General features: G+C 73.8%; 54 protein-coding genes (2 of these 54 running past the window's edge). 33 read left to right on the top strand and 21 right to left on the bottom strand.

The window, feature by feature from the left end; all coding sequences use genetic code 11:
• The 3 genes from ACLFMI_RS10180 to ACLFMI_RS10170 all read right to left on the bottom strand — a co-directional run.
• On the bottom strand, positions 1–569 hold the 5' portion of the coding sequence (locus tag ACLFMI_RS10180) for a TetR/AcrR family transcriptional regulator (RefSeq protein WP_410947514.1). The gene continues 97 nt to the left of window position 1, outside the view; 569 of the gene's 666 nt are visible here — the first part of the coding sequence; it begins with the start codon at positions 567–569; its stop codon lies beyond the left edge, outside the window.
• 137 nt (positions 570–706) lie between these two features.
• On the bottom strand, positions 707–1,174 hold the full coding sequence (locus tag ACLFMI_RS10175; RefSeq protein WP_410947513.1) for a DUF4188 domain-containing protein: 468 nt from the start codon (positions 1,172–1,174) through the stop codon (positions 707–709).
• Between the two features lie 66 nt (positions 1,175–1,240).
• Entirely contained in the window at positions 1,241–2,428 is a 1,188-nt protein-coding gene (locus ACLFMI_RS10170; RefSeq protein ID WP_410947512.1) for a CaiB/BaiF CoA transferase family protein, read from the bottom strand.
• 130 nt (positions 2,429–2,558) lie between these two features.
• On the opposite strand from ACLFMI_RS10170, the gene ACLFMI_RS10165 reads away from it, so the two are divergent.
• The gene (locus ACLFMI_RS10165; protein WP_410947511.1) at positions 2,559–2,780 is read left to right on the top strand and encodes a hypothetical protein; all 222 of its coding nucleotides are present in this window, start codon (positions 2,559–2,561) and stop codon (positions 2,778–2,780) included.
• A gap of 12 nt (positions 2,781–2,792) precedes the next feature.
• Here ACLFMI_RS10165 and ACLFMI_RS10160 read toward each other — a convergent pair whose 3' ends face one another.
• Complete coding sequence (locus ACLFMI_RS10160) at positions 2,793–3,158, bottom strand: YchJ family protein (RefSeq protein ID WP_410947510.1); 366 nt, start codon at positions 3,156–3,158, stop codon at positions 2,793–2,795.
• A 134-nt stretch (positions 3,159–3,292) separates the two neighbouring features.
• Here ACLFMI_RS10160 and cobT point away from each other — a divergent pair, with 134 nt between their 5' ends.
• From cobT to cobM, 3 genes are read left to right on the top strand one after another with little or no spacing between them, the layout of a single operon-like run.
• The gene (gene cobT / locus ACLFMI_RS10155) at positions 3,293–5,035 is read left to right on the top strand and encodes a nicotinate-nucleotide--dimethylbenzimidazole phosphoribosyltransferase (RefSeq protein WP_410947509.1); all 1,743 of its coding nucleotides are present in this window, start codon (positions 3,293–3,295) and stop codon (positions 5,033–5,035) included.
• A complete protein-coding gene (cbiE, locus tag ACLFMI_RS10150; RefSeq protein ID WP_410947508.1) occupies positions 5,028–6,269 on the top strand; it encodes a precorrin-6y C5,15-methyltransferase (decarboxylating) subunit CbiE in 1,242 nt (413 codons plus the stop codon). Before cobT ends, cbiE begins: the two co-directional genes overlap by 8 nt.
• Before the next feature lie 30 nt (positions 6,270–6,299).
• Positions 6,300–7,046: a precorrin-4 C(11)-methyltransferase gene (cobM, locus tag ACLFMI_RS10145; RefSeq protein WP_410947507.1), complete on the top strand. Its 747-nt coding sequence runs from the start codon at positions 6,300–6,302 to the stop codon at positions 7,044–7,046.
• Positions 7,047–7,050: 4 nt separating this feature from the next.
• On the opposite strand, the gene ACLFMI_RS10140 is transcribed toward cobM, so the two are convergent.
• Positions 7,051–8,190, bottom strand: a complete 1,140-nt coding sequence (locus ACLFMI_RS10140) for an N-acetylglucosamine-6-phosphate deacetylase (RefSeq protein ID WP_410947506.1) — start codon at positions 8,188–8,190, stop codon at positions 7,051–7,053.
• Positions 8,187–9,197, bottom strand: a complete 1,011-nt coding sequence (locus ACLFMI_RS10135) for an SIS domain-containing protein (protein ID WP_410947555.1) — start codon at positions 9,195–9,197, stop codon at positions 8,187–8,189. Before ACLFMI_RS10135 ends, ACLFMI_RS10140 begins: the two co-directional genes overlap by 4 nt.
• 131 nt (positions 9,198–9,328) lie before the next feature.
• Between ACLFMI_RS10135 and ACLFMI_RS10130 the strand changes: the two genes are divergently transcribed.
• From ACLFMI_RS10130 to ACLFMI_RS10100, 7 genes are all read left to right on the top strand, one after another.
• Positions 9,329–10,051, top strand: a complete 723-nt coding sequence (locus tag ACLFMI_RS10130) for a GntR family transcriptional regulator (RefSeq protein ID WP_410947505.1) — start codon at positions 9,329–9,331, stop codon at positions 10,049–10,051.
• The gene (locus ACLFMI_RS10125) at positions 10,048–11,016 is read left to right on the top strand and encodes an N-acetylglucosamine kinase (RefSeq protein WP_410947504.1); all 969 of its coding nucleotides are present in this window, start codon (positions 10,048–10,050) and stop codon (positions 11,014–11,016) included. The genes ACLFMI_RS10130 and ACLFMI_RS10125 overlap by 4 nt, the downstream gene beginning before the upstream one ends.
• On the top strand, positions 11,013–11,948 hold the full coding sequence (gene murQ / locus ACLFMI_RS10120; protein ID WP_410947503.1) for an N-acetylmuramic acid 6-phosphate etherase: 936 nt from the start codon (positions 11,013–11,015) through the stop codon (positions 11,946–11,948). Before ACLFMI_RS10125 ends, murQ begins: the two co-directional genes overlap by 4 nt.
• Complete coding sequence (locus ACLFMI_RS10115) at positions 11,945–13,186, top strand: anhydro-N-acetylmuramic acid kinase (RefSeq protein WP_410947502.1); 1,242 nt, start codon at positions 11,945–11,947, stop codon at positions 13,184–13,186. The genes murQ and ACLFMI_RS10115 overlap by 4 nt, the downstream gene beginning before the upstream one ends.
• A 39-nt stretch (positions 13,187–13,225) precedes the next feature.
• Positions 13,226–14,716, top strand: a complete 1,491-nt coding sequence (locus ACLFMI_RS10110; protein WP_410947501.1) for a sodium:solute symporter — start codon at positions 13,226–13,228, stop codon at positions 14,714–14,716.
• Positions 14,717–14,769: 53 nt separating this feature from the next.
• Positions 14,770–16,008, top strand: a complete 1,239-nt coding sequence (gene mshC / locus ACLFMI_RS10105; RefSeq protein ID WP_410947500.1) for a cysteine--1-D-myo-inosityl 2-amino-2-deoxy-alpha-D-glucopyranoside ligase — start codon at positions 14,770–14,772, stop codon at positions 16,006–16,008.
• A 62-nt stretch (positions 16,009–16,070) separates the two neighbouring features.
• Positions 16,071–16,433, top strand: a complete 363-nt coding sequence (locus ACLFMI_RS10100; protein ID WP_410947499.1) for a DUF2237 family protein — start codon at positions 16,071–16,073, stop codon at positions 16,431–16,433.
• Here ACLFMI_RS10100 and ACLFMI_RS10095 read toward each other — a convergent pair.
• Both ACLFMI_RS10095 and ACLFMI_RS10090 read right to left on the bottom strand, forming a co-directional pair.
• Positions 16,423–17,532: an MFS transporter gene (locus ACLFMI_RS10095; RefSeq protein ID WP_410947554.1), complete on the bottom strand. Its 1,110-nt coding sequence runs from the start codon at positions 17,530–17,532 to the stop codon at positions 16,423–16,425. The genes ACLFMI_RS10100 and ACLFMI_RS10095 overlap by 11 nt on opposite strands.
• Positions 17,533–17,561: 29 nt before the next feature.
• Entirely contained in the window at positions 17,562–18,452 is an 891-nt protein-coding gene (locus ACLFMI_RS10090) for a PAC2 family protein (protein WP_410947498.1), read from the bottom strand.
• Between the two features lie 162 nt (positions 18,453–18,614).
• On the opposite strand from ACLFMI_RS10090, the gene metH reads away from it, so the two are divergent.
• From metH to hisG, 4 genes are all read left to right on the top strand, one after another.
• Positions 18,615–22,247 (top strand): methionine synthase, encoded by a 3,633-nt coding sequence (gene metH, locus ACLFMI_RS10085; RefSeq protein ID WP_410947553.1) that lies wholly within the window; start codon positions 18,615–18,617, stop codon positions 22,245–22,247.
• Positions 22,240–22,929 (top strand): HAD family hydrolase, encoded by a 690-nt coding sequence (locus tag ACLFMI_RS10080; protein WP_410947497.1) that lies wholly within the window; start codon positions 22,240–22,242, stop codon positions 22,927–22,929. Before metH ends, ACLFMI_RS10080 begins: the two co-directional genes overlap by 8 nt.
• Positions 22,930–23,161: 232 nt before the next feature.
• Positions 23,162–23,425: a phosphoribosyl-ATP diphosphatase gene (locus tag ACLFMI_RS10075; RefSeq protein ID WP_410947496.1), complete on the top strand. Its 264-nt coding sequence runs from the start codon at positions 23,162–23,164 to the stop codon at positions 23,423–23,425.
• Positions 23,426–23,502: 77 nt separating this feature from the next.
• Complete coding sequence (gene hisG, locus ACLFMI_RS10070) at positions 23,503–24,396, top strand: ATP phosphoribosyltransferase (protein ID WP_410947495.1); 894 nt, start codon at positions 23,503–23,505, stop codon at positions 24,394–24,396.
• A gap of 18 nt (positions 24,397–24,414) precedes the next feature.
• On the opposite strand, the gene ACLFMI_RS10065 is transcribed toward hisG, so the two are convergent.
• On the bottom strand, positions 24,415–25,266 hold the full coding sequence (locus tag ACLFMI_RS10065; protein ID WP_410947494.1) for a thioesterase family protein: 852 nt from the start codon (positions 25,264–25,266) through the stop codon (positions 24,415–24,417).
• The gene (locus ACLFMI_RS10060) at positions 25,263–26,141 is read right to left on the bottom strand and encodes a RecB family exonuclease (RefSeq protein ID WP_410947552.1); all 879 of its coding nucleotides are present in this window, start codon (positions 26,139–26,141) and stop codon (positions 25,263–25,265) included. The genes ACLFMI_RS10065 and ACLFMI_RS10060 overlap by 4 nt, the downstream gene beginning before the upstream one ends.
• Before the next feature lie 116 nt (positions 26,142–26,257).
• On the opposite strand from ACLFMI_RS10060, the gene ACLFMI_RS10055 reads away from it, so the two are divergent.
• Together ACLFMI_RS10055 and arc are read left to right on the top strand one after the other, a co-directional pair.
• Entirely contained in the window at positions 26,258–27,157 is a 900-nt protein-coding gene (locus ACLFMI_RS10055) for a tRNA (adenine-N1)-methyltransferase (protein ID WP_410947493.1), read from the top strand.
• A gap of 292 nt (positions 27,158–27,449) precedes the next feature.
• The gene (gene arc, locus ACLFMI_RS10050; protein WP_410947551.1) at positions 27,450–29,231 is read left to right on the top strand and encodes a proteasome ATPase; all 1,782 of its coding nucleotides are present in this window, start codon (positions 27,450–27,452) and stop codon (positions 29,229–29,231) included.
• 66 nt (positions 29,232–29,297) lie between these two features.
• On the opposite strand, the gene ACLFMI_RS10045 is transcribed toward arc, so the two are convergent.
• From ACLFMI_RS10045 to ACLFMI_RS10030, 4 genes are all read right to left on the bottom strand, one after another.
• Positions 29,298–30,998 carry an SLC13 family permease gene (locus ACLFMI_RS10045; protein WP_410947492.1) on the bottom strand — a complete coding sequence of 567 codons (1,701 nt, stop codon included), beginning with the start codon at positions 30,996–30,998 and terminating at the stop codon, positions 29,298–29,300.
• Between the two features lie 124 nt (positions 30,999–31,122).
• Positions 31,123–31,422 (bottom strand): AtuA-related protein, encoded by a 300-nt coding sequence (locus tag ACLFMI_RS10040; RefSeq protein ID WP_410947491.1) that lies wholly within the window; start codon positions 31,420–31,422, stop codon positions 31,123–31,125.
• A gap of 9 nt (positions 31,423–31,431) precedes the next feature.
• Positions 31,432–32,751, bottom strand: a complete 1,320-nt coding sequence (locus ACLFMI_RS10035) for an acyclic terpene utilization AtuA family protein (RefSeq protein WP_410947490.1) — start codon at positions 32,749–32,751, stop codon at positions 31,432–31,434.
• An 8-nt stretch (positions 32,752–32,759) separates the two neighbouring features.
• Positions 32,760–34,064: a CitMHS family transporter gene (locus tag ACLFMI_RS10030; protein WP_410947489.1), complete on the bottom strand. Its 1,305-nt coding sequence runs from the start codon at positions 34,062–34,064 to the stop codon at positions 32,760–32,762.
• A 110-nt stretch (positions 34,065–34,174) separates the two neighbouring features.
• On the opposite strand from ACLFMI_RS10030, the gene ACLFMI_RS10025 reads away from it, so the two are divergent.
• Positions 34,175–35,158, top strand: coding sequence for a LysR family transcriptional regulator (locus tag ACLFMI_RS10025; RefSeq protein WP_410947488.1), 984 nt, complete (start codon positions 34,175–34,177; stop codon positions 35,156–35,158).
• 10 nt (positions 35,159–35,168) lie between these two features.
• Positions 35,169–35,567, top strand: coding sequence for a VOC family protein (locus ACLFMI_RS10020; RefSeq protein WP_410947487.1), 399 nt, complete (start codon positions 35,169–35,171; stop codon positions 35,565–35,567).
• On the opposite strand, the gene ACLFMI_RS10015 is transcribed toward ACLFMI_RS10020, so the two are convergent.
• Together ACLFMI_RS10015 and ACLFMI_RS10010 are read right to left on the bottom strand one after the other, a co-directional pair.
• Entirely contained in the window at positions 35,510–36,421 is a 912-nt protein-coding gene (locus tag ACLFMI_RS10015) for a helix-turn-helix domain-containing protein (RefSeq protein ID WP_410947486.1), read from the bottom strand. The two genes, ACLFMI_RS10020 and ACLFMI_RS10015, sit on opposite strands and share 58 nt — an antisense overlap.
• Before the next feature lie 85 nt (positions 36,422–36,506).
• Positions 36,507–37,055, bottom strand: a complete 549-nt coding sequence (locus ACLFMI_RS10010; protein WP_410947485.1) for a YceI family protein — start codon at positions 37,053–37,055, stop codon at positions 36,507–36,509.
• A gap of 96 nt (positions 37,056–37,151) precedes the next feature.
• On the opposite strand from ACLFMI_RS10010, the gene ACLFMI_RS10005 reads away from it, so the two are divergent.
• The gene (locus ACLFMI_RS10005) at positions 37,152–37,670 is read left to right on the top strand and encodes a MarR family winged helix-turn-helix transcriptional regulator (RefSeq protein WP_410947484.1); all 519 of its coding nucleotides are present in this window, start codon (positions 37,152–37,154) and stop codon (positions 37,668–37,670) included.
• A 9-nt stretch (positions 37,671–37,679) separates the two neighbouring features.
• Positions 37,680–39,083: a dihydrolipoyl dehydrogenase gene (gene lpdA, locus ACLFMI_RS10000; protein ID WP_410947483.1), complete on the top strand. Its 1,404-nt coding sequence runs from the start codon at positions 37,680–37,682 to the stop codon at positions 39,081–39,083.
• A gap of 104 nt (positions 39,084–39,187) precedes the next feature.
• On the opposite strand, the gene ACLFMI_RS09995 is transcribed toward lpdA, so the two are convergent.
• Entirely contained in the window at positions 39,188–39,391 is a 204-nt protein-coding gene (locus tag ACLFMI_RS09995) for a hypothetical protein (RefSeq protein WP_410947482.1), read from the bottom strand.
• A gap of 177 nt (positions 39,392–39,568) precedes the next feature.
• Entirely contained in the window at positions 39,569–40,150 is a 582-nt protein-coding gene (locus tag ACLFMI_RS09990; RefSeq protein WP_410947481.1) for an NUDIX hydrolase, read from the bottom strand.
• A gap of 106 nt (positions 40,151–40,256) precedes the next feature.
• On the opposite strand from ACLFMI_RS09990, the gene dop reads away from it, so the two are divergent.
• The 6 genes from dop (at position 40,257) to ACLFMI_RS09960 (ending at position 45,570) form a co-directional block, all read left to right on the top strand.
• Positions 40,257–41,765 carry a depupylase/deamidase Dop gene (gene dop / locus ACLFMI_RS09985; RefSeq protein WP_410947550.1) on the top strand — a complete coding sequence of 503 codons (1,509 nt, stop codon included), beginning with the start codon at positions 40,257–40,259 and terminating at the stop codon, positions 41,763–41,765.
• A 120-nt stretch (positions 41,766–41,885) separates the two neighbouring features.
• Positions 41,886–42,083, top strand: coding sequence for a ubiquitin-like protein Pup (locus tag ACLFMI_RS09980; RefSeq protein WP_410947480.1), 198 nt, complete (start codon positions 41,886–41,888; stop codon positions 42,081–42,083).
• A 149-nt stretch (positions 42,084–42,232) separates the two neighbouring features.
• A complete protein-coding gene (gene prcB / locus ACLFMI_RS09975; protein ID WP_410947479.1) occupies positions 42,233–43,123 on the top strand; it encodes a proteasome subunit beta in 891 nt (296 codons plus the stop codon).
• Between the two features lie 52 nt (positions 43,124–43,175).
• Complete coding sequence (gene prcA / locus ACLFMI_RS09970) at positions 43,176–43,988, top strand: proteasome subunit alpha (RefSeq protein WP_410947478.1); 813 nt, start codon at positions 43,176–43,178, stop codon at positions 43,986–43,988.
• A 50-nt stretch (positions 43,989–44,038) separates the two neighbouring features.
• Positions 44,039–44,476, top strand: a complete 438-nt coding sequence (locus tag ACLFMI_RS09965; protein WP_410947477.1) for an SRPBCC family protein — start codon at positions 44,039–44,041, stop codon at positions 44,474–44,476.
• 68 nt (positions 44,477–44,544) lie between these two features.
• A complete protein-coding gene (locus ACLFMI_RS09960) occupies positions 44,545–45,570 on the top strand; it encodes an LLM class flavin-dependent oxidoreductase (RefSeq protein WP_410947476.1) in 1,026 nt (341 codons plus the stop codon).
• A 96-nt stretch (positions 45,571–45,666) separates the two neighbouring features.
• On the opposite strand, the gene ACLFMI_RS09955 is transcribed toward ACLFMI_RS09960, so the two are convergent.
• Positions 45,667–46,617, bottom strand: coding sequence for a LysR family transcriptional regulator (locus ACLFMI_RS09955; protein ID WP_410947475.1), 951 nt, complete (start codon positions 46,615–46,617; stop codon positions 45,667–45,669).
• A gap of 73 nt (positions 46,618–46,690) precedes the next feature.
• Here ACLFMI_RS09955 and ACLFMI_RS09950 point away from each other — a divergent pair, with 73 nt between their 5' ends.
• On the top strand, positions 46,691–47,674 hold the full coding sequence (locus ACLFMI_RS09950; protein WP_410947474.1) for a DMT family transporter: 984 nt from the start codon (positions 46,691–46,693) through the stop codon (positions 47,672–47,674).
• Here ACLFMI_RS09950 and fdhD read toward each other — a convergent pair.
• Positions 47,644–48,471, bottom strand: a complete 828-nt coding sequence (gene fdhD / locus ACLFMI_RS09945) for a formate dehydrogenase accessory sulfurtransferase FdhD (protein ID WP_410947473.1) — start codon at positions 48,469–48,471, stop codon at positions 47,644–47,646. The genes ACLFMI_RS09950 and fdhD overlap by 31 nt on opposite strands.
• Before the next feature lie 233 nt (positions 48,472–48,704).
• Between fdhD and mobA the strand changes: the two genes are divergently transcribed.
• Positions 48,705–49,505, top strand: coding sequence for a molybdenum cofactor guanylyltransferase (gene mobA, locus ACLFMI_RS09940; RefSeq protein WP_410947472.1), 801 nt, complete (start codon positions 48,705–48,707; stop codon positions 49,503–49,505).
• A gap of 41 nt (positions 49,506–49,546) precedes the next feature.
• Here the strand turns inward: mobA and ACLFMI_RS09935 are convergent, their stop codons facing one another.
• Complete coding sequence (locus ACLFMI_RS09935; protein WP_410947471.1) at positions 49,547–50,731, bottom strand: glycosyltransferase family 2 protein; 1,185 nt, start codon at positions 50,729–50,731, stop codon at positions 49,547–49,549.
• A gap of 134 nt (positions 50,732–50,865) precedes the next feature.
• Between ACLFMI_RS09935 and ACLFMI_RS09930 the strand changes: the two genes are divergently transcribed.
• The 4 genes from ACLFMI_RS09930 to ACLFMI_RS09915 form a co-directional block, all read left to right on the top strand.
• Positions 50,866–52,017 carry an NAD-dependent epimerase/dehydratase family protein gene (locus ACLFMI_RS09930; protein ID WP_410947470.1) on the top strand — a complete coding sequence of 384 codons (1,152 nt, stop codon included), beginning with the start codon at positions 50,866–50,868 and terminating at the stop codon, positions 52,015–52,017.
• 95 nt (positions 52,018–52,112) lie between these two features.
• Positions 52,113–54,068, top strand: a complete 1,956-nt coding sequence (locus ACLFMI_RS09925) for a molybdopterin oxidoreductase family protein (protein WP_410947469.1) — start codon at positions 52,113–52,115, stop codon at positions 54,066–54,068.
• 3 nt (positions 54,069–54,071) lie between these two features.
• Positions 54,072–56,066 (top strand): NAD(P)H-dependent oxidoreductase subunit E, encoded by a 1,995-nt coding sequence (locus tag ACLFMI_RS09920; protein ID WP_410947468.1) that lies wholly within the window; start codon positions 54,072–54,074, stop codon positions 56,064–56,066.
• Positions 56,067–56,097: 31 nt separating this feature from the next.
• Positions 56,098–56,347, top strand: partial view of a 2Fe-2S iron-sulfur cluster-binding protein gene (locus ACLFMI_RS09915; protein ID WP_410947467.1) — the 5' portion only. It continues 962 nt past the right edge of the window; 250 of the gene's 1,212 nt are visible here — the first part of the coding sequence; it begins with the start codon at positions 56,098–56,100; its stop codon lies beyond the right edge, outside the window.

The raw sequence follows: 56,347 nt of genomic DNA, 5'->3' as shown, positions 1-56,347 counted from the left end.
CGGCAGGCGTCCTTGAGCGCGATGAACGACTCGGTCCCGGCGAGCATGGCCAGTGCGGAGACGAGGTCGGACCGCACCTGCGGTGACAGGCCGTCGCCGGCCGGCGGCACGGCGTCCTGCATCCAGGCGAGCCGGCGGCCCTCGAGGAGGCGGACCTCACCGGTGCCACCCGGTTCCAGCCGGGCCTGCTTCTCCAGCGAGAGCCGGATGATGGCGCGGAACGCGGCCTCGTGCTCGGCGATCCGGCCGTGCATGGTCCGCAGCACCCGGTCCACCCGCTCGGCGGGGTCGTCGGTGTCCGGGTCCTCGGCCGCGGTGGCGTCGTCGAGCGCGTCGACGACGCTGTCCATCGACGCCTCCAGGAGCAGGCTCTCCTGGGTGGGGAAGTAGCGGTAGGCCGTGGTCCGCCCGACGAGCGCCGCGTCGGCAGCCTCGCCGACCGAGGGGACCCGGCCCTCGTCGAGCAGCGTCCGGGCGGCGTCGAGCACCGCTTCCCGGGTCCGGCGCTTCTGGTTGACGCGGCCGGATTCCAGCGGGTCGCCCCCGCGTGCCGGGACACCCTTTCCCATGACGGCAACCCTACGCCACCAGCGCCGCACCACTCACAGCTCCGAGCCAGGCCCGCGCCTGCCCCGACTCGCCCCCCACCCACCCCCATCTCCCGTGGCTGCGCGCGTTCTCGGCGGTGCGGACGGTTCCGGCGGGGTCAGGCTGCGAGACGGGTGCGGCCGCCCTCGGTGCCGCGGTCGATCGGGCGGGACCCGAGTGCCTTCGCCAGCCCGCGCGGCGGCATGTCGCCGTAGATCGTCTCGAACTCGCCGGACACGTAGGTCTCGTGCCAGATCCCGACGGCGCCGGGCATCCGTCGGGCGCGCCGGTTGAACGCCGCCCAGGCCGGCCGGTGCTGCCCGGCGGTGTCGCCCGCGTAGGCGTAGAGCGACGCGGTGTCCCGCCAGTACTGAATCACCATCGGGCCGCCCGCGCCGAACGCGAGGTCGTAGGACAGCAGGCCGGAGTCCGGGTCCCGGGACAGCTCGGCCAGCATCCGTGGCATCGCGGTGAACACCGGCAGCCAGGCGTCGACCCGCCACGGCCGGTTGATCCGCATGCCGATCAGGAAGACGACGACCTCGCCGTCGACGTGCTGGTTGGTGGTGCGGGTGTACTGCGCCATTGCGGCTCCCTCCGTCGTGTGGATACCCAGACTATCCGTTCATGGAGAGTGACGCTATCCGTAAATTCAGGGACCGGCGAGCCAGTCACGGACCTCGGCGGAGTCCGCACCCATCGACGGGGGAGAACGCCGGTAGGACGGCGGCGTCGCCGACCAGGTCACCGGGTTGCGCACGGTCGGGACCGCTGCCGCGTCCGGCGCCCGGACGACCGGCTCCAGGCCGAGCTCCTCGGCCAGGGTCACCCCGCCCTCGACCGAGTTGATCGGGCCGCAGGGCACCCCGACCGCGGTGATCTCGGCGTACCACTCCTGCGCGGTACGGGTGGCCAGCCGCGCGCGCAGCCTCTGCTCGATCTCCGCCCGGTGGGTGATCCGGTCCGACATGGTCGTGAACCGCGGGTCCTCGGCCATCGCCGGATCGCCCAGCACGGTCGCGAGCTTGCGGAACTGGGCGTCGTTTGCGGCGATGACGATCAGGTCGCCGTCCTTGGTCGGCATCGGCTGGTAGGGGAAGACACTGGGGTGCTCGTTGCCCATCCGGTGCGGTACCGCCCCGGCGCCGACGTAGGCCTCGGTCTGATTGACCAGGGTCGACATCGCCACCGACAGCAGGTCGGTCTCCAGTAGCTGTCCCTCACCGGTGCGCTCCCGGTGGCGCAGCGCCGCGGACACCGCCAGTGCCGCGTGCAGCCCGGTGAGCACGTCGAACACCGCCACCCCGGCCCGGTACGGCGGCCCGTCGGCCTCGCCGGTCAGGCTCATCAACCCGGAGACCGCCTGCACCAGCAGGTCGTATCCGGCCAGGTGGGCGCCGCCGCGGCTGCCGAACCCGGAGATCGAGCAGTAGACGACCGACGGGTTCGCCGCCGACACCGACGCGTGGTCCAGGCCAAAGCGGTCCATGCCGCCCGGCCGCATGTTCTCCACCAGGACGTCCGCGCGGTGCGCGAGCCGCCGGGCGGTCTCCAGGTCGTCCGGGTCGGTCAGGTCGAGCACGATCGACCGCTTGTTGCGGTTGATCGACAGGTAGTAGGTCGAGATGTCGCCGTGCTCGGGGTCGGCGACCACCGGCGGCTTCCAGGTCCGGGTGTCGTCGCCGCCCGGCCCCTCGACCTTGATCACCGTCGCGCCGAGGTCGGCCAGTACCATCGTCGCGTACGGTCCGGCCAGGACCCGGGAGAAGTCGGCGACCAGGACGCCGTCGAGCGGACCGCCGGTCGGAGCGTCACCCAGCCCGTGCTGCTGTTGATCCACGTCTCCGGACGTTAGCCGCGCGACGCGACGGTGTCGCGCACCGAGTCGACCGCCGGACTGGCAGGAAATTGTGGCTACTGGTCGTTTCCGCCGGTTTCGAGGGCGGCCGGTACACCGCAGGATCGTGGTCATGAGCAGCGAGTACACGATCCCCGGCATCGTCCTGACCCGGATCGGGCACGCCGTGCGCGAGTTCGGCCGGGCCCACGAGGAACTCTGGAACCGGCTGGAGCGGATGGATCCGCGCCCCGGTGACGACCTGCAGTGGGAGGTCACCGCCTCCGGGTGGCGGCTCTACGGGCACTACCTGCCCGAGGAGGTCTTGACTCCACCGGACGACGGGCCCCGATAGTCGTGCGTCGACCTAACGCGGGCCGACCTCGCCGTCCACATAGACCCACCGACCCTCGTGGCGGATGAACCGGCTGCGCTCCTGCAGCACGCCGTCGGTGCGGTGCGCCCGGAACTCGACGACGCCCTCGTCGTCGAACAGCGACCCGCCGCTGGTGTCCACGATCTCCAGCCCGGTCCACACCGAACCCGGCTCCGGACGCAGCCGCCGCGGCCGGGTCGACGGGTGCCAGGAGGCGGCCAGGTGAGCGGTGTCGCCGCGCACGTAGGCGGTGTAGCGGCTGCGCATCAGCGCCTCGGCGGTCGGTGCCGGGCGGCCGGCCAGCACGGGGCCGCAGCAGGCGTCCTCGGGGCGGGCAGTCCCGCAGGGGCAGTTCACGGCGACCAGTATGGGCCCGGCGTGTGAGGTGCCCGACCGGCCCGGGCGGGTCGGTTGACCATCGGTTCAGGCGTGTGGTCGTCTCGTTCGCCGCTGTGCGGTCGAGGTAGTGATCACGGGACAGGGGGACGCGGGTGCACGGGTTCTACGAGGTGCTGCACTCGCGGCGGGACGTCCGCACCGGCTTCCGGCCCGACCCGGTCGACGACGACGCCCTGACCCGGGTGCTGGAGGCCGCGCACGCCGCCCCGTCGGTCGGGTTCTCCCAGCCGTGGGACTTCGTGCTGGTCCACGACGCCGGCGTCCGGGAGCGGGTGCACGCGCTGGTCGCCGAGCACCGCGAGCGCTACGCCGCCTCGCTGCCCGCGGCCCGGGCCGAGGCGCTGCGCTCGATCCGGATCGAGGCGATCCGGGAGACCCCGCTGAACCTGGTCGTCACCGCCGACCCGACCCGCGGCGGCCGGCACGTACTGGGCCGGCACGACCGCCCGGAGATGGGTCCCTACTCGGTGGCCCTGGCGGTGCAGAACCTCTGGCTGGCCGCCCGGGCCGAGGACCTCGGCGTCGGCTGGGTGAGCTTCTTCGACGACGCCGGCCTGGCCGCCGTGCACGAGCTGCTCGGCCTGCCCGCGCACGTCGACGTCGTCGCGTACCTGTGTGTCGGGCACGTCGACGCGTTCCCGGAGCGGCCCGAGCTGGAGGGGCACGGCTGGGCCCGCCGGCGTCCGCTGGACTGGGCGGTGCACCAGGAGACCTGGGGCGCACGCGGGCTGCCGGGCGCGCCGCCCGCCGCGCTGCTGGAATCCACTGTGGACGCCGTCCGGCCGGTGGACGACGCCGCCCGGACCGCCGCCGCGGCCCGGCTGGACCGGATGACCAAGCCGCGCGGGGCGCTGGGCCGGGTCGAGGACGTCGCCGTCACCCTCGCCGGGATCGCCGGGACGGAGACGCCACCGGTGCCCGCCCCGGCCGCGGTCGCGGTGTTCGCCGCCGACCACGGCGTGCACGCGCAGGGCGTCACGCCGTGGCCGCAGGAGGTCACCGCGCAGATGGTGGCGAACTTCCTGGCCGGCGGGGCCGTGGTGAACGCCTTCGCCCGCCAGCTCGGCGCCGAGGTCCAGGTCGTCGATGCCGGCGTCGCGGCCGACCTGGAGCCGGCGCCGGGCCTGCTGCCACGCAAGGTCGCCCGCGGCACCGCGGACATGACCGCCGGGCCCGCCATGACCCGCGAGCAGGCCCGCACCGCGCTCGAGCACGGCATCGAGGTGGCCCGGGACCTGGTCGCGGCCGGCAACCGCTGCCTGCTCACCGGGGACATGGGGATCGCCAACACCACCGCCGCGGCGGCCCTGGTCTGCGCGTTCACCGGCGCCGACCCGGCGGAGGTCACCGGCCGCGGCACCGGCGTCGACGACGACACCCTGACCCGCAAGACCGACGTCGTCCGGCGCGCGCTCGAACGGCACCGGCCGGACCCGGGCGACCCGCTCGGCGCGCTCGCCGCGGTCGGCGGCCTGGAGCACGCCGGGCTGGCCGGGCTGGTGCTCGGCGCCGCGGCGCTGCGCGTCCCGGTGCTGCTCGACGGAGTCTCGGGCGGCGCGGCGGCACTGGTCGCCGGCGCGCTGGCCCCGGAGGCCCGCGGCTACTGCATGGCCGGGCACCGCTCCGCCGAACCCGGCGCGCCCACTGCGCTCGCGCACCTCGGCCTGGTCCCGCTGCTGGAGCTGGACATGCGCCTCGGCGAGGGGACCGGTGCGCTGCTCGCGCTGCCGGTGCTGCAGGGCGCCGCCCGCGCGATGCACGACGTCGCCACCTTCGACAGCGCCGGGGTCACCGAGAAGGCCGGCGAGATCGAGGAGAGCGACACCGATGGCTGAGCAGCGGCTGACCGTCGTCGGGATCGGCGCGGACGGCTGGAGCGGGCTCGCCGAACCGTCCCGGGACGCGTTGCGCGAGGCCGAGGTGCTGCTCGGCGGCCCCCGCCAGCTGGACCTGCTGCCCGGCCCCGCGGACGGTGGCGTGGTGGGGGAGCGGCGGGCCTGGCCGTCGCCGCTGGTCCCGGCGATCCCCGGGATCCTGGACGAGCTCGCCGGGCGGCGGGTCGCGGTGCTGGCCTCCGGCGACCCGATGTTCTTCGGGATCGGCGCCACCCTGGCCCGGATCGCCGGGCCGGACCGGCTGCGGGTGCTGGCGCACCCGTCGTCGGTGGCGCTGGCCTGTGCGCGGCTCGGCTGGAGCTCCGAGCAGGTCTCGGTGCTCTCGGTGGTCGGCCGTCCGCTGGACGCGGTGCGCCGAGCGCTCGCGCCGGGGGCCCGGCTGGTGGTGCTCAGCGCGGGTGCCGGGTCGCCGTCGGAGATCGCGGAGATGCTCACCGGCGCCGGGTGGGGCGGCTCCGGGCTCAGCGTCCTGGAACGCCTCGGCGCCCCGGACGAGCGCACCGTCACCGGCACCGCGGCCGGGTGGCGCGGCGACGCCGACCCGCTCAACGTCGTCGCGGTCGAGTGCGTGCCCGACGCCGGGCTGGCCCCGTTCGGCGAGACCCCGGGGCTGCCCGACGACGCCTACGACCACGACGGTCAGCTCACCAAGCGGGAGGTCCGCGCGGTCACCCTCGCCCACCTGGCGCCCCGGCCGGGCGAGCTGCTGTGGGACGTCGGCGCCGGGTCCGGCTCGATCGGCGTCGAGTGGATGCGCGCGCACCGCGGCTGCACCGCGATCGCGGTCGAGTCCCGCCCCGAGCGGGCCGAGCGGGTGGCGGCCAATGCCGCCACCCTCGGCGTACCGGGCCTGCGGGTGGTCACCGGCGCCGCTCCGGACGCGCTGGCCGGGCTGCCGGAGCCGGACGTCGTGTTCGTCGGCGGCGGCCTGACCCGCGACGGCGTGCTGGACGCCTGCCTGGCCGCGCTGCGACCCGGCGGCCGGCTGGTCGCCAACGCGGTGACCGTGCAGACCGAGGCGATGCTCGCCGCGGCGCACGCCGAGCACGGGGGAGACCTGGTCCGGGTGCAGGTGGCCCGGGCCGAGCCGGTCGGCCGGGGCGGGCACTTCCACGGCTGGCGTCCGGGCATGCCGGTGACGATCTGGAGCCTCACCAGGGAGGCCGTGACATGAGGAGGACAGGGTCGTGAGGAGGACAGGGTCGTGACGGTGCACTTCATCGGGGCCGGGCCGGGTGCGGTGGACCTGCTCACGCTGCGCGCCCGGGACCTGATCGCCGCCGCCCCGGTCTGCCTCTACGCCGGCAGCCTGGTCCCGCCGGAGATGCTGGAGATCTGCCCGCCCGGCGCCCGCACGGTGGACACCGCCCTGATGACCCTCGACGAGATCGTCGCCGAGATGGTGCGGGCGCACCGGCACGGGCTCGACGTCGCCCGGCTCGCGTCCGGGGATCCGGCGGTGTTCTCCGCGGTGGCCGAGCAGATGCGCCGGCTGGAGACCGAGGGCGTCCCGTACGACGTGTGCCCCGGTGTCCCGGCCTACGCGGCCGCGGCCGCGGCGCTCGGCCGGGAGCTGACCGTCCCGACGGTCGCGCAGACCGTCACGCTCACCCGGATCGCCGCGCGCGCCACCCCGATGCCCGAGCACGAGGGCCTGGCGCAGCTCGGCAACGCCGGCGGCACGGTCGTGCTGCACCTGGCCGTGCACCGGATCGACGAGGTCGTCGACGCGCTCGCCCCGTCCTACGGCGGGGACTGCCCGGCGGCGGTCGTCGCGCACGCGTCCCGGGCGCACGAGGTCGTGCTGCGCGGCACCCTGGAGGCCATGCCGAAGGCCGTGCGGGAGGCCGGGATCGAGCGCACCGCCGTGATCATCGTCGGCGAGGCGCTCGCCGCCCGGCACTTCCCGGACTCGCACCTGTACTCGGCGGGCCGCTGGCGCGGCCCGTGAGTGGTTATCGCGGTCTCGACCGCGATAACCACTCACGGGCCTGGAACACGGCCTCCACCCGCAGGTCCGGATCGAGCAGGACCAGATCGGCGCGCGCCCCCGGGCGCAGGTGCCCGATGTCGCCCCGGCCGAGCAGGCCGGCCGGGGTGCCCGAGGTCCAGGCGACGGCGCGGGCCAGCGCCGCGGACCGCGGCCCGGGATGGGCCGCCACGACGTTGCGGAACAGCGCGTCGGCGGTCGCGGTGGACCCGGCGATGGTGCCGCCGGGCCGCCGGGCCACCCCGCCGGAGACCTCGACGGCCAGCCCGCCGAGCCGGTAGTCGCCGTCCGGCATCCCGGCCGCGGCCATCGCGTCGGTCACCGCGGCGACCCGGCCGGGCGCCGCACCGGCGACGATCTCCCACAGCGCCGGGTGCACGTGCACGCGGTCGGTGATCAGCTCGACGACCGCGCGCGGGTCGGCGAGCAGCGCCCCGGCCGGGCCGGGGTCGCGGTGGTGCAGCGGCCCCATCGCGTTGAACAGGTGGGTGCCGACCCGGGCGCCGGCGTCCAGCGCGCGCCGGGACAGGTCGTGGCCCGCGGTGGTGTGCCCGACGGCGGCCAGCGCGCCCGCCGCGGCCACCGCCGCCACCGCGTCGAGGCCGCCGGGGAGCTCGGGCGCCAGGGTCACCATCGCGACCGCCCCGGTGTCCAGCAGCGCGCCGAGCTCGGCCGGATCGGGATCGCGCAGCAACGCCGGATCGTGCGCGCCGCACCGGTCCGCGGCCAGCCACGGGCCCTCCAGATGCACCCCGGCCAGCACGCCGTCGTCGAGCAGCGGGGACAGCGCCCGCACCGAGCGGGCCAGCTCGTCCGGGGCGAGCGTGACCAGGGAGGCCAGCAGCGTCGTCGTGCCGTGTGCGGCGTGGAACGCGGCCGCGCGCGCCGACCCGTCCTCGTCGGTACCGAACGACGCGCCGCCTCCGCCGTGGCAGTGCAGGTCCACGAACCCCGGCACGACGACGGCGGCCCGCCGGTCCGGCGGGCGCGGCGGCGTGCCGGTCCCGGTGCCGGTCACCCGGCCGTCCTCGCAGGCGATCCAGCCGGGCCCGGCCGGGGCGTCGCCGTCCACGGCGAGCAGGTCGGCGGCGACGAGCAGGCTCACCGGGTCTCCGTCACCTTGTGCAGGCCGCGCGGGGCGTCCGGGTCACCGCCACGGGCGACGGCGACGTGCCGGGCCAGCATCTGCAGCGGGAGGATCTCCAGCAGGGGCGCCAGCTCCTCGGCCGGCGCCGCGGGCAGCGCGAGGTCGCCCGCGTCACCGACCCGCAGGACGTCCGCGTGCCGGGCGGCGAGCGAGTCCAGCACCGGGGCCATCGCGTCGCCACCGGCGCCGGGGGAGACCACCGCCAGCACCGGGACCAGCGGGTCGACCAGGGCCAGCGGGCCGTGCAGCAGGTCCGCCCCGGAGAACGCCTGCGCCGAGACGTAGGCGGTCTCCATCAGCTTCAGCGCGGCCTCCCGGGCCGTCGGGTAGGAGTAGCCGCGGCCGGTGGTGAGCAGCCGTTGGGCGAACCGGTAACGGGCGGCCAGGGCGGCGACCCGGTCGTCCCGTGCCAGCGACTGCTCGCCGAGGTCGGGGAGCGCGTCCACGCCCGGGTCCGGCGCGCCGAGGATCCGGGAGACGAGCAGGTGCAGGGCCAGCAGCTGCGCGGTGTAGGACTTGGTCGCGGCCACCGCCCGTTCCGGTCCGGCGAGGACGTCGACGTGCGCGTGTGCCGCGTCGGCCAGCGCCGACGCCGCGTTGTTGGTGACCGCCACGGTGAGCGCACCCTGGCCGCGGGCGACCTCGACGCACTCGAGCAGGTCCGGCGACCCGCCGGACTGGCTGACCGCGATCAGCAGCACGTCGCGCAGGTCGGGCCGGGCGGCGTAGGCGGTGAGCGTGGACGGCGACACGAGCCCGGCCGGCAACCCGAGCCGGATCTCGGTCAGGTACTTCGCGTAGAGCGCCGCGTGGTCGCTGGTGCCGCGGGCGGCGAACAGCACGAACCGCGGGGACCGGGCCCGGGCCAGCCCGGCGGCACGGTCCACACCGGACGCCCCGTCCGGGCCGGCGGCGTCCAGCAGCCGCTGCCAGGCGGCGGGCTGCTCGGCGGTCTCGGCGGCCATCAACGCACCGGGGGCCACGGCACTCCTCGGGTCGGCTCGACGATCAGGTGAGTGGACCACTGGTCCGGCCGAAGGCTTGCAATCCGGCGGCAAAAACTGTACCACTGGTCCACCTTTTCCGGGAGGGGACGATGAAGTACCGGCGGCTGCACGACGAGCTGCGCGAACGGGTGGAGGGCATGGCGGCCGGTGAGCCGCTGCCCCCCGAGCGCGAGCTGGCCCGCGAGGTGGGGGTCAGCCGCACGACGCTGCGCCGGGCGATCGACGAGCTGGTCTCGGCCGGGCGGCTGCGCCGCAGGCAGGGGGCCGGGGTGTTCGCGGTCGGGCCGCGGATCGGGCAGGAGCTGACCGCGACGTCGTTCTCCGCCGACATGCGGGCCCGCGGGTTGGTCCCGGCGACCCGGATCGTCGAGTTCGAGGTCCGCCCGGCCGGGGCCCGGCTCGGCCGGCGGCTGGAGGTCTCCCCGGACGCCCAGGTCGTCCGGGCGCTGCGGCTGCGGCTGGCCGACGGCGAGCCGATGGCCCTGGAGACGCTGCACGTGCCGGCCGGGCTGGTGCCCGGGATGGACGCGGCGGCGCTCGCCGAGTCGTCGTTCTACGAGCTGCTGGCCGGGTACGGCCACGAGGTCGCGGGCGGCCGCCAGTCGATCGAGCCGACGGTCACCGACCCGTCCGAGTCCGCCCTGCTCGGGGTGCCCGTGCACAGCCCGGCGCTGCTGTTCGAGCGAGCCACCCGGGACGCGGACGGGCGGGTGCTGGAGTTCGTCCGTGCCGTCTACCGCGGCGACCGCTACCGGATCGAGACCGAGATCGCGCCGGTCGGCGCGCGGACCGGCACGGAGCCGGTCCGGTGACCCGGCTGCTGCTGCTCGACGTGGGCAAGACCGGCTGCCGGGCCGCGCTCGTCGAGGCCGGGGTACGGGTCGCGTCCGGGCAGGCGCCCGGGGCCGGTGGGATCGCCGAGGCCGACGGCCCGGCCCGGGCGCTCGGCGCGATCGCCGCCGCCACCGAAGGCTGGCCGGCCCCGGACCGGATCGCCGCCGGGCTGGCCGGCCTGGCGAGCGCGCCGGGGAGGGCCGGCGCGCTCGCGGCCGGGCTGCGCGCCCGGTTCGGGGCCGCGGTCGAGGTGCTGCTGGGCAGCGACATGACGCTCTGGCACGCCGGGGCGCTGGGCGGCGCCCCGGGCGTGGTGCTGGCCGCCGGTACCGGCACCGTCGCGCTCGGCGTCGACGCCGGCGGCCGCTCGGCCCGGGTCGACGGCTGGGGCCACCAGCTCGGCGACGACGGCAGCGGGTACGCGATCGGTCGCGCCGGGCTACGCGCCGCGCTGCGGGCACAGGACGGGCGCCCCGGCGGTTCGAATGACCTGCTCGCCCGGGTCCGCGCCCGGTTCGGCGACCCGGACGGCGTCCCGGCCCGGATGTACGGCGCTGCCAACCCGGCCCGCGAGATCGCCGCGTTCGCGCCGGACGTGCTGGCCGTCGCAGCCGTCGAGCCGGACGCCGACCCGGTCGCCGCCGGGATCGTCGGACGGGCCGCCACCGACCTGGCCGACGCCGCGGCCGCCGCCGCGCACCGGCTGCAGCTGCCGGCCCGCCCCACGGGCGTGCAGCCGGTGGCCTGCGGCGGCGGGCTGCTCGCTGCCGGCCCCGTCCTCACCGGCCCGCTCGACGCCGCCCTCACCGCCCGCTCGCTGACCCGCACGACCCCGCTCGGGGACGCCCTCGACGGCGCCCGGCTGCTCCTGGAGGACCCGCACGTGCCGCACCACGCCCTGCTCACCGCGGCGGAGACCCCCGCACCCGGAGGTGCCCGGTGACCCGCGCGGAGCGGCCCGAGGGCCTCGGCGCGCTGGCGACCGAGCGCTCCCGCCCCGACCTCGCGGACCTGGACCGCTGGTCCACCCGGGCGGTCGTCGACCTGATCACCGCCGAGGACGCCGGTGTCGTCGACGCGGTCCGGGCCGAGGCGGAGCGGATCGCCGCGGTCGCCGACCTGGCCGTGGCCGCGCTGCGCCGCGGCGGGCGGCTGGTCTACGCCGGCGCCGGGACCGCGGGCCGGCTGGCGGCACTCGACGCCACCGAGCTGCCCCCCACCTACGGCGTCGGCGACGGCCGGGTCCGCGCCCTGCTGGCCGGCGGCCGCGCCGCGGTGACCGCCGCGGTGGAGGGCGCCGAGGACGACACCGACGCCGGACGTGCCGACCTGGCCGCCCTGAGCCCCGGCCCGGACGACGTCGTGCTCGGGATCAGCGCATCCGGTCGCACCCCCTACGTCCGGGCCGTGCTCGCCGCGGCCCGGGAGGCCGGCGCCGCCACCGCCTCGGTCGCGAACAACCCGGGCAGCCCGATCGCCGGGCAGGTCGACGTCGCGATCACCCTGGACACCGGCCCCGAGATCGTCGCCGGATCCACCCGGATGAAGGCGGGCACCAGCCAGAAGATGCTGCTCACCGCGCTGTCGACGGCGGTGATGGTGCGGCTGGGCAAGGTGCACGGCAACCTCATGGTCGACGTCGCCGCCACCAACCGGAAGCTGCGCGTGCGCGCCGAGCGGATCGTCGGCGAGGCCACCGGCGCCGCGCCGGACGAGGTCCGCGCCGCCCTGGACGACGCCGGCGGGCACGCCAAGACCGCGATCGTCGCGCTGCTGGCCGGGGTGCCCGCGGCCGGGGCCGCGGCCCTGCTCGAGCGGGCCGGCGGGCGGGTCGCCGACGCGATCGCCGGTGCCGCCGGGGAGGCGGAACGGTGATCGTCATCGGGCTCTCGTCGGGCACCTCGGTGGACGGCATCGACGTCGCCGCCACCCGGCTCGTGCTGGACGGCGACGCCGTCGTCCTGACCCCGCTCGGCCATCTCGAGATCGCGTTCCCGGACGGCCTGCGCAACGCCGTGCTGGACGCGCTGCCGCCGGCACCGACCACGTGCGAGGCGGTCTGCCGGATCGACACCGCGCTCGGGCAGGCTTTCGCCGACGCCGCCCGGCGCGGGATCGACGAGCTGGCCGGAGGCCGCGCCGACCTCGTCGTGAGCCACGGCCAGACGCTGTTCCACGACGTCGCCGACGGCGCCGTGCACGGCACCCTGCAGCTCGGACAGCCCGCCTGGATCGCCGAGGCGACCGGCCTTCCGGTCGTCTCCGACCTGCGTGCCCGCGACGTCGCCGCCGGTGGTCAGGGCGCACCGCTCGCCTCGGTCCTCGACGTGCTGCTGCTCGGCGACCGGGTCGCCGCCGCAGGCGCGCCGGCGGCGGCGCTGAACCTGGGCGGGATCGCGAACGTGACCGTGGTGGGCGCGGGGGAGCCGACGGCCTTCGACACCGGCCCGGCGAACGCCCTGCTCGACGCGGCGGTCCGCCGTGCCACCGGCGAGCACCAGGACACCGGCGGGGTCCGCGCGCTGCGCGGCACCGCGGACCCGGACGTGCTCGCCGCGCTGCAGCGCGAGCCGTTCTACGGCCGTCGCCCGCCGAAGAGCACCGGCAAGGAGCTCTTCGACCCCGGTTACCTGGACCGGGTGCTGGCGGGCTCCGCGCTGCTCGACCCGGCGCGGGTGGCGGACCTGCTGGCCACGCTGGTCGAGCTGACCGCGGTGACGGTGGCGGACGCGCTGCGCCCGTACGGCGTCGCCGAGGTGCTGGTCTCCGGCGGGGGAGCGCGCAACCCGGCCGTCGTCGCCGCGCTGGAACGGCGGCTCGCCCCCGCGCGGCTGCGGCCGGTGGAGTCGGCCGGGCTGCCCGGGGACGGCAAGGAGGCCCACCTGTTCGCGCTGCTGGGCTTCCTGACCTGGCACGGCGTCGCCGCGACCGTCCCGACCTGCACCGGGGCCCCCGCCCCGACCCTCGCCGGGCGGATCAGCCCCGGCGCCGGGCCGCTGCGGCTGCCCGATCCGGCATCGCCGCCGTCCCGGCTCCGGGTCGTCCCGCCCGCCCGCACCACGTCCACACCCGGCCCGACCAGACCCGGCCCGACCAGACCCGGCCCGACCTGACCCTTCCGGCACCGCCGGACCGACCACCGGGAGCCGCCCGTGCGCACCCTCGATCTCGTCGTGATCGTCGTCTACCTCGTCCTGTCCCTCGGGATCGGGCTCTGGATGGCGGGCCGGCAGAAGAGCAACGAGGACTACTTCCTCGGCGGCCGGGAGCTGCCCTGGTGGGCGATCGCGTTCTCGGTGGTCGCCACCGAGACCTCGGCCCTGACCGTGATCAGCGTCCCGACCGTCGCCTACCTCGGCAGCCTCACCTACCTGCAGCTGGCGCTGGGATACCTGATCGGCCGGATCGTGGTGGCGTTCGTGCTGCTCCCGCGCTACGCCACCGGGAAGCTGACCACCGCCTACGGCTACCTGGGGCAGCGGTTCGGGCGGGGCATGCAGGGCACCGCCTCGGTGGCGTTCCTGCTGACCCGGCTGCTGGCCGACGGGGTCCGGATGTTCGCCGCCGCGATCCCGGTGAAGGTGATCCTGTCCGGGATGGGCATCGAGGTGTCCTACTTCTGGATCATCGTGGTGCTCTCCCTGGTCACCGTGGCCTACACCTGGCTGGGCGGGATCAAGGCCGTGGTCTGGACTGACGTGCTGCAGATGGCCATCTACCTGGTCGGCGGTGTCGCGGCGCTGGTCGTGATCGCCCCGCGGCTGCCGTCCGGGTTCTGGGACGACGCCGTCGCCGGCGGCAAGACGACGTTGCTGGACTTCACCTCGAACCCGGTCAGCGCGCCGTACGCGTTCCTCACCGCGGTCGTCGGCGGCGCGTTGCTGTCGATGGCCAGCCACGGCGTCGACCAGATCATCGTCCAGCGGCTGCTGTCCTGCCGCAGCGTCCGCGACGGGCAGAAGGCGGTGATCTTCTCCGCGGTGATCGTCGGCGTGCAGTTCGCGCTGTTCCTGGTGGTCGGTCTGTTCCTGTGGGGCTACTACCGGGGCGCGACACCGGACCAGCTCGGCGTCGGGACCGGGGACGAGATCTTCCCGCGGTTCGTGGTGCAGGACCTGCCGCCGGGGATCTCCGGGCTGGTACTGGCCGGCATCCTGGCCGCCGCGATGTCGACGCTGAGCTCCTCGCTGTCGGCCCTGTCGTCGTCGACGGTGATCGACCTGGTGCAGAGGCTGTCCCGCCGCGAGCTCGCCCCCGCGCAGGAGATCCGGCTGTCCCGGATCACCACGCTGGCCTGGGGCCTGGTGTTCATCGTGTTCGCGAACCTGTTCACCTCGACCGAGGACCCGGTCGTCGAGCTGGGCCTGTCGGTCGCCGGGATCACCTACGGCGGTCTGCTCGGCGCGTTCGCGCTCGGCATGTTCGTGCCGCGCTCCCGCCAGCTCGACGCGATCATCGGGTTCGCGGTCGCCGTGGTGGTCATGGCGTCGCTGTTCCTGCTCGCGCCGGACGCCGTCGGGTTCACCTGGTACACCGCGATCGGCCTGGTCATCACCATGGTCCTGGGCACGCTGCTGTCGCTGCGGCACCGCACCCCGGCGCCGGTGGAGCCCGTGTCGGACCCGGCGCCCCCGGGTGCCTGAGCGCACCCGCCGCGCACCCCACACCGCACCGGCGCGCAGGTAGGTTGACGAGCATGGAGACATGGGCCCCGACCGACCTACCGGCGCTGCAGGGCAGCGGCCCCGCGCTGCGGCTGCACGACACCGCGACCGGCCGGGTACGGCCGACCGCGCCCGGGCCGGTCGCCACCATGTACGTCTGCGGGATCACCCCCTACGACGCCACGCACCTCGGTCACGCCGCCACCTACCTGGCCTTCGACCTGGTGCACCGGCTGTGGCGCGACCTCGGCCACGAGGTGCACTACGTGCAGAACGTGACCGACATCGACGACCCGCTGCTGGAGCGCGCGGCGCGCGACCAGGACGACTGGGTGGTGCTCGGGCTGCGCGAGACGGCGCTGTTCCGGGAGGACATGGAGGCGCTGCGAGTGCTGCCGCCGCGCCAGTTCGTCGGGGCGGTCGAGGCGGTCCCGGAGATCGCCGAGCTGGTCGCGAAGCTGCTCGCCTCCGGCGCCGCGTACCGGCTCGACGACCCGGAGTACCCGGACGTCTACCACGACGTGACCGCCACCGGGCACTTCGGTTACGAGTCGAACTACGACCACGACACGATGGTCCGGCTCTCCCGGGAGCGCGGCGGCGACCCGGACCGGCCGGGCAAGCGCAGCCCGCTGGACCCGGTGCTGTGGCGGATGGAGCGCCCCGGCGAGCCGGCCTGGGAGTCCGACCTCGGGCGCGGCCGGCCGGGCTGGCACGTCGAGTGCACCGCGATCGGCCTGAACCGGCTCGGCTCGCAGGTCGACCTCAACGGCGGCGGCTCGGACCTGATCTTCCCGCACCACGAGTGCGGCGCGCTGCACGCCGAGTCGCTCACCGGCGAGCACCCGTTCGCCCGGCACTACGTGCACACCGGGATGATCGGCCTGGACGGCGAGAAGATGTCCAAGTCGCAGGGCAACCTGGTCTTTGTCTCCAAGCTGCGCAACTCCGGGGTGGACCCGAACGTCATCCGGGTCGCGCTGCTCGACGGGCACTACCGGGCCGACCGGTCCTGGACCGATGAGGTGCACGCGCTGGGGGAGAAGCGGGTCGCCCGTTGGCGCGAGGCCGTCTCGCTGGACGCCGGGCCGGACGCCACCGAGCTGGTCGCGAAGCTGCGCACACACCTGGCCGACGATCTCGACACCCCTGGTGCCCTGGCCGCCGTCGACGCCTGGGTGGACGAGGCGCTGACCCGCCGCGGGACCGACCCGGCCGCGCCGCAGCTGGCCCGTACCGCCCTGGACACCCTGCTCGGCGTCGCACTCTGATCCCGGGTACCGGCGGCGCCCGAGGACCGCGGAGCACCCGGGGTCCGTGGTCGAATGGCGGCATGGCGCACAACGTTCTCGGCGGTGAGCTGGAGAGCTGCTCGACCGACCCGCTCACCGGCTTCTACCGCAACGGCTGCTGCGACACCGGCGGCGAGGACGCCGGCGTCCACACGGTCTGCGCCCGGGTCACCGCGGAGTTCCTGGACTTCTCCCGCGAGCGGGGCAACGACCTGTCCACCCCGCGCCCGGAGTTCGGATTCGCCGGGCTGGCGCCGGGGGACCGGTGGTGCCTGTGTGCCGACCGCTGGGCCGAGGCGCTGCGCGCGGGAGTCGCCCCGCCGGTGGTGCTCGAGGCGACGCACGCCCGCACCTGCGAGTGGGTCGACCTCGACGACCTGCGGGCGCACGCGGTCAGTCGCTGACCTCGCGCACGCGCGCGCGGTCCAGTACGGCGGGCACCCCGGCGGCCAGCAGGCCCGCCGGCACGAGGAACCCGGCCACCGGGTCCGCGTGGTAGATCGGCGTGATCGCCACCGGGGAGGCCGCGGTCCCGGCGAACCGGACCGCCTGCACCACCGACACCGCGCCACCGCTGTTCGGCCCGCCCGATCCCAGGACCAGCGCGTTCACCCCGACGAGGATCAGCTGGCTGCACACCCCGGCCGCCGCCCAGAACGCGACGACCGCCCACAGCACCGGGGCGATCCCGACCCCGGCCACCAGCAGCCCGCCGCCGACCGCGCCGGCCAGCACGCACCGCTGCGGTCCGAGCCGGTCCACGGTCCCGCCGATCAGCCGGGCCGTGAGGATCCCGGCGATCCCGAGCGCGGTCAGCACCAGCCCGCGCGGCCCGGCGCCGAGCCCGAACTCGTCCTCCAGGCGCAGCGCGAGCAGGAAGTTCAACCCGGCCAGGCAGCCCCAGCCCAGCCCGGCGACGAGTCCGAGCCGCAGCACCGGTCCGGTCCAGGCCGACCGCAGCCGCGGGGGCGAGGTCCCGGCCGGGACCGGCGAGCCGCCGGGGATCCCGACCAGCGCGAGCAGCAACGCCACCGCCGCGGCCCCTCCGAAGGCCAGCCGCCAGTCGGCCTCGGCGGCGAGCCCGCCGACCAGCGGGGCCGAGGTCTGCCCGGCGGCCTGCAGCGAGCCGAACCAGCCCAGCGCGCGGCCCAGCCGCTCCGGCTCGACCGACGAGGCGAGCGCGGCCAGCAGCAGCGGGGTGGTGAACGCGTTCGCGACGCCCTGCAGCGCCCGGCCGGCCAGGAACAGCGTCCAGGACGCCGCCAGCACGCACGCCAGCGAGGCGAGCACGTAGAGCGCGTACCCGGCGACGACCGTCCGTCCCCGGCCCCAGCGCTCGCCGAGCGTGCCGGAGACCAGCATCACCGCCGCGAACGGCAGCAGGTACGCGGTGATCGATACCGAGGCGGTCCCGGTGGGCACGCCGAAGTCGGCGCCCAGCTCCGGCAGCATCGCGGCCGTGATCCCGCCGCCGAACGGCCCCAGGAACGCTCCGGCGAACAGGGCACCCCGTCGGAGTGCGGGAACGGCGCTCAGGAGTTCGGGCCGCGGCGGCGCAGGTAGCGCTCGAAGTCCGCGGCGATCGAGTCACCGGAGGTGTCGCGCAGTCCCGCCTGGGTGTCCTCGGCCTCCGACTCGGATGCCTGCTCCTCCAGCTGCCGGACGTACTCGCGGACCTCGTCGTCGGCGTCGGCCATCTCGGAGACCGTTCGCTCCCACTCCTCGGCCTTCTCCGGGAGCCCACCGAGCGGCACCTCGACGTCGAGGGCCTCCTCGATCCGGTGCAGCAGCGCGACCGCGGCCTTGGGCACCTGGGCCTGCGAGACGTAGTGCGGCACCTCGGCCCAGTACGACACGGCCGGGATCCCGGCCTGCACGCAGGCCTGCTGGAAGACCGCGACGATGCCGGTCGGGCCCTCGTAGTTCGCGGGCTCGGTGCCCATCCGGGCGAGCGACTCGGCATCCCACGAGGTGCCGTTGACCGGGGTCGGTCGGGTGTGCGGAACCTCCGTGAGCAGGGCGCCGAGGGTGATGACCTTCGTCACGCCCAGGCGCTGGGCATGTCCGACCAGCTCGGCGCAGAACGAGCGCCAGCGCAGGTTCGGCTCGATCCCGTTCACCAGGACGACGTGCCGGTCGGTGCCGGGCAGTGTGGCCCACGACAAACGTGTCGTCTGCCACTCGATCCGGCGGGTCACGCCGTCGGAGAGCTTCACGTGCGGGCGCGTCACCTGGAAGTCGTAGTACTCCTCGGGGTCGATCGACGTCAGCGACTCGGCGTCCCAGGTGAGTTCCAGGTGCTCCAGGGCGGTGCTCGCGGCCTCTCCGCCGTCGTTCCAGCCCTCGAACGCGGCGATGAGGACCGGCTCGACCATGGCGGGCGTGTCGCCGGTTCCCGCGGTGCTCGGCTCTCGGTCGGTCATCGGTCCAGCCTACGACCCCGGAGGCTCAGAACCCGGTCGAACTCCCGTCAGCAGGTAGCCTGACCGATCGTGTCATCTACGACGGGAGCGGATCACGCGGTGAGCACCTCTTCGGACGGCGAGAACACAGCCGGTCACGCGGACCCTGAGCGGGTCAGCCGAGTGGAGCAGAAGACCCAACAGCTCAGAGAGCTACTCGGTGAGCGGATCGGAGTCATCGACGGTGCCTGGGGCACCGTCATCCAGGGACTGGGGCTCACGCCCGACGACTACACGGCGGACTTCCTCGCCGAGCACCCGAAGGACACCAACGGTGACCCGGACGTGCTGAACCTGACCCGTCCGGACCTGATCCTGGACGTGCACCGCCGGTACTTCGAGGCCGGCGCGGACCTCACCACCACGAACACCTTCACCGCGACGAGGATCGGTCAGGCCGACTACGCGCTGGAGGACTATGCGGACCGGATGAACGCGGAGGCCGCACGGCTGGCCCGGCAGGCCGCCGACGAGGCCGAGGAGTCCACCGGCGAGCCGAAGTGGGTCGCCGGATCGATCGGCCCGCTGAACGTGACGCTGTCGCTGTCGCCGAAGGTCGAGGACCCGGCCTTCCGCGCCGTCACGTACCAGCAGGTCTACGACTCCTACGCCGCGCAGATCGCGGCGCTGGACGCCGGTGGCGTGGACATCCTGCTGATCGAGACGATCTTCGACACGCTGAACTCCAAGGTGGCCCTGCAGGCCGCGCACGACGTCGCGCCGCACCTGCCGATCTGGATCTCGGTGGCGATCGTCGACCGGTCCGGGCGGACCCTGTCCGGGCAGACCGTGGACGCGTTCTGGACCTCGGTCCGGCACGCGCAGCCGCTGGTGGTCGGCCTGAACTGCTCGCTGGGTGCGGACGAGATGCGCCCGCACGTCGAGGCGCTGTCGCAGATCGCCGACACCTTCACCGCCAGCTACCCGAACGCCGGCCTGCCGAACGCGTTCGGTGGCTACGACGAGACCCCGGAGCAGACCGCGGCGCTGCTCAAGGAGTTCAGCGAGTCCGGGCTGGTCAACATCGTCGGCGGCTGCTGCGGCACCGGGCACGACCACATCCGCGAGATCGCGTCCGCGGTGAAGTCGATGCCCCCGCGCGCGCCCGTCGAGGCGCCGGAGAAGACCCGGTTCTCGGGCCTGGAGCGGTTCGAGATCGGTCCGGACACCGGCTTCGTGATGATCGGTGAGCGGACCAACGTCACCGGCTCCAAGCGGTTCCGCCGCCTCATCGAGTCGAAGGACTACAACGGCGCGCTCGACGTGGCGCTGGACATGGTCCGCGGTGGCGCCAACATGCTCGACGTCAACATGGACGCCGACCTCCTCGAGTCCGAGGAGGAGATGACGACGTTCCTGAACCTGCTGGCCACCGAGCCGGAGATCGCCCGGCTGCCGATCATGATCGACAGCTCCCGGTGGCGGGTGGTCGAGGCCGGTCTGAAGTGCGTCCAGGGCAAGGGCGTGGTCAACTCGATCAGCCTCAAGGAGGGCGAGGAGCAGTTCCTCTCCCAGGCCCGCACGGTGCGCTCGTACGGCGCAGGTGTCGTGGTGATGGCGTTCGACGAGACCGGTCAGGCGGACACCGCCGACCGCAAGGTCGAGATCTCCGGCCGGGCCTACGACCTGCTGGTCGCGGACGGCTTCCCGCCCGAGGACATCATCTTCGACCCGAACATCCTGGCCATCGCCACCGGCATGGAGGAGCACAACAACTACGCGAAGGACTTCATCGAGGCCTGTTCGCGGATCAAGGAGCGTTGCCCGGGCACGCACATCTCGGGTGGTGTCTCGAACCTGTCGTTCGCGTTCCGCGGCAACAACGTGGTGCGCGAGGCGATGGACTCGGCGTTCCTGTTCCACGCCATCAAGGCCGGCCTGGACATGGGCATCGTCAACGCCGGGCAGCTGGCGGTCTACCAGGACATCCCGGCGGACCTGCTGGAGATGGTCGAGGACATCCTGTTCAACCGGCGCCCGGACGCCACCGACCGGCTGGTGGAGAACGCCGACCGGTTCAAGGGCGAGGGCACCCGCCGCGAGCAGGACCTGTCCTGGCGGGAGAACGACGTCCAGGCGCGCATCTCGCACGCGATGGTGCACGGCATCGTCGACTACATCGAGGACGACGCCGAGGAGGCCCGCGCGCAGGCCACCCAGGCCCTCGAGGTGATCGAGGGCCCGCTGATGGACGGCATGAAGATCGTCGGTGACCTGTTCGGCGACGGGAAGATGTTCCTGCCGCAGGTCGTGAAGTCGGCCCGCGTGATGAAGCGGGCGGTCGCCTACCTCGAACCCTTCATGGAGAAGGAGAAGGAGGAGGCGAAGGCCCGCGGCGAGATCCAGTCCGAGCGGGGCAACGGCAAGGTCGTCATGGCCACGGTCAAGGGCGACGTGCACGACATCGGCAAGAACATCGTCGGCGTCGTGCTGGGCTGCAACAACTACGAGGTCATCGACCTCGGTGTGATGGTCCCGGCCCAGACGATCCTGGACACCGCGGTCGCCGAGGACGCCGACGTGGTCGGCCTGTCCGGGCTGATCACGCCGTCGCTCGACGAGATGGTCGGCGTGGCCGCCGAGATGGAACGCCGCGGGCTCAAGCTCCCGCTGCTGATCGGCGGCGCCACCACGTCGAAGCAGCACACCGCGGTCAAGGTCGCTCCGGCCTACGACGCCAACGTGCTGCACGTGCTCGACGCGTCCCGGGTCGTCGGTGTGGTGTCCGACCTGCTCGACGACGACCGGGCCGAGGCGCTGGCCAAGACCAACGACGAGGACCAGGAGCGGCTGCGCGAGCAGCACGCCGGGCGCGAGCAGAAGCCGCTGCTGAGCATCGAGGAGGCCCGCGCCAACCCGGAGCAGGTCGAGTTCGACGACCTGCCGACGCCGGAGTTCACCGGGACCCGCGAGTGCACGCCCTCGATCGCCGAGCTGCGGGAGCTGATCGACTGGCAGTTCCTGTTCCTGGCCTGGGAGATGAAGGGCAAGTTCCCGCAGATCCTGGACGAGCCGGTCGCCAAGGAGCTCTACGACGACGCCAACGCGATGCTGGACGACATCATCGCGAACGACCGGTTCAGCGCGCACGGCGTCTACGGGTTCTGGGCGGCGCACGCCGAGGGTGACGACGTGGTCGTCTCGCCGGACTCGGGGGACGTGCGGATCCCGATGCTGCGCCAGCAGACGAAGAAGCCGCTCGGTCGGGCCAACCGCTGCCTGTCCGACTTCGTGGCCCCGGAGGGCGACCACCTCGGTGCGTTCGCGGTGGCCATCCACGGTGCCGACGTCATGGCCAAGGAGTACGAGGACGCCCTCGACGACTACAAGTCGATCATGGTCAAGGCGCTGGCCGACCGGCTCGCCGAGGCCTTCGCCGAGTACGCGCACCGGCAGGCCCGCCGCGAGTGGTTCGAGCCGGACGCCGACCAGCCGATCGACGAGCTGCTCGGCGAGAAGTTCCGGGGCATCCGCCCGGCGTTCGGCTACCCGGCCTGCCCGGACCACGTCCAGAAGCGTCCGCTGTTCGACCTGCTCGGGGCCGAGGACCTGGGGATCGCGCTGACCGAGTCGTACGCGATGACGCCGGCGGCCGCGGTCAGCGGGATGATCTTCCAGAACCCGGGCTCGCGGTACTTCACCGTGGGCCGGGTCGGCAAGGACCAGATTACCGACTACGCGGAGCGGCTCGGCAAGGACGTCCCCTACGTCGAGAAGTGGTTGCGGCCGAACCTCGGTTACACCCCCGATGCCTGAGTTGCGGGACCGTCCGGCGGCGGTGCTGCTGGACATGGACGGGACGCTGATCGACTCCGAGAAGGTGTGGGAGGTCGCCCTCAACGACCTCATGAAGCACCTGGGTGCGCCGCCGCTGAACACGGCGGCGCGCCTGGAGTCGGTCGGCGGCTCGCTGGAGTCGAGCCTGCGGATCTGCTTCCGGGAGGCCGGACGGGACACGGTGCCGGCCGGTGAGCAGCGGGAGGCCGGTGCCTGGCTCTACGAGCGGGCCGGCGAGCTGTTCGCGCACGGCGTCCCGTGGCGGCCCGGAGCCCGGGAGCTCCTCGGTGCGTTGCACGCCGAGGGGGTGCCCGCCGCGCTGGTCACCAACACCATCCGGGTGCTGGTGGACCACGCGCTGGAGACCCTGGGCCGGGAGCACTTCGCCGCCGTCGTCCCCGGCGACGAGGTGGCGCATCCGAAGCCGGCCCCGGACCCGTACCGCCGGGGTGCGGAACTGCTCGGGGTGGACCCGGCGGACTGCGTCGCGGTGGAGGACTCGCCGACCGGCGCGCTGTCGGCCGAGCGGGCCGGCTGCGCGGTACTGGTGGTGCCGTGCGAGCTGGCCGTCCCGGCGGGGGAGCGGCGGGTGCAGCGCGACACCCTGTCCGGGGTCACGCCCGCCGACCTCGGTGCGCTCCTGCGCAGCGTCGCGCGCTGACCCGTGTCCCGAGCGGGCCCCTCGCCGCCGCACCCCTGGTCGCGAGGGACCCGCCCGGGCGGCCGCTGCGCGAGCGGGCCCCCCGGGACGACGAACGGCCCCGGCCCGCCGCGGGCGTCACACCGGGTGAACCATCCGGCGCGGTGCGTGGCCCGCACGGCTCCGTACCCCGGGTACCCGATCGCGGCGCGGGCCGCACCGTTCACACTGGTGGCGAAAGGGGTCGATGCACGTGAAGACTTTCGACGGCCTGTTCGCCGAGCTGCAGGCCAAGGCGCAGGAGCGCCCGGCAGGATCGGGAACCGTCGCCGCGCTGGACGCCGGGGTGCACGCCCAGGGCAAGAAGGTGCTGGAGGAGGCGGGCGAGGTGTGGATCGCCGCCGAGTACCAGGGTGACGACGCCCTCGCGGAGGAGGTCTCGCAGTTGCTCTACCGGCTGCAGGTGATCATGATCCAGCGTGGGCTCGGCCTCGAGGACGTCTACAAGCACCTCTGACCCGAACATCTCTGACCGCACCACACCGAACCGACCGCACCACCGACGTAGGACCGACAAGCATTCAGGAGAGCGTCATGCTCCGCGTGGCACTGCCGAACAAGGGCACCCTGGCCGAGCCCGCCGCCACGATGATGCGCGAGGCCGGGTACCGCCAGCGGACCGACTCCCGTGACCTCAGCATCGTCGACGAGGACAACGGGATCGAGTTCTTCTACCTGCGGCCGAAGGACATCGCGACCTACGTCGGCCGCGGGGACCTGCACCTGGGCGTCACCGGCTTCGACCTGATGGAGGAGTCCGGCAGCCAGGTCCAGCCGGTGCTCGAGCTCGGCTTCGGCAAGTCCCGTTTCCAGTTCGCCGCCCCGGTGGACAACGACTGGAAGCTCGAGGACCTGGACGGCAAGAAGATCGCCACGTCGTACCCGCGCCTGGTCCGTTCGCACCTGTCCGGCAAGCGGATCGGTGCCGAGATCGTGAAGCTGGACGGCGCGGTCGAGATCTCCATCCAGCTCGGGCTGGCCGACGCCATCGCCGACGTCGTGTCCTCGGGCCGCACACTGCGCCAGCACGGTCTCGAGGTGATCGGCGAGCCGATCGCGTCGTCGCAGGCCACCCTGATCGAGCGGGAGAAGCGCCCGGACCGGCAGGAGGATTCCGACACCACCGGCATCAAGCGGGTCTTCGCCGAGCGGCTGCGCGGTGTCGTGCTGGCCCGCGAGTACCTGATGATGGACTTCGACTGCCCGGAGTCGTTGCTCCCGGACGTGGAGAAGGTGGCGCCCGGCCTGCAGGCCCCGACGGTCTCGCCGCTGCGCAAGCCGGGCTGGGTCGCGGTCCGGACCATGGTGCCGGCCAAGGAGACCAACCGGGTCATGGACCGGCTCGCCACGATCGGCGCGACGGCGATCCTGACCTCGGAGATCCGCTCCTGCCGGGCGATGACCGTCGAGTCCCCGCTCGACGTCTGAGCGGTCCGCCGGCCGGGCTCAGCGGGCCCGGACGGTGAGAGCCTGGGAGATCCGGCCGGTGTGTCCGTCGGCGTCGAACAGCGTCGCGGTGCAGGTGCCCAGGCCGTCCGGGCCGATCACGGTGGCGGCGTCCACGCCGATCCACTCGCCGGTCGGGGCCCGGTGCAGGTGCACGGTCAGCTCGGTGTTGACGAACAGCCACTCCTGCACGTCCAGCGGGGCGGCCAGGCCGTTCGCGCAGTCGGCGGCCACCATCAGCCGCTGCAGCGCCGACGGCTCCTCGCCCTCGACCAGCGGGACCCGCATCCGGATCCAGCCGCGGCCCGGCCCCGGTTCGGCCAGCCAGCCCTCGATCCAGGCCCACTCCATGGCGTCCATGAACCCGGGAAGCCACCCGGCCGGGCGCTCCTCGCGCACCGTGGCCGCGGCCAGGCCCGGGATCGGGTTCACCTCGCCGTGCGCGACGGCGGCCGTGTCGGAGGCGGCGAGCCGCCAGGCCCGGGCCCGCAGCACGTCCCGGTCACCGGCCCGCATGGTCGCCGACAGCATCTCGATCGTGCGGCCCGGCCGCTCCACCCGTGCGGTCACCGTGAGCGGACCGGCCGGTACCACGCCCAGCACCTCGACGGTGGCCCTGGCGAGCCGCCAGCCGGCCTCGGCGCCGCCGGGCCTGCTCTCCGGGAGCCGCTCCATCGCCCGCACCAGCAACGCCGAGGGCGGGCCCATGTGCTGGGCCTCGGCGAACCACGGGCCGGTGGTGGACGGCGTCGCCTCGACGTCGGCGACGGTGCCGCCGTCCGGGTCGGTACGTTCGCCGCGAGGCAGGTAGAAGGGTCCGGGCGGGATCGGGCTGTGCACGTCCACGATCATGCCTCGCCGCCCGCCGCGGCCGGGTCCCCGGGCCAGCCCGGGTACGGCGGCGGGGTTCCGTCCCAGGCCGGGCAGGCCGCCTTGTGGTCGCAGGTGCGGCAGGCGGAGCCCCGGTTCGGGCGGAAGTCCCCGGTCGGCGCCGCCCGCCGGATCGCGGCCCACACGGCGTCGAGCAGCCGGGCGAACCGGTGCAGCTCGGCCTCGTCCGGTCGGTAGGTCAGCGCGGTGCCGTCGGCCAGGTAGAGCAGCCGCAGCTCGTCCGGCACCCGGCCGCGGGTGAGCAGCACCGCGAGCGCGTAGAACTTCAGCTGGAACAGCACCGATCCCTCGAAGCCCTCGCCCGGTGTCCGGCCGGTCTTGTAGTCGACCACCCGCAGCGTGCCGTCCGGGGCCTCGTCGAGCCGGTCGAGGATCCCGCGCAGCGGGACGCTGCCGGTGCCCCCGTCCAGCGTCGCCTCGACCCGTTCCTCGACCGCCGACGCCGGCACCGCGGCCGGGTCCTCCAACGTGAAGTAGGTGTCCAGCAGCCCCGACGCGGAGTCCAGCCACACGGCGAGTTCCGGGTCGTCCGGCCCGGCGAACAGGGCGGCTGCGTCCGGCCAGGCGGTGGCGAGCTCGTCCCAGCAGGGGCCGAGCAGCGCACGGGCCGCGGCCGGGGTACGCGTCGCCGGGGGATCGGCGAACAGCCGTTCCAGCACCGCGTGCACCAGGGTGCCGCGCACCTGGGCCCGCGACGGCGGCTCGGGCAGCCGGTCCACGGCCCGGAACCGGTAGAGCAGCGGGCAGCGCCGGAAGTCGGACGCCCGGGACGGGGAGAGCGCCGGTGGGCGCCGGGGTGGGGCCTCGACGGCGCCGGCGGTCGCGCCGTCCGGCAGCGGGAGCGGCTCGGGGGCGATCACGGGCTCGAGGCTATCCGGGGCCCCCGACGCTCCCGGCGCGGTCGCCGACCCGGCGCGGGGCCGGGGGCGGTGCGCGGATAGCGTCGTCGTTCGTGCAGGACGCCCTCCCGACCCCCGACGCCGACGATCCCCCCGCCGACGATCCCGATGCCGCCACCTGGGAACCGCCGCGCCGCGGCGGGCCGTTCCGGCCCGGGGACCGGGTGCAGCTCACCGACTCCAAGGGCCGGCGCTACACGGTCGTCCTGGAGAAGGGCGGCGCCTACCACACCCACCGCGGCCAGATCGAGCACGACGACCTGATCGGCGCCCCCGAGGGCAGCCTGGTGCACTCCGCGGCCAACACCCCCTACCTCGCGCTGCGCCCGCGCCTGGCCGACTACGTGCTGTCCATGCCGCGCGGCGCGCAGGTGATCTACCCCAAGGACGCCGCGCAGATCCTGATGTGGGGCGACGTCTTCCCCGGCGCGCGGGTGCTGGAGGCCGGCGCCGGGTCCGGCGCGCTCACCTGCTCGCTGCTGCAGGCGGTCGGACCGACCGGCCGGGTCGTGTCCTACGAGGTCCGCGACGACCACGCCCCGGACGCGATCCGGAACGTCGAGACGTTCTTCGGGCACCGCCCGCCGCACTGGGCACTCACCGTCGGGGACGTCCGCGAGCACCGCGGCGAGGTGGACCGGGTCGTGCTGGACATGCTCTCGCCGTGGGAGGCGCTGGACACCGTCCGGGACAGCCTGGTCCCCGGCGGCATCCTGGTCGGCTACGTCGCGACGACGACGCAGCTCTCGATGCTCACCGAGAAGCTGCGCGAGATGCAGTGCTGGACCGAGCCGGAGGCGTGGGAGGCGATGGTCCGCCCGTGGCACGTCGTCGGGCTGGCCGTCCGTCCGGAGCACCGGATGATCGGCCACACGGCCTTCCTGGTGACCGCCAGGCGGCTGGCGGACGGGGTGAGCCCGCCGCGGCCGCAGCGCCGACCGACGTCGCGCTGAGCGAAGCTTGCGGAGCGAAACACCCGCGCTGAGCGGAGCGAACACCCGCACTGAGCAGGAAACCGGGCGCGGCGCGCCCGGGCGGGAACGAGAAGTTCACAAAGTCCCATCCGTGTGGACGTGGCGGTGACGCGCGCAAAGCCGCAGAGTGACCACATGGTGCCGTCCGGCTGAGGCCCGGATCACCGGTTCGACGCACCATCGCGGTATCCCCGCCCGGGTACCGTGGTGAGACGGAACACGGAGGGAGGCTGCCGTGAACCCCTACGACGACGATCCCGGCAGGCGGGACATCCAGTCTGGTCGCGACCTCAGCCACGCTGAGGCCGCCGAGCACATCCGTCACCTCGAGAGCGAGATCGCCACGCTGCGCGCGCGGCTCACCGAGACACCCCGGCACGCCCGGGTGCTGGAGCAACGCCTGGCCGAGACCACGAGCCGGCTCTCCGCACTGAACGCCCGCAACGAGAAGCTCACCGAGACCCTCAAGGAGGCCCGGGGGCAACTGGTCGCACTCCGCGAGGAGGTCGACCGGCTGGCCCAGCCGCCGTCCGGGTACGGCGTGTTCCTCGGCCGTTACGACGACGAGACCGTCGACGTGTTCACCTCCGGGCGCCGGATGCGCGTCCCGGTGTCCCCGGCGGTGGACGGCAGCACCCTGCGCAGCGGCCAGTCGGTCCGGCTGAACGAGGCGCTGACCGTGGTCGAGGCCATGGGCTTCGAGCAGGTCGGTGACCTGTACTCGTTGCGGGAGATCGTCTCCAAGCCCGGCGACGACGGCAGCGCGGGTCGCGGCCTGGTCGTCGGGCACTCGGACGAGGAACGGGTGGTGTGGCTGGCCGCACCGCTGTTCGACCTCGGGGACGAGGAGGGCACCAGCCCGCTGAAGTCCGGCGACTCGCTGATGGTCGACTCGCGCGCGGGCTACGCCTACGAGCGGGTCGCCAAGGCCGAGGTCGAGGACCTCGTGCTGGAAGAGGTCCCGAACATCGCCTACGCCGACATCGGTGGGCTGTCCCGGCAGATCGAGCAGATCCAGGACGCGGTCGAGCTGCCGTTCCTGCACACCGAGCTGTTCACCCAGTACGAGCTCACACCGCCGAAGGGCGTGCTGCTCTACGGCCCGCCCGGCTGCGGGAAGACGTTGATCGCGAAGGCGGTCGCGAACTCGCTGGCGAAGAAGATCGCCGGTCGGCGCGGCGACAACCCGGACGACGGCCGGGCGTTCTTCCTCAACATCAAGGGTCCGGAACTGCTCAACAAGTTCGTCGGCGAGACCGAGCGGCACATCCGGCTCATCTTCCAGCGGGCCAGGGAGAAGGCCTCGGCCGGTACCCCGGTGATCGTGTTCTTCGACGAGATGGACTCGATCTTCCGGACCCGTGGCTCGGGCGTCTCCTCGGACGTCGAGACCACGATCGTGCCCCAGCTCCTCGCCGAGATCGACGGCGTCGAGGGCCTGGAGAACGTCATCGTGATCGGTGCCTCGAACCGCGAGGACATGATCGACCCGGCGATCCTGCGGCCCGGCCGGCTGGACGTGAAGATCAAGATCGAGCGGCCGGACGCCGAGGGTGCGCAGGACATCTTCTCCAAGTACATCACCGACACGCTGCCCATCCACGACGACGACGTCGCCGAGTTCGGCGGCAGCCGCCGGGCGTGTGTCGACGGGATGATCCAGCGGATCGTCGAGCGGATGTACGACGAGTCGGAGGAGAACCGGTTCCTGGAGGTCACCTACGCCAACGGGGACAAGGAGACCCTCTACTTCAAGGACTTCAACTCCGGCGCGATGATCCAGAACATCGTCGACCGGGCGAAGAAGTCCGCGATCAAGTCGGTGCTCGAGACCGGGCACCGGGGTCTGCGGGTCCAGCACCTGCTGGACGCGATCGTCGACGAGTTCGCCGAGAACGAGGACCTTCCCAACACCACCAACCCGGACGACTGGGCCCGGATCTCGGGCAAGAAGGGCGAGCGGATCGTCTACATCCGCACCCTGGTCTCGGGCAAGAACGAGGCCACCGGCCGGGCGATCGACACCGCGTCGAACACCGGCCAGTACCTGTAGACACCGGTACCCGGGCGTCGGGCCCCGCCGCGATCGCCGCGGCGGGGCCCGTCGTCTGCCGGGGGCTCAGAACTGCAGGCTGAGCGCCCAGCCGCCGAGCAGCCAGGCGAACACCGTGATCAGCACGACCCCGACGACGTTGAGCACCAGTCCGCCGCGGGCCATCTGGCCGATCGTCACCACCCCGGAGCCGAACACGATCGCGTTCGGCGGGGTGCCGACCGGCAACATGAACGCGCAGGTCGCCGCCAGCGCGGCCGGGATGAGCAGGGTCATCGAGTCGGCGCCGATGCCCAGCGCCACGCCACCGAGGACCGGGATGAAGGTGGCCGCCGTGGCGGTGTTGCTGGTGACCTCGGTCAGCAGCAGCACGATCGTGACCACGGCCCCGACCAGCAGCAGGATCGGGAGCACACCGAGGCCGGCGACGCTGTTGCCGATGAACCCGTCCAGGCCGCTGGAGGACACGGCACTGGCCAAGGCGAGGCCGCCCCCGAACAGCAGCAGCACGCCCCAGGGCAGGCCCTTCTGGGCGTCGTCCCAGACCAGGAGCATCCGGTAGGTCCGCGGGCCGCCGGACCGGTCCGCCGCCGGCTCGTCGGGCGGGGTGGTGGCCGCCGGCAGCAGGAACAACACGAGCCCGGCGGCGATCGCGATCGCGGTGTCGTCGAGATCGCCGATCCACGGCAAGACGGCCTCGACGGCGCCGAACTCGGACAGGATGCCGGGCACGATCCAGAGGAACGCGGCCCCGGCGAACACCGCGAGCACCCGCTTCTCGGCGGGGCTGGTCGGTCCCATCTCGTGCAGCTGGCCCTGGATCATCTCCCGGCCGCCGGGGATGTCGGTCAGGCCGCTGCGGAACAGGACCCGGGTGATGATCAGCCAGGCCAGCACGACGAACACCACGACGATCGGGACGCCGAGCTGCATCCAGCCCAGGAAGCTGATCTCGCGGCCCAGCTCGCTGGAGACGTAGCCGGCGACGATGGCGTTCGGCGGGCTGCCGAGCAGCGTCCCGAGCCCGCCGATCGACGCCGACCAGGCCACTGAGAGCACCAGCCCGACGCCGAACGTGCGCACCGCCGGGTCGCGCAGCGTCTCGGTGAGCGGGGCGCCGCGCCTGACCTCGTCGCCGGCGTTGCCGGCCCGTTCGGCCACCAGGGCGAGCACGGACAACCCGATCGGCAGCATCATCAGCGTCGTCGCGGTGTTCGACACCCACATCGACAGGAACGCCGTCGCGATCATCATCCCGAGCACGATCCGGTTCGGCGATGTCCCGACGGTGCGCAGTGTGAGCAGCGCGATCCGCCGGTGCAGGTTCCACTTCTGCATGGCGATCGCGATGAGGAACCCGCCCAGGAACAGGAAGACGATGTCGTCGCCGTAGGCGGCGGTGGCCTCGGCGACGGGCAGCACGCCGAACGCCGGGAACGCGATGATCGGGATCAGTGCCGTCGCCGAGAGCGGGATCGCCTCGGTGACCCACCAGGCCGCCATGAGCACTCCGATGGCGGCGACCGTGCGGGCGTCCGGCTCGAGCGTGGCGGAGGCACCGAGCAGCAGCCAGGTGAGCAGCCCGAGCCCCAGGCCCAGCGCACGCAACGCCCAGGTACGGCCGGGGGAGCGGTCGTCCGCCGCGGTGGCGCCGCCGGTCCCGGGCGGCGGATCGGCTCCCTCCCCGCGCGGCCTGTCGGTCTGCTCGTCGCGCGGGCCGGATTCGCTCTGGCCGGATTCGGTCTGGCCGGATTCGGTCGTGGACATGTGGACGTCCCCCCTCGTGGCCGCCGGATGCGGTACGCACCCGTGTGCGTCCGGGCGGAAGCTACCTGAAAGGACGAATCGTCGCGTGACGCCGGTCTCGCGCGGCCGCTGCCGGTGAAGCGGATCAGAGCTCGAGTGCCAGCAGCCGGGAGGACAGCGACTTGCCGTGGGTGTCCAGTTCCGTGGACACCGTGACCCCGCCGCCGCGGATGCCGGTGCAGACGAACTGCAGGCAGCACATCCGCGGGAGCTCGTAGCGGGTCACCTCGCCGCCGATCCAGCGCTCCAGCGAGGACCGGACCAGCTCGGCGGTCACCGATGCGACCAGGCGCGGGTAGTCGGCATCGTCGTACGGGACGACGGTCAGCGTCGCCACCGTGCCCTTGTCCCCGGCACGGCAGTGGGCGATCTCATGCAGCAACACGGTTCGTCCTCATCTGTCGTCGTCCGCTCGCCGGCTGGCCCGGTCCGCACCCAGCAGCGTGACCCGCGGGGTGACGGCGTCCCGCCGGACGAGTGTGGACAGCACGCCGATCACCTCGTCGACGTGCGCCCGGACCCCACCCCCACCGGCCGGGCCGTTCGTGTAGAGCGCCTCGACCTCGTGGGCGAGTGTGTCGAGCACACCGGTGTCGTGGTCGCGGGCGGCGACCCGCAGCCGGGCGTCGGTCTCGCCGCCGCGGACCTCGATCCGCGGATCGGTAGCCAGCCCACGCACCCGGTCTGCGATCACGTCGGCGGCCAGCCGGGCGCGAGCGGAGGCGTTCGGCCCGACGTAGGAGATCCCGGCCTCCAGCCGGTGTCCGGCCCGGTAGCCGACGCTCACCTTGAGCTCGTCCGGACGGGGCCACCCGCGTGCTCCGGTGACCCGGACGCGGTCCGGTCCGTCGTCGTCGACGCGGACCTCGCGCAGGTCCAGCAGCACATCCGGGGTGCGGTAGCCGGTCGGGTCGGTGACCTCGTAGAGCAGCTGCTCACGGACGGTGTGCCGGTCCAACCGACCGCCGGTGCCGGCAAGCTTGCCGTAGCGGGCGGAGCCGTCCGCGCCGACATCGGCGTACGGGAAGCCGAGTCGCGCCAGGTCGGGGACGTCGAACCGGCCGGGGTCGGCCGCGTAGCCGCCGGTGAGCTGCCCGGCGCACTCCAGCAGGTGCCCGGCGAGCGTGCCGGCGGCGGCATACGCGGGGTCGGCGAGGTCCCACCCGAGCCGGTCGGCCAGCGGGGCCAGGAACAGTGACGGGTCCGCGACCCGGCCGGTGACCACGACGGCGGCGCCGGTGTCGAGTGCCGAGGAGAGCGCGTCGGCGCCGAGGTAGGCGTGCGCCGAAACCAGCTCGCCATGTGCCCGCAGCGGGCGCCCGTCCTCCGCTGCGCGGGCGTCCGGGTCGATCCGGTCCAGGACATCATCGCCGGTCACCACCGCGACCGGTGCCGTCGAGCCGAGCCGGTCCAGGTGCTCGCGGACGATCAACCCGGCGGCGGCCGGGTTCGCCGCGCCCATGTTCGTGATCAGCCGGACGCCTCCGGCGACGAGGTCGGGCAGCAGGGCCGTCAGCCGCTGCTCCAGCCGCGGGTCGTACCCGGTGTCCGGGGCGGCGAGCCTGCGGCGCTGGCCGAGCGCGATCGTGCGCTCGGCCAGGCACTCCAGCACGAGGTCGTCGAGGCCGCCGTGCCGGGCCAGCGCGACGGCGGGATCGATCCGATCGCCGGCGAACCCGGCGCCGCTGCCGATCCGAGTGGTGGTCGGTGGCATGTCTCTCCTCAGACGGTCAGGGCGCCGGTCGCGAGCGCGGCGACAGTCATCACCACGGTGGTGCCGAACGCCCAGCCGAAGATGAACCGCTGGTGCCGGCCGAGCTCCACCCCGGTCATCCCGAGCAGGATGAACGTCGAGGCGGTGAGCGGGCTGAGCGGGAAACCGGTGGTCATCTGGCCGAGGATCGCGGCCCGCGCGATCTCGGCGGGGTCACCGCCGAGGGTGACCGCGGTCTCGGCGAGCACCGGCAGCACGCCGAAGTAGTAGGCGTCCGGCGTGAAGACCAGGCTGAGCGGCATCGAGGTGACCGCGACCGCGATCGGCAGCAGCGAGCCGGCGCCGTCCGGGACCAGCGCGACGAGGGCCTCGGCCATCGCGCCGATCATTCCGCTCCCACCGAGGACACCGGTGAACACCCCGGCGGCGAAGATCATGGCGGTGACCAGGACGACGTTGTGACCGTGCTTCTCGAACAGCGCCCGCTGACCGTCCCAGGTCGGCCGGTTGACCAGCACGGCGAGCACGAACGCGCAGAGGAACACCACCGGGAGGTCCGCGAGCTGGAACAGCAACACCACGACCAGGGCCAGGGTGAGCACGATGTTGATCGCGAACCGGATCCGGTCGGCCCGGGACCGCACGGCGGGGGCCGGGACCGCACCTGGGGTGTCGGCGGGCTCGTGGCCGAGTTCGACGACCCCGAGTCGGCGACGTTCGCCGCGCCCGATGAGGTACGAGGCGAGCAGCACCCAGGCGATGCCGGCGGCCATCGCGGGCAACAGCGGCACGAAGACGTCGGAGGCGCCGAGGCCGAGGGCGGCCATGGCGCGTGCCGTCGGCCCGCCCCACGGGACCATGTTCATCACGCCGGCACCCAGGCAGATCAGCCCGGCGAGCACGATCCGGCGCATCCCGAGCCGGTCGTAGAGCGGCAGCATGGCGCTCGCCATGATCAGAAAAGTGGAGGCACCGTCCCCGTCGAGGGCGACCAGGACGGTCAACGCCGCGGTGCCCACACAGATCTTCAGCGGGTCCCCGCCCGCCCACCGGACGACCCGTCGGATTGCCGGGTCGAACAGCCCCGTATCGAGCATCAGGCTGAAGTACAGGATCGCGAAGGTGATCATGATCGCGACCGGGGCGACGATCTCCAAGCCCTCGGTGACGTAGTCACCCAGCCCACCGGCCAGGCCGGCGACGACGGCGGCGGCGACCGGGACCACGGTCAGCGCCAGCAGCACCGACACCCGTCCGGAGAGCACCGCGGTCAGGAACACGGCAATGGTCAGGAACCCGATCGCGGCGAGCATCGTCGACCTCCTCGTCGGCGGGACGGGCCGACTGCGGCCCGCGCCCACGGTGCTGGCCTGCGTCTATGATCGTCAAAGACCGGATTCGGATCGACTCATGCGATGGGCATATGGATCTGACGTTGCCGCAGCTCCGGGCGGTGGTCGCCGTGCACGACGCGGGCGGGTTCACCGCCGCGGCGGAGGCCCTGCACGTCGCGCAGCCTTCGCTGAGCCGGGCCGTCGCCGACGTCGAGCGCCGGCTCGGGAGCCGGTTGTTCGAGCGGACCACCCGGCGGCTGGAACCCACCCCGGCCGGGCACGCGGTGGTCGCCGCGGCCCGGCGGGCGCTGGACGCGGTGGCCGCCGAGCTGCGGCACGTCGAGGGCTTCCTAGACGGTCGGGACGGTGCGGTCCGGATCGCCACGCTGCCGTCGCTGGCCGCGATCCTGCTGCCCGGGGTGGTGTCGGCGTTCCGCCGCGAGCGCCCCGGAGTGCGGCCGGAGATGTCCGACGCGCTCGCCGACGAGGTGCTGGAGCGGGTGCGCTCGGGCCGCGCCGACCTGGCGGTCACCGTGCTCCCGGAGGAGGAGGAACTGGACGGCGGCCCCGGCGACCTGGTGGTGGCGCCGATCGCGAGCGACCGGTTCTGTGTGCTGGTCCCGCCCGGCCACCGGTTCGCGCGGCGGGACCGGCTCGACTGGGCCGAGCTCGCCGGCGAGTCGTTCGTCGACTTCGACCCGACCACAAGCATCCGACAGCACGTCGATCGGGCGCTCGCCGTGTCCGGGGCCCGCCCGGTCCGGGGTCTGGCGGCCCGCAACATCGCAGCCGTCGCGGGGCTGGTGGCGGCCGGTCTGGGTGCGACCACGGTTCCGGGCCTGGTCGTCCCGCTGACCGGGTTCGCGAACCTGGTCGCGGTCCCGCTGGACGAACCGGTGCTGCGCCGGCGGATCGCGCTGGTGCTGCCGCGCGGGCGGCACCCGGCACCGGCCGCGACCGCGTTCGCCGCGTTGCTGACCGGTACCGGGCGCGACCGGCCCGCACTTCCGGAGCACGCCGCGTGGAACGCGGTGTCCGATCCGTTCACGACGCCGCCGGGCCCGCGTCCCTAACCTCCGGGTCATGAACGAATCGATCGGCGCCGAACTCGACATGATCGGCATCGTGGTGACGGACATGTCCCGCTCGCTGGCCTTCTACCGGCTGGTGGGCCTGGAGTTCGCGGAGGGGGCCGAGGACTCGCCGCACGTGGAGACGACGCTGCGCGGCGGGATCCGGCTGGCCCTGGACCTGCAGTCGATGGTGGAGGGCTTCCATCCGGACGCGGCGCCGACCGGCCAGGGCCGGATGTCGGTGGCGTTCCGGTTACCGTCCGCGGCCGCCGTCGACGACGCCTGGAAGCGGATCACCGACGCCGGGCACGGCTCGGTGCTCGACCCGTTCGACGCGCCGTGGGGCCAGCGCTACGCGACCGTCCGGGACCCGGACGGCTCCTCGCTGGACCTGTTCGCCTGGGCCTGATTCGCCTGGTTCCGGTTCGCCTGGGTCCGGGAAGCCTCGGTCCGAGCGGTGAGCGCCGTGGGAGAGACCCCGGCCAGCTCGCGCACCTCGCGGGACAGGTGCGGCTGGTCGGCGTAGCCGGTGCGGGCGGCGACCTCGGCCGGGGCGACGCCGTCGAACAGCAGTCCGGTCGCGGCCCGGAAGCGCAGCACCCGGCGGGCCACCGACGGGCCGTAGCCCAGGGTCGCCACGCAGCGCCGGTGCAGGGTGCGGGACGTGACGCCGAGCCGGTCGGCGAGCTCGGCGGCGGGCATCCCGCGGGCCAGTGCGCGCAACGCGGGCCGGGGAAGCGGCTCGGGTTGCGTCCGGCGGCCCTCGCCCGCCGCTCGCAGCGCCCGGACCACCTCGAGGAGCCGTCGGAGCGCCGGGTCGCCGGCCGCGCGATCGCCGAGGGGTATGCCGCGGTCGTTGCCGGACCGGCGCGGAGCGCTGGTGTACCCGTCGACGACCGGCAACATCGCGGCGGCGCGGCCCAGCACGTCGGCCAGGTCGGTCCGGCGGTCGCGCAGCGCGTCCGCCGGGGCCCCGAGCAGGGCGGGCAGCGCGCCGGGGCGGAACCGGAGCCCGGTGGTCACCGATCCCGGGGCCGAGGAGGCCAGGTGGGCGGCCGTGTCCGGTCCCGCGACCACGAGCCGGCCACCGAGGGAATCGCCGGCGGAGCGAGCATCGGCACCGAGCAGCAGCAGGTCCATGCAGCCGTCCGGGAGCACCCGCTGCTGGTGCCGTCCCGCGGTGCCCGGGACCGCCGCCCGCCAGGCACACTCCAGCAGGTCACCGACCGGCCCGGCCGGTGCGGTCTCCCGGTAGTCCGCCACGCCGTCGACCCTACGACGCACCGGAGCCCCGGTCCGCGCGATGCGGACCGGGGCTCCCGGGATGCGTGGGGTCGGTGCGCGACGATCAGGAGGCGCGCAGCACGGCCTGGATCTCCAGCTCGACGCCGACCTTCTCGCTGACGACGACGCCGCCGCCCTCCATCGGCATGGCGATGTCGACGCCGAAGTCGGAGCGCTTGATCGTGGTGGTGGCGGTGAAGCCGGCGCGGGTGCCGCCCCAGGCGTCCGGACCGAACCCGTTGACCTCCAGGTCCAGCTCCACCGGCTTCGTGATGCCCTTGATGGTGAGGTCGCCGGCCAGCACGTACTCGTCGCCCTTGGCCACGACCGCGGTGGAGGTGAAGGTCCACTCCGGGTAGCTCTCGACCTCGAAGAAGTCGGCGGAGCGGATGTGCCCGTCGCGCTGCTCGTTGCCGGTGCTGATCGAGCTCACGTCGATGGTGGCGGCGACGCGCGAGTCCTCGGTCGAGTCGCCGGTGACGATCTCGCCGGAGACCTGCTCGAAGCGGCCGCGGACCTTGCTCACCATCATGTGACGGACGACGAACGACACCTCGCTGTGTACCGGGTCGATGTCCCAGGTGCCGGCGACGAAGTTCGGGATGCTGGTCATGGAATGCCTCCGTGGCGGGTAGCTGGTTGAACTCTCAGTTGTTGAGAGCGATACTAGGCACAACAAGATGAACGCTCAATCATTCCGGAGGGTGTCGTGTCCCACACGCGCTGGCTCGACGACGACGAGCAGCGGACCTGGCGGGCCTTCCTGGCCGCCACCCGGCTGGCGTCGGACAAGGTGGAGCGCCGGCTGCAGTCCGGGGCCGGGATGCCGCTGGCCTACTACGAGATCCTGGTCCGGCTCTCCGAGGCGCCGGACCGCACGCTGCGGATGAGCGTGCTGGCCGACTCGGCGCTGTCCTCGCGCAGCCGGGTCTCGCACGCGGTCGCCCGGATGCAGGACGCCGGCTGGATCGCCCGGCGGTCCTGCCCGACCGACCGTCGCGGGCAGCTGGCCGAGCTGACCGATGCCGGCCTGGCCGTGCTGGAGGAGGCCGCACCGGACCACGTGGAGAGCGTCCGGGAGGCGGTGTTCGACGCCCTCGACCGCGACCAGCAGGCCGCGCTGCGGGTCGCCGCGGAGGCGATCGTGGCGCACCTGTCCGACGGCGGGGAGTGGCCCCTGGCCGGAGACGCGGGCCCGGACGGCCCGAGTCGGCCGCACGCGTCCTAGGCTGGGCACATGCCTCATTTCGACGTCGTCGTGCTCGGTGCCGGACCCGGTGGATACGTGGCGGCCATCCGCGCCGCTCAGCTCGGCCGCAGTGTGGCGGTGATCGAGGAGAAGTACTGGGGCGGGGTCTGCCTGAACGTCGGCTGCATCCCGTCCAAGGCCCTGCTGCGCAACGCCGAGCTCACCCACATCGTCACCAAGGAGCAGAAGACCTTCGGATTCTCCGGTGAGGTGACCGCGGACTTCGGCGTCGCCTGGGACCGCTCGCGCACCGTCGCGGACGGCCGGGTCAAGGGCGTGCACTTCCTGATGAAGAAGAACAAGATCACCGAGTTCGACGGGTTCGGCCGGTTCACCAGGCCGGGCGAGATCGAGGTCGACCTGTCGAATGGTGGCTCCGAGACCGTCACCTACGACGACGTGATCGTCGCTGCGGGTTCCACGGTCAAGCTGCTGCCGGGCACCGAGCTGTCCGAGCGCGTGGTGACCTACGAGGAGCAGATCCTCACCCGCGAGCTGCCGGAGAGCGTGGTCATCGCCGGCGCCGGCGCGATCGGCGTCGAGTTCGCCTACGTTCTGGCCAACTACGGCGTCGACGTCACGATCGTCGAGTTCCTGGACCGGATGCTCCCGCTCGAGGACGCCGACGTGTCCAAGGAGCTGCTCAAGCGTTTCAAGAAGCTCGGCATCACCGTCCGGACCTCCACCAAGGTGGAGTCGATCACCGACGACGGCAAGGGCGTCACGGTCTCGGTGGCGTCCGAGAAGGGCTCCGAGGAGCTGCGTGCGGACAAGGTGATCCAGGCGATCGGGTTCGCCCCGCGGGTGGACGGCTACGGCCTGGACAAGCTGGGCGTCGAGCTCACCGAGCGCGGTGCGATCAAGATCGACGACCACATGCGCACCAGTGCCGAGCACGTCTACGCGGTTGGCGACGTCACCGCGAAGCTGATGCTCGCGCACGTCGGGGAGGCGCAGGGCGTCGTCGCGGCCGAGACCCTGGCCGGTGCCGAGACCCAGGAGCTCGACTACAAGATGATGCCGCGGGCGACCTTCTGCCAGCCGCAGGTCGCGAGCTTCGGCTGGACCGAGGCCGAGGCCCGGGAGCTGGCCGACGAGCGGGGCTGGAAGGTCAACGTCGCGCAGTTCCCGTACACCGCCAACGGCAAGGCACAGGGCATGGCCGAGCCGAACGGCTTCATCAAGCTCATCGCCGACGACACCCACGGCGAGCTGCTGGGCGGGCACATCATCGGGGCCGAGGCCACCGAGCTGCTGCCGGAGCTGACCCTGGCGCAGAAGTGGGACCTGACCGTGTACGAGATGGCCCGCAACGTGCACGCCCACCCGACACTGTCGGAGTGCCTGCAGGAGGCGATCCACGGCCTGGCCGGCCACATGATCAACCTCTGAGCGCGCCCGAACGCGCGACGACGCCCGCGGACCGGCACGGTCCGCGGGCGTCGTCGCGTATCGGGGTTCCCGGGTGCCGGTCCGTGCGGTGCCCGGGGAGGGGTCTACGCGGCGGTGCCGCCGCGGCCGGGCTCCCGCCGGGCGTTGTGCTCGCGGCGGACCGGCTCGGCGCCGCGGGCGGTGTTCTCCCGGCGGTCCGCGGCGACGGCGGCCTCCACCGCGGCCTGCACGGCGGCGGTGGACACGTCGGGATCGATCAGCCGGGCGGCGGCGAGGGATCGGGCCGAGACCGAGATGCTGACGACCATGGGGGAGCTCCTGCTGTCGGGTGCGTGCTGTCGTGGTGCGGTGTCCGGGTTGCACGGAGAGCCCCACGCTGGGCCCTTCCCGTGATTTCGTCGCGCGACCCGCCGGCTGTTAACCGATCCAGCAACCGGGACGGGTGACGTATGTTACCTGCGGGTAAACCCCGCGGGACAGCGAGCCTAACCGATCGGTCGGGACAGCCAGTGCCGGGCGACCCAGGCGCCGTCGGGCACCCAGCTGCGGGCCGGATCGGCCAGGCCGGCACGCAGCTCGGCGAGCGTCCACCAGCCGCCCTCGGCCACCTCGGACGCCTGGTGGACGACGGGCGCGTCGGAGAAGGCCTGGTAGGCGTGCACGTGCGCGCGCAGTCCGGCCGGGCCGGAGCCGGGGCCGGTGTCGATGCCCAGGGCGGCGGCGTCGAACGCGACGGTGAACAGCGGCTCGAGCGGCACCCCGGTGATCCCGAGCTCCTCGGCCAGCTCGCGGGCGGCGCCCTCGTCCGGCGACTCGTCCGCGTCCAGCACGCCGCCGGCCCAGCAGTCCCAGAGGCCGGGCATGACCAGCTTGGTGTCGGTGCGCCGGTGCACGTAGATCCGTGCGCGGTCGGTGCTGCGCAGCGCGACGGCCGTGGTGGCGTGCCAGAGCGAACGGTCGTAGACCTCGCCCCGTTCGGCCGTGCCGGTGCGGTGCCCGGCGGCGTCGAAGCGATGCGCTCGCGGCGCGGGTCGTCCACCGGTCCGGTCACGGTGCCGATGATCCAACGGTGTCCGACGCCGCCGCGTCGCGGGGGTGCGGGTGCGCGTGTGCCGGTTAGGCTCGGAGGATGCACGCTTGCGCCAGGAGCCGCTCGTGACGGCCCGTCGGATCATGGGTACCGAGATCGAGTACGGCATCGCGGTTCCCGGGGACCCCACCGCGAACCCGGTCGTGACCTCCACCCAGGTGGTGCTGGCCTACGCCGCCGCGGCCGACGTCCCGCGCAACCGGCGCGCCCGCTGGGACTACGAGGTCGAGTCCCCGCTGCGCGACGCCCGCGGGTTCGACCTCTCCGCGCCGTCGCTGGCCCCGCAGCTCGACACCGACCTCGACGACCTGGGTGCGGCGAACGTCATCCTCACCAATGGCGCCCGGCTCTACGTCGACCACGCGCACCCGGAGTTCTCCACGCCCGAGGTGCTCACCCCGCGGGACGTGGTGGTCTGGGACAAGGCAGGCGAGCGGGTGATGCTGGAGGCCGCGAACCGCGCGGCGACCGTGCCCGGCGCGCCCCGGATGCAGCTCTACAAGAACAACGTCGACGGCAAGGGCGCGAGCTACGGCTCGCACGAGAACTACCTGGTGGCCCGGACGACGACGTTCCCCTCGATCGTCGGCGGGCTCACCCCGTTCTTCGTGTCCCGGCAGGTGGTCTGCGGCGCGGGCCGGGTCGGGCTGGGCCAGCAGGGTGACGAGCCCGGTTACCAGCTGGCGCAGCGCTCGGACTACATCGAGGTCGAGGTCGGCCTGGAGACCACGCTCAAGCGTGGCATCATCAACACCCGCGACGAGCCGCACGCCGACGCCGACAAGTACCGCAGGCTGCACGTCATCATCGGCGACGCGAACCTGTCCGAGGTCGCGACGCTGCTCAAGGTCGGCACCACCGCGCTGGTCCTGGACATGATCGAGAAGGGCCGGTCGTTCGAGGACCTGCGGCTGGCCGAGCCGGTGAAGTCGGTCTCCCGGATCAGCCACGACCCGACCCTGCAGGCCACCGTCGAGCTGGCCGACGGCCGGAGGATGACCGGGCTGCAGATCCAGCAGGAGTACTGCACCCGGGCCGTCGCGCACCTCGAGGAGACCGTCTCCCGGGACCGCGCGGAGTGGGACCCCGACACCCGCGAGGTCGTCGAGGAGTGGGAGTCGGTGCTGGCCGACCTGGAGCGTGACCCCGCGCTCACCGCCGACCGGCTGGACTGGACGGCGAAGCTGAAGCTGCTCGAGGCCTACCGCGAGCGGGACGGGCTGAGCTGGGCTTCGGAGCGGCTGGGCATGGTCGACCTGCAGTACTCCGACGTACGGCTGGCCAAGGGACTCTACAACCGGCTCGTCACCCGCGGCTCGATGCGGCGGCTGGTCACCGAGGAGCAGGTGACGGCGGCGATGACCGAGCCGCCGGAGGACACCCGGGCGTTCTTCCGGGGCACCTGCATGCGGCGCTACCCGGTCGAGGTGGCCGCGGCCTCCTGGGACTCGGTGATCTTCGACCTGGGCCGCGAGTCGCTGGTCCGGATCCCGACGCTGGAACCGCTGCGCGGCACCCGCAAGCACGTCGGGGAGCTGTTCGAGGCCACGTCGAGCGCCGAGGAGCTGGTGGACAAGCTCACCCAGGGCTGAGCACCGGCCCGGTCGTCCGGATGGCGTGGCGCGCACCGGCGACAGGCGATTTTGTCGGCCCCGATCGGTAGGGTGAGGCACGTACCGGCGGGTCGGATGACTCAGCGAGGAGGAGGCGTCATGTCTCAGGAGCAGACCAAGCGCCAGGGCGGTGGCGACGGCGACGACGAGTCCGGCGAGGACGGATCGGGCTCGGGCCAGGAGCGGCGGGAGAAGCTCGGCGAGGACGTCGACACCATCCTCGACGAGATCGACGACGTGCTGGAGGAGAACGCGGAGGACTTCGTCCGGTCCTACGTGCAGAAGGGCGGCGAGTAGCCGCACCACCGGCGGGCCGCCCCCGCCGCAGCGCAGTACCGTCCCGGCCGGGTCCGCCCCACGCGGGCCCGGCCGTGCCGGAGCAGGCCGCCCACCCGGGCGGAACCACCGGCGTACGACCCTCGAGAGCGAGAGGTATCCACCCGATCATGGAGTTCCGGCCGTCGGTCACTCCCGGGCTCGTCCCCGGGCACGTCACAGGTCAGCTCGGCACGTTCCTCACCGGATCCCAGTCGTTCTCCGAGTTCGTCGGGACCACGGCACCGCACCTGGTGCCCGGCGCGGGCGTCGCGGCGCAGGCCGGCGGGTCCGGCTCCGCGGCGGACACCCTCGGGGTCCCGCACGGCACCACGATCGTCGCGCTGACCTTCTCCGGCGGCGTGGTCATCGCCGGCGACCGGCGGGCGACCCAGGGCAACGTGATCGCCCAACGGGACATCGAGAAGGTCTTCGTGACCGACGAGCACTCCGCGGTCGGCATCGCCGGCTCGGCGGGCATCGCGATCGAGATGGTCCGGCTGTTCACCGTCGATCTGGAGCACTACGAGAAGATCGAGGGCGTGCCGCTGTCGCTGGACGGCAAGGCCAACAAGCTCGCCGGGATGATCCGGCAGAACCTCGGCGCCGCGATGCAGGGCTTCGTCGTCGTGCCGCTGTTCGCCGGGTTCGACACCCAGGATCCCGATCCCGCCACGGCCGGCCGGATCGTCACCTACGACCCGACCGGTGGCCGGTACGACGAGAACCTCGGCTACCACGCCGTCGGCTCCGGCTCGGTGTTCGCGAAGTCGTCGCTGAAGAAGTTGCACGACCCGGACACCGACCGGGACGGGGCGGTGCGCACCGCGGTCGAGGCGCTCTACGACGCCGCGGACGACGACACCGCCACCGGCGGACCGGACACCGTCCGCCGGATCTACCCGGTCGTCGTGAGCATCACCGCCGAGGGCGCGTCGCGGCGCGACCAGGACGAGATCGCCGCCGTCGTCGAGCAGGTGGTGGCCGGCCGGACCGAGCGTCCGGGCGGTCCGTCCCGATAGAGACACCGCGCACCCGTCCCCGCACGAGCACGAGCCACTGGAGCGCCTCCCCATGACGATGCCGTTCTACTCCTCGGTCGACCAGCTGCTGCGCGACCGCTCCGAACTCGCCCGCAAGGGCATCGCCCGGGGCCGCAGCGTGGTCGTGCTGACCTACGCCGGCGGGGTGCTGTTCGTCGCCGAGAACCGGTCCACCGCCCTGCACAAGGTCTCCGAGATCTACGACAAGATCGGCTTCGCGGCGGTCGGCCGGTACAACGAGTTCGAGAACCTGCGCACCGGCGGGATCCGGATGGCCGACTTCCGCGGGTTCACCTACGACCGCCGCGACGTGACCGGGCGGATGCTCGCCAACGCCTACGCCCAGGCGCTGGGCACCGCGTTCGTGGAGCAGCAGAAGCCGTTCGAGGTCGAGCTGTGCGTGGCCGAGGTCGGCGCCGAGTCCGGCGGCGACCAGCTCTACCGGATCACCTACGACGGATCGATCACCGACGAGCCCCGGTTCGTCGTGATGGGCGGCCAGACCGAGCCGATCTCGACCAAGCTGGGTGAGACCTACTCGCACGGCCTGGACCTGGATGCGGCGATCGGCGTCGCGCTGGGCGGGCTGCAGGTGCCCGGGGCCGATCCGGCCTCGTCGTCGAACGGGTCCACGACCCCCCGGGTGCTCGGCGCCGAGGCGCTCGAGGTCGCGGTGCTGGACCGGACCAGGCCGCGCCGCACGTTCCGCCGGATCGAGGGCGCCGCGCTGACCGAGCTGCTGCCGGCCACCAACCGCGGGTCCGCCGAGCCGGAGCCCGGCGTCGCCGGCGGCGACGACGCCCCGGCCGCGGGGGGAGCGCTGGGCGGAGGCGGTGCGTCCTGACCCGGTTCTCCGCCGGCACCGAGTCCCGGGCCACGGTCAGCTCGGACCGGATGGCCGTCTGGGGCGTGCTCACCGACCCGGTGCTGCTGCCGAAACTCACGCCGCTGCTGAGCCGGATCGACCCGCAGGGCGAGCACTGGCGCTGGCACATGGTGCAGCTCGCGGTGCTCGGGGTGGGGATCAAGCCGGTGTTCACCGAGCGGATGACCTTCAGCGAGGGCAAGCGGATCGAGTTCACCCACGAGCCGCCGCCCGGGCGCACCGAGTGGGCCGGCGCCGAGGGCCACTACACGCTCGCCGACGCCGAACCCGGCCCGGACGGCCGACCCGGGACGGTGCTGGACATCGCCCTCACCCTCGACGTGGACATGCCGCTGTCCCGGCTGGCGGCCCCGGTCGTCACCCGGACCATGCGGGCGACGATGGACGCCACCGGCGACCGGTTCGCCGCCAACCTGCTGCGCCACCTGCGGGCCGAGCAGCGCTGACGGCTGCCCGCCGGCCGGGCGTCCCCTCCTGGCATGATGGTTGAGGGATCAACCATCAGGGGAGCGGGATGAGCGGAATCGAGTTCGGGCTGGACACCTTCGGCGACGTGCCGACCGACGACGACCGGGCGCTGCTGTCGCACCCGCGGGCCATCCGGCAGGTCGTCGACGAGGTGGTGCTCGCCGACGGGGCCGGGGTCGACGTCGTCGCGCTGGGCGAGCATCACCGGCCGGAGTACTCGATCTCCACCCCGGAGACGGTGCTGGCCGGGATCGCCACCCGGACCTCGCGGATCCGGCTCTCGTCCGGGGTCACCGTGCTCAGCTCGGACGACCCGGTGCGGGTCTACCAGCGCTTCGCGACCCTGGACGCGCTCTCCGACGGCCGCGCCGAGGTGATCGTCGGGCGGGGCTCGTTCACCGAGTCGTTCCCGCTGTTCGGCTACTCGATGGGCGACTACGAGGTGCTCTTCGAGGAGAAGCTGGACCTGTTCGTGAAGCTGCTCGACGAGAAGCCGGTGACCTGGCAGGGCAGCACCCGTGCGCCGCTGGAGGCCGCCGAAGTCTGGCCGACGACCGGGCGCCGGCTGCCGGTGTGGGTCGGGGTCGGCGGGTCGCCGGAATCGGTCGTGCGCACCGCGCGGCACGACCTGGGCCTGATGCTGGCGATCATCGGCGGGGAGCCGGCCCGGTTCGCTCCCTACGTCGAGCTCTACCGCCGCGCCGTCGAGCAGTTCGGGCACGCGCCGAAGCCGGTCGGGATGCACGCGCCCGGGTTCGTCGCCGACACCGACGAGCAGGCCCGGGAGATCTTCTTCCCGCCCTACAAGGCGCAGATGGACCGGATCGGGGCGCAGCGCGGCTGGCCGCCGATGTCGCGGGCCCGGTTCGAGGCCGACGTCGAGCACGGCGCGCTGCACGTCGGGTCCCCGGAGACGGTCGCCCGCCGGATCGCGGGGTCGGTGCGCGCGGTGGGCGCCGAGCGCTTCGACCTGATCTACACGGTGGGGCCGCAGCCGGTGAGCGCCCGTATGCGGGCCGTCGAGCTGTACGGCACGCGCGTGATCCCGATGGTGCGCGAGTTGCTGGCGTGATCCGTCCGGGGTGATCGTCGATCGGGCGGCGGCGGATCCGGTCACCGGTGGCCGGGATCGCCGCCGGATCGTCGGTCACCATCGGTGTCCGGGTCGTCAGGATCCGGGGGCCGGCGCGGCCCGTACCGCCCGCGCGGCGACGGCCCGCAGCGTGCCGGCGAGTGCCTGCAGGGCCGGGAGGTCGGCGTCGGTCTCGCGGGTGGCGAGCACCAGCGAGCGGCCCAGGGCGGGGCGGCAGGACAGCAGCCGCACCCCGTCGGCCGACGCCGGCACCCGGTCCGGCTCGCCCCCGGTCACCGCCATCCCCGGTACCAGTGCGATCGCCAGCCCCGCCCGGACCATCGCGAGCTGGGTGGCGAAGTCCCCGAACAGGTACCGCACGTCGGGCTCGATCCCGTCGGCGCGCAGTAGCTGGAGCAGCACCTCGTAGGGCTCGGTCCCGACCGGGCTGGACGCCCACACCTCCCCGTGGAGCCCGCCCAGCTCGATCGGGTCGTGCGTGGTGGCCGGATGTCCCTCCGCGACGGCGAGCAGGACCGGCTCGGTGACCAGGGTCGCCACCCGCAGCCCGGCAGGCAGCCGGGCCGGGCGCTGCGTCCAGCTCTCCAGGAGGACGGCATCGAGGTCGCGGTTTCGCAGCCGCGGGAGGAGGTCGACGACCTCACCGTCGGTGACGGTCGGGACCAGCCGCGGGTGCTCGGAGATCAGCGACCGCAGGACGTCCGGGAGCAGGGCGCGCAGCGCGCTCGCCACCGAGCCGATCCGCAGCGGTCCGGCGGCCTCGTCGTGCAACGAGGCGAGGTCCCGCTCGGCGTCCGCGACCGCGGACACGACCGCCGTGGCGTGACCGGCCAGCACGTGCCCGGCCGCGGTGAGCCGGATGCCGCGCCCGTCCGGCTCGACAAGCCGGGTGGCCGCCTCGCGCTCGAGCTTGCGCAGCTGCTGGGTGACGGCCGGGCCGGTGATGTGCAGCGCGGCCGCCGCCGCACCCACCGAACCCTGCTCGGCGACGGCGGCGAACACCCGCAACCTCTCCCACCCGATCACGCAGCAATGCTAACCGGTATACCGCAGGAACAGTCATTGGAGCTTTGCGGTCCGGGCGGGGAGCGTGGAGGACGTGACCCCGCCTCGCTCCTCCTCCGCCCTGCCTACCCCGGCGCAGCACGACGCCCCGGCCGTCCGTGCAACCGCCCCGGGCGCGACCGATCCGCGTGCGGTCGGCTCGCTGCTCGCGGGCGCCGCCGTCCTGGCCTGGACCGGGATCCTGGTGGCGCTGGCCGGGACCGACCCGGCGTCGACGTCGTTCTGGCGGTGCGTGCTCGCGCTGCTGGTGCTCGGACCCTGGGCGCTGGCCGAGAGCCGCCGGCATGGTGTGATCCCGCCGCGAGCGGTCGGGTGGGCGCTGGTCTCCGGGGTGCTGCTCGGCGCGGACTTCCTGTTCTGGACCCGCTCGGTGCTCGACGCCGGCGCCGGGATCGCGAACGTCGTGCTGAACGTGCAAGTGATCGCCCTGCCGCTGATCGCCTGGCTGGCCGGCGGGGACCGGGTGCCGCGCCGGTTGCTGCTGGCCGCACCGGTGCTGCTCGGCGGGATCGCGCTGGCCGGCGGGCTGCTCGGCGCCGGAGCCGGCGGTCCGGAGCCGGTGCGCGGCGCCGTGCTGGGCACCCTGGCCGGCATCGCATACGCCGGGTTCCTGCACCTCAACCGGCAGACCTCGCGCCGGTACCCGCGGCACCTGGTCACCCCGGTCTGCCTGGCGACCGTGGGCGCGGCCCTCACCAGCGGCGTCGTCGGCGTGGCGGGCGGCGGGATCGCCGTCGCCCTGCCGGCGCAGACCTGGGCGTGGCTGATCGTGCTGGCGCTGGCCGGGCAGGTCGTGTCCTGGGTGCTGATCGGCCGCGGGACCGCGGGCATGGCCGCGGGCACCGGGGCTGCGCTGCTGCTGGTGCACCCGGTGCTCTCGGTGCTGCTCGGCATGCTCGTACTGGGCGAGCGGCCCACCGGGTGGCAGGCCGCGGGCTGCGCGCTCGTCGTCGTGACCGTGGCCTGGGTCGCCCGGCCGCGGGCCGATCAGAGCTCGATGCGCTCCGCGCCGGTGTAGACGTTGCCGGTGTCCCCGCGCAGGAACCCGACCAGCGTCATCCCGGACTCCTCGGCCAGCTCCGCCGCCAGCGATGACGGCGCCGACACCGCCGCGAGCGCGGGCACCCCGGCCATCACCGCCTTCTGCACCAGCTCGAACGACGCGCGCCCGGACACCATCAGCACGGTGCCCGCGGCCGGAATCGCCGAGTCCATCACCATCCGGCCGAGGATCTTGTCGACGGCGTTGTGCCGGCCGACGTCCTCGCGCGCGACCAGCAGCTCACCCTCGGCGTCGAACAGGGCGGCGCCGTGCAGACCACCGGTCGAGCCGAACACCCGCTGCTGCTCGCGCAGCCGGTCCGGCAGCGACACCAGCACCTCCCGCTTGATCCGCAGCGGGTCGCCAGCGGGGGAGTGCCGGGTCTTCAGCTTCACCGCGTCCAGCGAGGCCTTGCCGCACACGCCGCAGGACGACGTCGTGTAGAAGTTCCGTTCCACCGACGCGTCCGGTGGCGCGACCCCGGGCGCGAGGTCGACGTCGAGGACGTTGTAGGTGTTGCGGCCCTGGTCGTCGACCGAGTCGCAGTAGCGAGCGCCGAAGAGATCCTCCCGGCCGCCGAGCACGCCCTCGGTGAGCAGGAAACCGTGGGCCAGCTCGACGTCGTGGCCCGGGGTTCGCATGGTCACGGTCAGCGGCTTCCCGCCGACCCGGATCTCCAGCGGTTCCTCGGCGACCAGGGTGTCCGGGCGTTCCCGCGTCGTGCCGTCCGGGGTCAGCCGCAGCACCGCCCGACGCACCGTCAGCCGTCCCATCGTGTCCTCTTCCTCCGGTCGCGGCAGCGAGCGTGCGCCCGGACCACCAGCGTAGGAGCCCCGACCGCCGACCGCCGCCCGTGTCCCCGGCTCTGCCGCCGCGTGCCGTCGCCCCGCCGCTGCTCCCGGGGCACCTTCGGGCCCCCGGGCGGAGGCGAGGGTGCCCCTCGGGACACTCGGCCGCGCCGGGTGCCGGGGGCGCTGCGGCGGCCGGTGTTCGTAGCATCGACGGCGTGCGTGGGTACGGGGGGCGGCGCCCGGGGGCCGGGATCGTGCTGGCCGGCGGACGGTCGTCCCGGATGGGGACGTCGAAGGCCCACCTGGACTGGCACGGCGTCCCCCTGCTGATGCGCGCCGTGAGCGTGCTCGGCCGGGCCGTCGAGGGGCCGGTGCTCGTCGTGCGGGCGGCCGGTCAGCCGCTGCCCGCCCTGCCGGACGGCGTCGAGGTGCTCGACGACCCGGTCCCCGACCTGGGCCCGCTGCCCGCGATCGGGGTCGGGCTGCACGCGGTCGCCGGACGTGCCGGGGCGGCGTTCGTCGCCTCCACCGACCTGCCGCTGCTGCATCCCGCGTTCGCCGCCCGGGTGCTCGACCTGCTCGGCGCCCATGACGTCGCGCTGCCCGTCGCGCACGGTCACCACCAGCCGCTGGCCGCCGGCTACCGGGCCGGCCTCGCCGCGGAGATCGACGCGCTGACCGCGGCCGGCGAGGGGAAGCCGCCGTCGCTGTTCGCGCGGGCCGACGTCCGCAGGATCCCGGAGGAGGCGTTGCGCGCGGACCCGGTGCTCGCCCGGCTCGATCCCGGGCTGGCGTCGTTGACCAACGTCAACACCCCGGCCGAGTACGCCGCGGCCCTGGCACGCCCGCTGCCCGCCGTCCGGCTGCACGACGGCGGCCGGATCCGGACCGCCCGTGCCGCCCGGGCCGGGGCACTCGGGCGCGTGCGGGCCGCCGGGACGACCGAGGCCCCGGCCGGTCCGCTGCCCGGATGGTTCCCGCTGGTCACCGGGGACGAGCTGGCCCTCGACGGCTGAGGCGCACCGGGCGATGAACCGGTCGGTCGGGGCGGACAGGCTCACTGGTCGCGACCCTTCCAGCCCGCCGCGCCGCGCAGCACCACCCGCGCCCCGTCGATCAGCACCGCGCCGAACAGCGCCCACACCAGCGGGGCCAGCGGTGCGAGCGCGGTCCGGGTCCGCATCAGCCGTGCCGACCGGTGGTGCGCCGCCGCCGCGCCGCCCCAGCCGAGCAGGCCGGCGACGACCAGTGCGCCGGCCCGGGCCCGACCGCCCCGGGTGCGGGAGCGGTGCCGGTCGCGCAGCCCGCAGGCCACCGCGGCCGGCCCGGACAGCGACATCGCCGCGTGCGTCAACCCGCCCCCGGCCAGCACGAGCACCGAGCGGCCGGTCGCGGCCACCAGCGTCTTGCGGAACGACGCCCAGCCGGCGCTGAACGGGTCGAGACCGCTGGTCGTCACCAGCCCGCCGGCGTCGACCAGCCGGGTGCGACCGCCGTCGTCGCGCACCCGGGTCGCGAGCAACACGTCCTCGGTGCGGCGGTCGCGCAGCGCCGCCCAGCCGCCGACGGCGTCGAACCGGTCCCGGCGCACGAGCAGGCACTGCCCGATCGCGAACGCCCGCCGGGAGCGCTCCCGCGGGTCGGCGTGCTCGCCGATGAAGACGATCCCGGTCGGCATCAGCAGCGGCCACGCCGCGGACCCGCACGGCGGCGGGGTGCCGGCCGCGGAGACCAGGTCCGCACCGTGCCGGACCGCCGTCGCCCGCAACCGTCCCAGCAGCTCCGGGGCGAGCACGGTGTCGGCGTCGACGAACAGCAGCCACTCCGGCGGGCGGGAGCCGGGGGAGCGGGCCGCGCGCTCGGCGTCCAGCCCGGTTTGCATCGCCGCGACCTTGCCGGACCAGCCGGGCGGCGGCCCCTCGCCACGCACCACGCGCACCCGTGGGTCGCGGTCGGCGTGCCGCACCGCGACCTCCCCGGTGCCGTCCGCCGAGCCGTCGTCGACCACCACGATCCGGACGTCCGGCACGGTCTGGGCGCGCAGCGCGTCGAGGCACACCCCGATCCTGGGCGCCTCGTCCCGAGCCGGTACGACGATCGTGACCGGCCCGGCGTCGCCGCCGCCGTCGCCGGCCGGGGTGAGCGGTGTGATCCGGAGCACCCGCTCGACCGTGCGCGCACCGCGGTACGCCGTCGCCAGCGAGCCCGCGACCAGGAGGAACCGTCCGCAACCACGCCACACGGCGGTGATCGTCGCGCATCGCGCCGGGTGGACGGCGGGCGGCCGACCGATCACGTCTCGGTGCCGGAGGCGGGCGGTGGCGACCGGTCGTGGGTAGAAAGCGGACGAGACGGACGACGACGCGAGGGGTGTCGATGAAGGTTCTGGTCCTCGGCGGCGACGGTTACCTCGGGTGGCCCGCGGCGCTGCACCTGTCCGAGCACGGCCACGAGGTCGCGGTGCTCGACAACGGCGCGCGCCGCGGCTACGACGACGAGCTCGGCGTCACGAGCCTCGTCCCGATCCGCGGGCTCGACGAACGCGTCGCGGCGTGGGAGGAGGTCTCCGGCACCCGGCTGCCCGTCTATCACGGTGACCTGCTCGACGCGGAGTTCACCCGGGACACCCTCGCCGAGTTCCGGCCGGACGCGGTCGTGCACTTCGCCGAGCAGCGCTCCGCCCCGTACTCGATGCTCGACCGGGCACACGCCACCTACACCCAGCACAACAACGTGGTCGGCACGTTGAACCTGCTCTACGCGATCGCGGAGACCGACCCGGGGACCCACCTGGTCAAGCTCGGGACGCTCGGCGAGTACGGCACCCCGAACATCGACATCGAGGAGGGGTGGCTGACCGTCGAGCACAACGGGCGCACCGACCGGGTGCTGTTCCCGAAGCGGCCGGGCAGCTTCTATCACCTGTCCAAGGTGCACGACAGCCACAACATCGAGTTCACCTGCCGGGCCTGGGGCCTGCGCGCCACCGACCTGAACCAGGGCGTCGTCTACGGCCACCACACCGACCAGACCGCCCGCGACCCGCGGCTCGCCACCCGCTTCGACTACGACGCCGTGTTCGGCACCGTGCTCAACCGGTTCACCATCCAGGCCGTGCTCGGCGAGCCGCTGACCGTCTACGGCTCCGGCGGCCAGACCCGCGGCGTGATCGACATCCGGGACACCGTCGAGTGCGTCCGGCTGGCCGTGGAGAACCCCGCCGAGCGCGGGGAGTTCCGGGTGTTCAACCAGCTCACCGAGTCCTTCTCGGTCGGCGAGCTGGCCAAGCTCGTGGCCGACACGCACCCGGGGGGCACCGAGGTCGCGCACCTGGACAACCCGCGGGTGGAGGCCGACCGGCACCACTACCGCGTCGCCTCCACCGGGCTGCCCGCGCTCGGCCTGCGGCCGCACCTGCTCGCCGACACGCTGATCACCTCGCTGTTCGATCTGGTCGAGCGGCACGCCGATCGGGTGGACCGGTCCGCGTTGCTCCCGGGTGTGCAGTGGCGCCTGCCCGGACGGTGAGGTCGGCCTGCAACACATGTCACCTCGATCTGTGACGACGATCTCCGCCGTTGCTACCGTGGGGTGGTCCCGGCCACACGCGCAGGAGGTCGACGATGACCACCACCCGACCCACCACCGGCCGCCGACGCGGGTTCCGCGCCCGGCACGTGCGGCTCACCGAACCGCTCGTCCGCGAGAACGGTGTGCTGCGCCCGGCGAGCTGGGACGAGGCGCTGGACCGGGCCGCGGCCGGCTTCCGGGACGTGCCGGGCGAGCGGTTCGGGATGTTCAGCTGCTCGAAGGCCACCAACGAGATGAACTACACCGCGCAGAAGTTCGCCCGGGCGGTGATGGGCAGCAACAACGTCGACAGCTGCAACCGCACTTGACACGCTCCCAGCGTCGTCGGTCTGACGGCTGTGTTCGGTGCCGGCGGCGGCACCTCCGCCTACGTCGAGGCGGAGAACGCCGACCTGATCGTCCTGTGGGGCAGTAACGCCCGCGAGACGCACCCGATCTTCTTCCACCACGTGCTGCAGGGCCTGCAGCGCGGGGCGCGGATGTACTCGGTGGACCCGCGGCACACCTCGACCGCCCACTGGGCGGACGCCTGGCTGGGCCTCGACGTGGGCACCGACATCGCGCTCGCGAACGCGGTCGGCCGGGAGATCATCCACGCCGGACTGGTGAACCGGTCCTTCGTCGAGCGCTCCACCAGCGGATTCTCCGACTACGCGGCCACGGTGGAGCCGTACACGCTGGAGCGGGCCGAGGAGATCACCGGGGTCCCGGCCGGGACGATCCGGGAGCTCGCGCACGCCTACGCCCGCGCCGACCGGGCCCAGATCTGCTGGACGCTGGGCATCACCGAGCACCACAACGCCGCCGACTACGTGTTCGCGCTGATCAACCTGGCGCTGCTGACCGGGCACGTCGGCCGGTACGGCTCCGGGCTGGTGCCGCTGCGCGGGCAGAACAACGTGCAGGGCGGCGGCGACATGGGCGCCATCCCGGCCAAGCTGCCCGGCGGGTACGACCTCGCCGACGAGGACGCCCGGGCCCGCTTCCAGACCGTCTACGGCGGGAAGCCGATCCCGGCGCAGAAGGGCATGCACCTGTCCGAGATGTTCGAGGCGATGGAGCGTGGCGAGCTCTCCGCGCTGTACTGCATCGGCGAGAACCCGGCCGAGTCGGAGGCCAACGTCACGCACGCGCGGCACCTGCTGGAGGGGCTCGACTGCCTGGTCGTCCAGGACATCTTCCGGACCGCGACCGCCGAGATGGCCGACGTCGTGCTGCCCGCCACCGCGGACTGGTGCGAGTACGAGGGGACCGTCACCAACTCCGAGCGCCGGGTGCAGCGGTGCCGCAAGGCCCTCGACCCACCCGGGCTCGCCCGCCCGGACACCCACATCATCTGCGGGATCGCCGACCGGCTCGGCCACGACTGGGGCGAGCCGACCGCCGAGCAGGTGTGGGACGAGCTGCGCTCGGTGTCGCTGAACTGGCACGCCGGTATGAGCTACGCCCGGCTGGACGCGCTCGGCGGCATCCAGTGGCCCTGCCCGTCCGAGGACCACCCGGGCACCCCGCTGATGCACGCCCGGCTGTGGGAGACCGACCCCGAGCTGCGCGGTGCCGCCGCGCCGTTCACCCCGGTCGAGCACGTCGCGCCGGTGGACGAGCTGTCCGACGACTTCCCGATCCGGCTCACCACGGTGCGGCTGCTCGACGCCTACAACTCCGGGGTGCAGACCGGTGGGTACGCCTCGCCGATGCGCCGCCGCGAGTCGCTGCGGATGGACGCCACCGACGCCGCCCGGCTCGGGATCGCCGACGGCGAGCGGGTGCGGGTGTCGTCGCGGCGCGGTTCGGTCGAGGCGCCGGTGGCGCTGGACCCGTCGCTGCGGCCGGGGCTGGCGTCGTTCACGCCGCACTTCAGCGAGGAGGTCGACGTCAACGCGCTGACCAACGACGCCTGGGACCCGAAGTCCGGGACGTCGGAGTTCAAGGCCACCGCGGTACGGATCGAGAAGGTGACCGGGTCGCTCCCGGTCGCGGGGGAGTAGCGGATGGACCTGCACCTGTCGTCGGCGGAGCCGAGCACGTCCGAGCGCGAGGCCGTCGATGCGGCGTTCGCAGCGCTCGCGCCCGCGGCGGTCGAGGCGGCCGCCGCCGACCGGCCGACCCGGTCGGCGCACGCGGGGCACGCCGCGCGGTCCAGGCGGCACCTGCTGCTGCCGCTGCTGCACGCCGTGCACGACGCCGAGGGCTGGCTGTCCGAGGGCGCGCTCAACCATCTCGCCCGGACCCTGCAGGTCCCGCCGGCCGAGGTGTACGGGGTCGCGACGTTCTACGCGATGTTCTCGGTCGAGCCGCGGGCGCCGCGGGTGGTGCACGTCTGCGACGACGTCGCGTGCGGGCCCAACGGCGGCGAGGAGGTCGTCGCGGCGCTGGCGGGTGCGCTCGGGCCGTCGGGCGGTGCCGGCGAGGCAGCGGACGGCGCTCCCGGCGATGACCCTGCCGGACCCGGCGGACCGGATCGGCCGGCCGCGTGCTGGGTCCGGAGCCCGTGCCTGGGCCTGTGCGAACGCGCCCCGGCCGTGTTGCACCAGCGCGCGGGGGAACCGGACCTGTCCCAGGCGCCGGCCACCCCGGACGGCACCGTCGAGGCCGCTACCGCACCGTTCGACACCACGGGCGACCAGGCGTCCGCGGCCGACGACGCGTTCGCCGACACCGCGGTGAGTGCCCCGCAGACCCGCACCGGCGCACACCTGCGGCTGCTGCGCCGGGTCGGCGTCGTCGATCCCGGCTCGCTGGACGACTACCGCTCCCGCGGCGGGTATGCGGGTCTGCGCCGGGCGATCGAGCTCGGGCCGACCCGGGTGATCGCCGAGCTGAAGGACGCCTCGCTGACCGGGCGGGGCGGCGCGGCGTTCCCCACCGGCGTCAAGTGGGAGGGGGTGGCACAGTCCCCGGAACGCCCGCATCACCTGGTCTGCAACGCCGACGAGTCCGAACCCGGCACGTTCAAGGACCGGGTGCTCATGGAGGGCGATCCGTTCGGCCTCGTCGAGTCCATGACGATCGCCGGCTACGTCACCGGGGCGACCGTCGGGCACCTCTACATCCGCGGCGAGTACCCGCTGGCCACCCGCCGGCTGCAGGACGCGATCTCGGCCGCGCGGGCCCGCGGCTACCTCGGCGAGGACGTCATGGGCGAGGGCTTCGCGTTCGATCTGGAGCTGCGCCGCGGGGCCGGTGCCTACATCTGCGGCGAGGAGACCGCCCTGCTGGAGTCGATCGAGGGCTACCGGGGCGAGCCGCGGAACAAGCCGCCGTTCCCGGCCACGGTCGGGCTGTTCGGCAAGCCGACCGCGATCAACAACGTGGAGACCCTCTACGACGTGCTGGAGGTCCTGAACATCGGCGGGCAGGCGTTCGCCGCCGTCGGCGGCGGGCGTTCGACGGGATCGAAGCTGTTCTGCGTCTCCGGCGCGGTCGGCGCCCCGGGGGTGTACGAGGTCGACTTCGGCACCACCCTGCGCGAGCTGCTGGAACTGGCCGGGGGCGCGCGGGGCGAGCTGCGGACGGTGCTGCTCGGCGGGGCGGCCGGCGGGTTCGTGATGCCGGCGGACCTGGACGTCCCGCTGACCCTGGAGGGTGCGCGGGACATCGGCGCGACGCTCGGCTCCGGCGTCGTGCTGGTGTTCGACGAGGCCGCCGACCTCAGCCGGACGCTGCGCCGGATCGCCGCGTTCTTCCGGGACGAGTCCTGCGGGCAGTGCGTGCCGTGCCGGGTCGGGACGGTCCGCCAGGAGGAGGCGCTGGCCCGGCTGGAGCGGGACGCGCCGATCGGGTCCCGGGAGACCGAGCTGGCCCTGCTCGACGACCTGGCCCGGGTCATGCGGGACGCCTCGATCTGCGGCCTCGGCCAGACAGCCCCGGCCGCGGTGATGTCGGCGATCGACCTCGGGCTGATCGCGGCACCGTCGCGCAATGGGGCCGGCCACGGCGGCGAGGCCGGGCACACGTCGACGAACGGGCACGGGGGTGGCCGGTGACCGCACCGCACACGGCAGGTAGGGGACGGCGATGACCACGACCAGCGGCAAGGGCCCGTCCGGCGCCGGCGGCGGGTCGCAGGCACCCCGGTCCGGGGAGGTCGACGGCGCGCCCGAGGCCGACGCGAGCCCGAACGGCCACGGCGGCAACGGTAACGAGACCCCCGGCAGCGGGCCGGGGGCCGGTGAGGGCGTTGCGCCGCTGGCCCGGACCGACGGTGCGGGCGCGGTCGGCGTCACGATCGCCGACCCGGCCGGGGCCCGCCCCGGACCGGCCGAGC

Origin of the sequence: Pseudonocardia nantongensis (genome assembly GCF_046546495.1) — a bacterium.
GTDB lineage: Bacteria > Actinomycetota > Actinomycetes > Mycobacteriales > Pseudonocardiaceae > Pseudonocardia > Pseudonocardia nantongensis.
The sequence above is the reverse complement of the archived record's forward strand: the minus strand, read 5'-3'. Positions and strand labels throughout refer to the sequence as shown.

What these genes read in the sequence shown, in the direction of transcription:
- ACLFMI_RS10175 (WP_410947513.1), bottom strand. Translation starts at nt 1,174, where the DNA reads ATGGCGCAGTACACCCGCACCACCAACCAGCACGTCGACGGCGAGGTC.
- ACLFMI_RS10165 (WP_410947511.1), top strand. Translation starts at nt 2,559, where the DNA reads ATGAGCAGCGAGTACACGATCCCCGGCATCGTCCTGACCCGGATCGGG.
- cbiE (WP_410947508.1), top strand. Translation starts at nt 5,028, where the DNA reads ATGGCTGAGCAGCGGCTGACCGTCGTCGGGATCGGCGCGGACGGCTGG.
- ACLFMI_RS10135 (WP_410947555.1), bottom strand. Translation starts at nt 9,197, where the DNA reads ATGGCCGCCGAGACCGCCGAGCAGCCCGCCGCCTGGCAGCGGCTGCTG.
- ACLFMI_RS10130 (WP_410947505.1), top strand. Translation starts at nt 9,329, where the DNA reads ATGAAGTACCGGCGGCTGCACGACGAGCTGCGCGAACGGGTGGAGGGC.
- mshC (WP_410947500.1), top strand. Translation starts at nt 14,770, where the DNA reads ATGGAGACATGGGCCCCGACCGACCTACCGGCGCTGCAGGGCAGCGGC.
- ACLFMI_RS10100 (WP_410947499.1), top strand. Translation starts at nt 16,071, where the DNA reads ATGGCGCACAACGTTCTCGGCGGTGAGCTGGAGAGCTGCTCGACCGAC.
- ACLFMI_RS10090 (WP_410947498.1), bottom strand. Translation starts at nt 18,452, where the DNA reads ATGACCGACCGAGAGCCGAGCACCGCGGGAACCGGCGACACGCCCGCC.
- ACLFMI_RS10080 (WP_410947497.1), top strand. Translation starts at nt 22,240, where the DNA reads ATGCCTGAGTTGCGGGACCGTCCGGCGGCGGTGCTGCTGGACATGGAC.
- hisG (WP_410947495.1), top strand. Translation starts at nt 23,503, where the DNA reads ATGCTCCGCGTGGCACTGCCGAACAAGGGCACCCTGGCCGAGCCCGCC.
- ACLFMI_RS10065 (WP_410947494.1), bottom strand. Translation starts at nt 25,266, where the DNA reads ATGATCGTGGACGTGCACAGCCCGATCCCGCCCGGACCCTTCTACCTG.
- ACLFMI_RS10045 (WP_410947492.1), bottom strand. Translation starts at nt 30,998, where the DNA reads ATGTCCACGACCGAATCCGGCCAGACCGAATCCGGCCAGAGCGAATCC.
- ACLFMI_RS10035 (WP_410947490.1), bottom strand. Translation starts at nt 32,751, where the DNA reads ATGCCACCGACCACCACTCGGATCGGCAGCGGCGCCGGGTTCGCCGGC.
- ACLFMI_RS10030 (WP_410947489.1), bottom strand. Translation starts at nt 34,064, where the DNA reads ATGCTCGCCGCGATCGGGTTCCTGACCATTGCCGTGTTCCTGACCGCG.
- ACLFMI_RS10025 (WP_410947488.1), top strand. Translation starts at nt 34,175, where the DNA reads ATGGATCTGACGTTGCCGCAGCTCCGGGCGGTGGTCGCCGTGCACGAC.
- ACLFMI_RS10020 (WP_410947487.1), top strand. Translation starts at nt 35,169, where the DNA reads ATGAACGAATCGATCGGCGCCGAACTCGACATGATCGGCATCGTGGTG.
- ACLFMI_RS10010 (WP_410947485.1), bottom strand. Translation starts at nt 37,055, where the DNA reads ATGACCAGCATCCCGAACTTCGTCGCCGGCACCTGGGACATCGACCCG.
- lpdA (WP_410947483.1), top strand. Translation starts at nt 37,680, where the DNA reads ATGCCTCATTTCGACGTCGTCGTGCTCGGTGCCGGACCCGGTGGATAC.
- ACLFMI_RS09995 (WP_410947482.1), bottom strand. Translation starts at nt 39,391, where the DNA reads ATGGTCGTCAGCATCTCGGTCTCGGCCCGATCCCTCGCCGCCGCCCGG.
- dop (WP_410947550.1), top strand. Translation starts at nt 40,257, where the DNA reads ATGGGTACCGAGATCGAGTACGGCATCGCGGTTCCCGGGGACCCCACC.
- ACLFMI_RS09980 (WP_410947480.1), top strand. Translation starts at nt 41,886, where the DNA reads ATGTCTCAGGAGCAGACCAAGCGCCAGGGCGGTGGCGACGGCGACGAC.
- prcB (WP_410947479.1), top strand. Translation starts at nt 42,233, where the DNA reads ATGGAGTTCCGGCCGTCGGTCACTCCCGGGCTCGTCCCCGGGCACGTC.
- prcA (WP_410947478.1), top strand. Translation starts at nt 43,176, where the DNA reads ATGACGATGCCGTTCTACTCCTCGGTCGACCAGCTGCTGCGCGACCGC.
- ACLFMI_RS09965 (WP_410947477.1), top strand. Translation starts at nt 44,039, where the DNA reads ATGGCCGTCTGGGGCGTGCTCACCGACCCGGTGCTGCTGCCGAAACTC.
- ACLFMI_RS09960 (WP_410947476.1), top strand. Translation starts at nt 44,545, where the DNA reads ATGAGCGGAATCGAGTTCGGGCTGGACACCTTCGGCGACGTGCCGACC.
- fdhD (WP_410947473.1), bottom strand. Translation starts at nt 48,471, where the DNA reads ATGGGACGGCTGACGGTGCGTCGGGCGGTGCTGCGGCTGACCCCGGAC.
- ACLFMI_RS09930 (WP_410947470.1), top strand. Translation starts at nt 50,866, where the DNA reads ATGAAGGTTCTGGTCCTCGGCGGCGACGGTTACCTCGGGTGGCCCGCG.
- ACLFMI_RS09920 (WP_410947468.1), top strand. Translation starts at nt 54,072, where the DNA reads ATGGACCTGCACCTGTCGTCGGCGGAGCCGAGCACGTCCGAGCGCGAG.